The sequence below is a fragment of the Escherichia sp. MOD1-EC7003 genome (assembly GCF_002965065.1).
Taxonomy (GTDB): Bacteria; Pseudomonadota; Gammaproteobacteria; order Enterobacterales; family Enterobacteriaceae; genus Escherichia.
This window is the reverse complement of sequence record NZ_PTRE01000051.1, coordinates 1-42,472: the sequence shown is the minus strand read 5'-3', so window position 1 is coordinate 42,472 and position 42,472 is coordinate 1. Positions and strand designations below refer to the sequence as shown.

Annotated in this window: 38 protein-coding genes, 1 rRNA gene and 3 pseudogenes; 14 read left to right on the top strand and 28 right to left on the bottom strand. The window is 51.5% G+C overall.

Going from position 1 to position 42,472, the window contains the following annotated elements; genetic code table 11:
• Positions 1-38 precede the first annotated feature (38 nt).
• The gene (locus A7090_RS10220) at positions 39-1,178 is read right to left on the bottom strand and encodes a 3-phenylpropionate MFS transporter (protein ID WP_105273947.1); all 1,140 of its coding nucleotides are present in this window, start codon (positions 1,176-1,178) and stop codon (positions 39-41) included.
• A gap of 488 nt (positions 1,179-1,666) precedes the next feature.
• Positions 1,667-2,920, bottom strand: a complete 1,254-nt coding sequence (gene glyA, locus A7090_RS10215; RefSeq protein WP_000919159.1) for a serine hydroxymethyltransferase — start codon at positions 2,918-2,920, stop codon at positions 1,667-1,669.
• Positions 2,921-3,245: 325 nt separating this feature from the next.
• Between glyA and hmpA the strand changes: the two genes are divergently transcribed.
• Positions 3,246-4,436, top strand: a complete 1,191-nt coding sequence (gene hmpA, locus A7090_RS10210) for an NO-inducible flavohemoprotein (RefSeq protein WP_105273946.1) — start codon at positions 3,246-3,248, stop codon at positions 4,434-4,436.
• Between the two features lie 43 nt (positions 4,437-4,479).
• Here hmpA and glnB read toward each other — a convergent pair whose 3' ends face one another.
• The 5 genes from glnB to purL form a co-directional block, all read right to left on the bottom strand.
• Positions 4,480-4,818, bottom strand: a complete 339-nt coding sequence (glnB, locus tag A7090_RS10205; protein ID WP_000717691.1) for a nitrogen regulatory protein P-II — start codon at positions 4,816-4,818, stop codon at positions 4,480-4,482.
• Between the two features lie 60 nt (positions 4,819-4,878).
• The gene (gene glrR / locus A7090_RS10200) at positions 4,879-6,213 is read right to left on the bottom strand and encodes a two-component system response regulator GlrR (RefSeq protein ID WP_105273945.1); all 1,335 of its coding nucleotides are present in this window, start codon (positions 6,211-6,213) and stop codon (positions 4,879-4,881) included.
• Positions 6,203-6,916, bottom strand: a complete 714-nt coding sequence (gene qseG / locus A7090_RS10195; protein ID WP_105273944.1) for a two-component system QseEF-associated lipoprotein QseG — start codon at positions 6,914-6,916, stop codon at positions 6,203-6,205. The genes glrR and qseG overlap by 11 nt, the downstream gene beginning before the upstream one ends.
• 165 nt (positions 6,917-7,081) lie before the next feature.
• The gene (gene qseE, locus A7090_RS10190) at positions 7,082-8,509 is read right to left on the bottom strand and encodes a two component system sensor histidine kinase QseE/GlrK (RefSeq protein ID WP_105273943.1); all 1,428 of its coding nucleotides are present in this window, start codon (positions 8,507-8,509) and stop codon (positions 7,082-7,084) included.
• A 616-nt stretch (positions 8,510-9,125) separates the two neighbouring features.
• Complete coding sequence (purL, locus tag A7090_RS10185; RefSeq protein ID WP_105273942.1) at positions 9,126-13,013, bottom strand: phosphoribosylformylglycinamidine synthase; 3,888 nt, start codon at positions 13,011-13,013, stop codon at positions 9,126-9,128.
• Between the two features lie 260 nt (positions 13,014-13,273).
• Here purL and mltF point away from each other — a divergent pair, with 260 nt between their 5' ends.
• On the top strand, positions 13,274-14,830 hold the full coding sequence (gene mltF / locus A7090_RS10175) for a membrane-bound lytic murein transglycosylase MltF (RefSeq protein WP_105273940.1): 1,557 nt from the start codon (positions 13,274-13,276) through the stop codon (positions 14,828-14,830).
• On the opposite strand, the gene tadA is transcribed toward mltF, so the two are convergent.
• Together tadA and yfhb are read right to left on the bottom strand one after the other, a co-directional pair.
• Entirely contained in the window at positions 14,827-15,330 is a 504-nt protein-coding gene (gene tadA / locus A7090_RS10170; RefSeq protein WP_206748391.1) for a tRNA adenosine(34) deaminase TadA, read from the bottom strand. The genes mltF and tadA overlap by 4 nt on opposite strands.
• A 57-nt stretch (positions 15,331-15,387) precedes the next feature.
• The gene (gene yfhb / locus A7090_RS10165; protein WP_105273938.1) at positions 15,388-16,023 is read right to left on the bottom strand and encodes a phosphatidylglycerophosphatase C; all 636 of its coding nucleotides are present in this window, start codon (positions 16,021-16,023) and stop codon (positions 15,388-15,390) included.
• Positions 16,024-16,231: 208 nt separating this feature from the next.
• Between yfhb and A7090_RS10160 the strand changes: the two genes are divergently transcribed.
• Both A7090_RS10160 and yfhL read left to right on the top strand, forming a co-directional pair.
• Positions 16,232-17,080, top strand: coding sequence for a MurR/RpiR family transcriptional regulator (locus A7090_RS10160; protein ID WP_105273951.1), 849 nt, complete (start codon positions 16,232-16,234; stop codon positions 17,078-17,080).
• A gap of 55 nt (positions 17,081-17,135) precedes the next feature.
• Entirely contained in the window at positions 17,136-17,396 is a 261-nt protein-coding gene (gene yfhL / locus A7090_RS10155; protein WP_001196285.1) for a 4Fe-4S dicluster ferredoxin YfhL, read from the top strand.
• Between the two features lie 117 nt (positions 17,397-17,513).
• Here yfhL and shoB read toward each other — a convergent pair whose 3' ends face one another.
• The 13 genes from shoB to rseD all read right to left on the bottom strand — a co-directional run bounded on the left by shoB (position 17,514) and on the right by rseD (position 27,682).
• Positions 17,514-17,594: a type I toxin-antitoxin system toxin ShoB gene (gene shoB, locus A7090_RS10150; RefSeq protein WP_000128776.1), complete on the bottom strand. Its 81-nt coding sequence runs from the start codon at positions 17,592-17,594 to the stop codon at positions 17,514-17,516.
• A 420-nt stretch (positions 17,595-18,014) separates the two neighbouring features.
• Entirely contained in the window at positions 18,015-18,395 is a 381-nt protein-coding gene (acpS, locus tag A7090_RS10135) for a holo-ACP synthase (protein ID WP_053900796.1), read from the bottom strand.
• Positions 18,395-19,126 (bottom strand): pyridoxine 5'-phosphate synthase, encoded by a 732-nt coding sequence (pdxJ, locus tag A7090_RS10130; RefSeq protein WP_105273936.1) that lies wholly within the window; start codon positions 19,124-19,126, stop codon positions 18,395-18,397. The genes acpS and pdxJ overlap by 1 nt, the downstream gene beginning before the upstream one ends.
• A gap of 11 nt (positions 19,127-19,137) precedes the next feature.
• Positions 19,138-19,866: a DNA repair protein RecO gene (gene recO / locus A7090_RS10125; protein WP_105273950.1), complete on the bottom strand. Its 729-nt coding sequence runs from the start codon at positions 19,864-19,866 to the stop codon at positions 19,138-19,140.
• Between the two features lie 131 nt (positions 19,867-19,997).
• Entirely contained in the window at positions 19,998-20,903 is a 906-nt protein-coding gene (gene era, locus A7090_RS10120; RefSeq protein WP_000063883.1) for a GTPase Era, read from the bottom strand.
• Positions 20,900-21,580: a ribonuclease III gene (rnc, locus tag A7090_RS10115; protein WP_105273935.1), complete on the bottom strand. Its 681-nt coding sequence runs from the start codon at positions 21,578-21,580 to the stop codon at positions 20,900-20,902. Before rnc ends, era begins: the two co-directional genes overlap by 4 nt.
• A 272-nt stretch (positions 21,581-21,852) precedes the next feature.
• Complete coding sequence (gene lepB, locus A7090_RS10105) at positions 21,853-22,827, bottom strand: signal peptidase I (RefSeq protein WP_105273934.1); 975 nt, start codon at positions 22,825-22,827, stop codon at positions 21,853-21,855.
• A 15-nt stretch (positions 22,828-22,842) separates the two neighbouring features.
• Complete coding sequence (gene lepA / locus A7090_RS10100) at positions 22,843-24,642, bottom strand: translation elongation factor 4 (RefSeq protein WP_000790168.1); 1,800 nt, start codon at positions 24,640-24,642, stop codon at positions 22,843-22,845.
• 197 nt (positions 24,643-24,839) lie between these two features.
• Positions 24,840-25,319: a SoxR-reducing system protein RseC gene (gene rseC / locus A7090_RS10095; protein WP_105273933.1), complete on the bottom strand. Its 480-nt coding sequence runs from the start codon at positions 25,317-25,319 to the stop codon at positions 24,840-24,842.
• Complete coding sequence (rseB, locus tag A7090_RS10090; protein ID WP_105273932.1) at positions 25,316-26,272, bottom strand: sigma-E factor regulatory protein RseB; 957 nt, start codon at positions 26,270-26,272, stop codon at positions 25,316-25,318. Before rseB ends, rseC begins: the two co-directional genes overlap by 4 nt.
• Complete coding sequence (rseA, locus tag A7090_RS10085; RefSeq protein ID WP_105273931.1) at positions 26,272-26,922, bottom strand: anti-sigma-E factor RseA; 651 nt, start codon at positions 26,920-26,922, stop codon at positions 26,272-26,274. The genes rseB and rseA overlap by 1 nt, the downstream gene beginning before the upstream one ends.
• A gap of 32 nt (positions 26,923-26,954) precedes the next feature.
• Positions 26,955-27,530: an RNA polymerase sigma factor RpoE gene (rpoE, locus tag A7090_RS10080; protein ID WP_001295364.1), complete on the bottom strand. Its 576-nt coding sequence runs from the start codon at positions 27,528-27,530 to the stop codon at positions 26,955-26,957.
• Positions 27,527-27,682 (bottom strand): rpoE leader peptide RseD, encoded by a 156-nt coding sequence (gene rseD, locus A7090_RS25765; RefSeq protein WP_123056946.1) that lies wholly within the window; start codon positions 27,680-27,682, stop codon positions 27,527-27,529. The genes rpoE and rseD overlap by 4 nt, the downstream gene beginning before the upstream one ends.
• 215 nt (positions 27,683-27,897) lie before the next feature.
• Here rseD and A7090_RS27255 point away from each other — a divergent pair.
• A pseudogene (locus tag A7090_RS27255) lies at positions 27,898-28,047 on the top strand (FAD-binding protein); the annotation flags it as partial.
• Between the two features lie 99 nt (positions 28,048-28,146).
• A pseudogene (locus A7090_RS27250) lies at positions 28,147-28,463 on the top strand (FAD-binding protein); the annotation flags it as partial.
• Here the strand turns inward: A7090_RS27250 and trmN are convergent.
• Positions 28,448-29,185 (bottom strand): tRNA(1)(Val) (adenine(37)-N(6))-methyltransferase TrmN, encoded by a 738-nt coding sequence (gene trmN, locus A7090_RS10070; protein WP_105273929.1) that lies wholly within the window; start codon positions 29,183-29,185, stop codon positions 28,448-28,450. The pseudogene A7090_RS27250 and the gene trmN sit on opposite strands and share 16 nt — an antisense overlap.
• Positions 29,186-29,316: 131 nt before the next feature.
• Between trmN and srmB the strand changes: the two genes are divergently transcribed.
• On the top strand, positions 29,317-30,651 hold the full coding sequence (srmB, locus tag A7090_RS10065; RefSeq protein ID WP_105273928.1) for an ATP-dependent RNA helicase SrmB: 1,335 nt from the start codon (positions 29,317-29,319) through the stop codon (positions 30,649-30,651).
• Positions 30,652-30,859: 208 nt separating this feature from the next.
• Here the strand turns inward: srmB and A7090_RS10060 are convergent, their stop codons facing one another.
• The gene (locus A7090_RS10060; RefSeq protein ID WP_105273927.1) at positions 30,860-31,741 is read right to left on the bottom strand and encodes a LysR family transcriptional regulator; all 882 of its coding nucleotides are present in this window, start codon (positions 31,739-31,741) and stop codon (positions 30,860-30,862) included.
• Positions 31,742-31,843: 102 nt separating this feature from the next.
• Between A7090_RS10060 and eamB the strand changes: the two genes are divergently transcribed.
• The gene (gene eamB, locus A7090_RS10055; RefSeq protein ID WP_105273926.1) at positions 31,844-32,431 is read left to right on the top strand and encodes a cysteine/O-acetylserine transporter; all 588 of its coding nucleotides are present in this window, start codon (positions 31,844-31,846) and stop codon (positions 32,429-32,431) included.
• A 56-nt stretch (positions 32,432-32,487) separates the two neighbouring features.
• Here the strand turns inward: eamB and grcA are convergent, their stop codons facing one another.
• Positions 32,488-32,871 (bottom strand): autonomous glycyl radical cofactor GrcA, encoded by a 384-nt coding sequence (grcA, locus tag A7090_RS10050; RefSeq protein ID WP_000627804.1) that lies wholly within the window; start codon positions 32,869-32,871, stop codon positions 32,488-32,490.
• A 303-nt stretch (positions 32,872-33,174) separates the two neighbouring features.
• On the opposite strand from grcA, the gene ung reads away from it, so the two are divergent.
• Positions 33,175-33,864 (top strand): uracil-DNA glycosylase, encoded by a 690-nt coding sequence (gene ung, locus A7090_RS10045; RefSeq protein ID WP_105273925.1) that lies wholly within the window; start codon positions 33,175-33,177, stop codon positions 33,862-33,864.
• A gap of 47 nt (positions 33,865-33,911) precedes the next feature.
• On the opposite strand, the gene A7090_RS10040 is transcribed toward ung, so the two are convergent.
• Positions 33,912-34,949, bottom strand: coding sequence for a tRNA/rRNA methyltransferase (locus A7090_RS10040; protein WP_105273924.1), 1,038 nt, complete (start codon positions 34,947-34,949; stop codon positions 33,912-33,914).
• Between the two features lie 206 nt (positions 34,950-35,155).
• Between A7090_RS10040 and trxC the strand changes: the two genes are divergently transcribed.
• The 5 genes from trxC to A7090_RS10010 all read left to right on the top strand — a co-directional run bounded on the left by trxC (position 35,156) and on the right by A7090_RS10010 (position 40,873).
• A complete protein-coding gene (trxC, locus tag A7090_RS10030; RefSeq protein WP_105273922.1) occupies positions 35,156-35,575 on the top strand; it encodes a thioredoxin TrxC in 420 nt (139 codons plus the stop codon).
• Between the two features lie 68 nt (positions 35,576-35,643).
• Positions 35,644-36,342 (top strand): tRNA-uridine aminocarboxypropyltransferase, encoded by a 699-nt coding sequence (gene tapT / locus A7090_RS10025; RefSeq protein WP_105273949.1) that lies wholly within the window; start codon positions 35,644-35,646, stop codon positions 36,340-36,342.
• Positions 36,343-36,373: 31 nt separating this feature from the next.
• Positions 36,374-39,034 (top strand): peptidyl-lysine N-acetyltransferase PatZ, encoded by a 2,661-nt coding sequence (gene patZ, locus A7090_RS10020; RefSeq protein WP_105273921.1) that lies wholly within the window; start codon positions 36,374-36,376, stop codon positions 39,032-39,034.
• A gap of 113 nt (positions 39,035-39,147) precedes the next feature.
• Positions 39,148-40,503 (top strand): CDP-diacylglycerol--serine O-phosphatidyltransferase, encoded by a 1,356-nt coding sequence (pssA, locus tag A7090_RS10015; protein WP_105273920.1) that lies wholly within the window; start codon positions 39,148-39,150, stop codon positions 40,501-40,503.
• A gap of 46 nt (positions 40,504-40,549) precedes the next feature.
• Entirely contained in the window at positions 40,550-40,873 is a 324-nt protein-coding gene (locus tag A7090_RS10010) for a YfiM family lipoprotein (protein WP_105273919.1), read from the top strand.
• Here A7090_RS10010 and A7090_RS10005 read toward each other — a convergent pair.
• Positions 40,870-41,676, bottom strand: a pseudogene (locus A7090_RS10005) (MFS transporter). The gene A7090_RS10010 and the pseudogene A7090_RS10005 sit on opposite strands and share 4 nt — an antisense overlap.
• A 530-nt stretch (positions 41,677-42,206) precedes the next feature.
• Positions 42,207-42,322, bottom strand: a 5S ribosomal RNA gene (gene rrf, locus A7090_RS09990).
• Between the last annotated feature and the right edge of the window lie 150 nt (positions 42,323-42,472).

Sequence of the window (42,472 nt, the reverse complement as noted above, 5' to 3'; positions counted from 1 at the left end):
CAACACATCAACAGGAGCAGATCCGCAAAATGCTCGAATCAGCATGAGGGAACAACTTTCGGGCGCAAAAACATTGCCGGAAGCGCCACCAACGCCATCACCCAGAACACGCCGTGGCCCAGATATTGATACAGGAAACCGGCGAAAACGGTCATGATGGCGATACTGCCACCCATCGCGACAGCAGAGTAAACCGCCTGTAAACGGATGACTTCGCTACCCTGGCGGGCGGCAATATAGCGCATGGCCGCCAGGTGGCAGATCGTGAAGGTGCCGCAATGCAGAATTTGCACCACTATCAACCACGGCAACGCCGTAGTTGCTCCCATAATGCCCCAGCGCACTACGCCGCAAATCGCCGAAATCAACAGCATATCGCGTGCACTACAACGACGGAAAAGTTTATTACTCAGCGCAAAGATAATGACTTCTGCCACCACGCCCAGCGACCACAAATAACCCACCGCCGAGGCCGAGTAGCCAGCAGACTGCCAGTAAATGGCGCTAAAACCGTAATAGGCCGCATGCGCCCCCTGCAATAAACAAACGCAGGCCAGAAAGCGCCAGTTCTGGTGGACCAGCGCCAACCACGCTGGCCAACCGGTGCTCTCCTGCTGACGGCTTGCCCCTTGTGGCAGAATCGTCGGACGAATGAGAAAGCCGAGCAGCATGGACGCCACTCCCAACGTCAACAGCGCGAGGATCACCCGATAATCAAACAGAGTGACCAGTTTGCCCGTCAGCGCCGAGCCAATGACAAACGCCACCGAGCCCCACAATCGTACTTTGCCGTAATCAAGCGGGAACTGCTTTTGCCACGTATTCGCCAGTGCATCGGTCAACGGTACCAGTGGTGAGAAAAAGAGGTTAAAGCCAATCATCACCACCATTAGCCACGCTACGTGCCCCCCCGCCCAGAAGGCGACAGCAAAGAGAAGTGTCAGCAGTGCCAGAACACGCAAGGCAGAAATCAGGCGGGAAGGATCACTAACGCGGGGCGCGATAAGCAAACTCCCGAGGAAACGGGCAACCAGACCCGCCCCCAATAACAGGCCGATGGTTTCTGGCGTTAAGCCAATTCCCTTAAGCCAGACGCTCCAGAAAGGTAGAAAAATGCCGTAGCTAAAAAAGTATGTGAAATAGCCGAGCGCCAACCAGCGCGTGGATTGCAAAACCATGAGTCCCTCCCGTCAGGAGGCGTTAGTCTGGGGTTAATCGAATGTTGGTGCAAGTTGAATAGTAAGAATATTCGAGCCTGCTTCCTGATGTCTGTAACGCCAGTTCGCAAGCACTAAAGGGTGATCAACCGGTAACATCGCCACTAATGGTTCATAGCTCGGGATCTCAACGCGCTCTTGTCACCCTTTTACTGGTGTCATGGTGCCCTCAATATTAACAAGACATAGTGAATTAACAATCAACAGATCCACCACCATAACAGTTGAAGCGCAATTACGTCAGATTTGATGACGCGATAACGTAGAAAGGCTTCCCGAAGGAAGCCTTGCGATGATCACAAATGTAAGATTGCCTGATGCGCTACGCTTATCAGGCCTACACGGAGATTGCAATATATTGAATTTGCAATGTTTTGTAGGCCAAATAAGGCGTTCACGCCGTATCCGACATGAACAACGAGCACGTTGTCAGCAAATAACCGTTTCGCTTATGCGTAAACCGGGTAACGTGCGCAGATATCGAGAACTTTACCTTTGATGCGCTCGATAACGGCTTCATCATTGATGCTGTCCAGCACGTCACACATCCAGCCAGCCAGTTCTTTCGCTTCAGCTTCTTTGAAACCACGACGCGTAATCGCCGGAGTACCCACGCGAATACCGGAGGTCACAAACGGGCTCTTCGGATCGTTTGGTACGCTGTTTTTGTTAACGGTGATGTTGGCACGGCCCAGAGCTGCGTCTGCTTCTTTACCGGTCAGGTTTTTATCAACCAGATCAACCAGGAACAGGTGGTTATCAGTACCGCCAGAAACCACTTTGTAGCCGCGCTCGAGGAACACTTCTACCATCGCTTTGGCGTTTTTCGCGACCTGCTGCTGGTAAGTTTTGAATTCAGGCTCCATCGCTTCTTTCAGAGCAACCGCTTTACCGGCGATTACGTGCATCAACGGACCGCCCTGACCACCAGGGAAAACGGCAGAGTTCAGTTTTTTGTACAGTTCTTCGCTACCGCCTTTCGCCAGGATCAGGCCGCCGCGCGGGCCCGCCAGGGTTTTGTGAGTGGTGGTAGTCACTACGTGAGCATGAGGAACTGGATTCGGGTAGACGCCAGCAGCAACCAGGCCCGCAACGTGCGCCATATCAACGAACAGGTAAGCACCGATGCTGTCAGCGATTTCACGCATTTTCGCCCAGTCAACCACGCCGGAATATGCAGAGAAGCCACCGATAATCATTTTCGGTTTGTGTTCTTTGGCTTGTTTTTCCAGATCAGCGTAGTCGATATGACCGGTAGCATCGATGCCGTAAGGAACGATGTTGTACAGTTTACCGGAGAAGTTAACCGGAGAGCCGTGAGTCAGGTGACCGCCATGCGCCAGGTTCATACCCAGAACGGTGTCGCCGGGTTCCAGCAGCGCGGTGTAGACCGCAAAGTTAGCCTGGGAGCCGGAGTGCGGCTGGACGTTAGCGTAGTCAGCGCCGAACAGTTCCTTCGCGCGATCGATCGCCAATTGTTCAACGATATCAACATACTCGCAACCGCCGTAGTAGCGTTTACCCGGATAACCTTCAGCATATTTGTTGGTCAGCTGAGAACCCTGCGCCTGCATTACGCGCGGGCTGGTGTAGTTTTCGGAGGCGATCAGTTCGATGTGCTCTTCCTGACGTACTTTTTCCTGCTCCATAGCCTGCCACAGTTCGGCATCATAATCGGCAATGTTCATTTCACGCTTTAACATCCGCATCTCCTGACTCAGCTAACAATAAAATTTTTGGCCTTTATAGGCAGTCCTGTTGGACAACGGCGAACAGTATAACCGAATCATTGTGCGATAACAGGTCTTGACAAAGGAATTTACGCAAACGATTACCTTCAAGCTACGCAAGGCTTTGGAGAATGAAGAGCTTGCAACCGGAAACGGATTTCTTTTCAGGTTTGTGATGCAAATTTTTCACTTCATCACATTCTTTCTAAAAAACACCAAAGAACCATTTACATTACAGGGTTATTTTCTATAAGATGCATTTGATATACATCAATTTAGATGCAAAAAGGAAGATCATATGCTTGACGCTCAAACCATCGCTACAGTAAAAGCCACTATCCCTTTACTGGTGGAAACAGGGCCAAAATTAACCGCCCACTTCTACGACCGTATGTTTACTCATAACCCAGAACTCAAAGAAATTTTTAATATGAGTAACCAGCGCAATGGCGATCAACGTGAAGCCTTGTTTAACGCCATTGCCGCCTACGCCAGCAATATCGAAAACCTACCTGCACTGCTGCCTGCGGTAGAAAAAATCGCTCAAAAACACACCAGCTTCCAGATCAAACCGGAACAGTACAACATCGTCGGCGAACACTTGCTGGCAACGCTGGACGAAATGTTCAGTCCAGGCCAGGAAGTGCTGGACGCGTGGGGTAAAGCCTATGGCGTACTGGCAAATGTGTTTATCAATCGCGAGGCGGAAATCTATAACGAAAACGCCAGCAAAGCCGGTGGCTGGGAAGGCACGCGGGATTTTCGCATTGTGGCTAAAACACCGCGCAGCGCACTGATCACCAGCTTCGAACTGGAACCGGTCGACGGTGGCGCGGTGGTGGAATACCGTCCGGGACAATATCTCGGCGTCTGGCTGAAGCCGGAAGGTTTCCCACATCAGGAAATTCGTCAGTACTCTTTGACTCGCAAACCGGATGGCAAAGGCTATCGTATTGCGGTGAAACGCGAAGAGGGTGGGCAGGTATCCAACTGGCTGCACAATCACGCCAATGTTGGCGATGTCGTGAAGCTGGTAGCGCCAGCAGGTGATTTCTTTATGGCTATCGCGGATGACACGCCAGTGACGTTAATCTCTGCCGGTGTCGGTCAAACGCCAATGCTGGCAATGCTCGATACACTGGCAAAAGCAGGCCATAGCGCCCAGGTGAACTGGTTCCATGCGGCAGAAAATGGCGATGTTCATGCCTTTGCTGATGAAGTTAAGGAACTGGGGCAATCACTGCCGCGCTTTACCGCGCACACCTGGTATCGTCAGCCAAGCGAAGCCGATCGCGCTAAAGGTCAGTTTGATAGCGAAGGTCTGATGGATTTGAGCAAACTGGAAGGTACGTTCAGCGATCCGGCAATGCAGTTCTATCTCTGCGGCCCGGTTGGCTTCATGCAGTTTGCGGCGAAACAGTTAGTGGATCTGGGCGTCAAGCAGGAAAACATTCATTACGAATGCTTTGGCCCACATAAGGTGCTGTGATTTGATGTTGCCGGATGGAAACATCCGGCAACCCTGACGCGGTTTAAATTGCTGCGTCGTCCTCTTCACCGGTACGGATACGAATGACCCGTGCCACGTCAAAGACGAAGATTTTACCGTCACCGATTTTGCCGGTTTGCGCCGTGCGAATAATCGTATCTACACAGATATCGACAATATCGTCCGGCACGACAATCTCAATTTTCACCTTCGGCAGAAAATCCACCATATACTCCGCGCCGCGATACAGCTCGGTATGGCCTTTCTGGCGGCCAAAACCTTTCACCTCAGTGACCGTCATGCCGGTAATGCCGACTTCAGCCAGTGCTTCGCGGACATCATCCAGCTTGAAGGGTTTAATAATCGCATCAATCTTTTTCATGCTATTCCTTGAAAAGGTCGCCTGTCTTTTGATCTGCTAAACGTAACACATAACGCCAATTCATTCCTTGAAATCGTTTGCATCCAGCTCGTGTCGGGAAAGCAGTTTATAAAATTCTGTCCGGTTGCGCCCCGCCATTCTCGCCGCATGGGTGACGTTGCCTTTAGTGATTTGCAGCAGCTTGCGCAAGTAGTTGAGTTCAAACTGATTACGCGCCTCAACAAAGGTTGGCAGCACCGTGTTTTCTCCCTCCAGCGCCTGCTCCACCAGCGCATCACTAATCACCGGAGATGATGTCAGCGCCACGCACTGTTCAATCACGTTGACCAACTGGCGCACATTGCCCGGCCAGGTTGCGGTCATCAGGCGTTTCATCGCATCGGTGGAGAACGCGCGGACAAACGGTTTATGTCGCTCTGCAGCTCGGCGCAACAAGTGATTTGCCAGTAGCGGAATGTCTTCAGTGCGTTCCACCAGTGCCGGAATTTTCAGGCTGACAACGTTGAGGCGGTAATAAAGATCTTCGCGGAATTCCCCGCGCGTCATCGCTTTTGGCAGGTCGCGGTGAGTGGCAGAAATAATCCGCACGTCGATATCAATATCGCGGTTGCTGCCCAGCGGGCGCACTTTACGCTCCTGCAACACGCGCAGCAGTTTGACCTGCAACGGTGCGGGCATATCGCCAATCTCATCGAGAAATAGCGTACCGCCTTCTGCCGCCTGGAATAAACCTTCGCGATTGCTGACAGCGCCAGTAAACGCGCCACGCGCATGACCAAACAGCTCCGACTCCAGCAATTGCTCGGGTAATGCGCCACAGTTAATAGCGATAAATGGTTTGCTGTTGCGCGGGCTGGCATTGTGGATAGCCTGAGCAAAAATCTCTTTCCCGGTGCCGCTCTGACCGTTAATCAAAACGCTAACGTCTGATTGCGCCACCAGCCGCGCCTGTTCCAGCAAACGCAGCATCAGCGGGCTGCGGGTGACAATCGCCTCACGCCAGCGTTCGTCGGTAGCAGGCGCGGATTGTTCCAGCGCATCGTCAATTGCCTGATATAGCGCATCTTTATCGACAGGCTTGGTGAGGAAACTGAATACGCCCTGCTGTGTTGCCGCAACCGCATCGGGAATGGAACCATGTGCGGTAAGAATAATTACTGGCATTCCCGGCTGCACTTTCTGGATTTCAGCAAACAGCTGCATACCGTCCATTTCATCCATCCGCAGGTCGCTGATGACTAAATCTACTTTTTCGCGATTCAGTACCCGTAATCCTTCAGCACCACTTTCTGCCGTGACCACACTATAGCCTTCGCTGGTCAGACGCAGGCCAAGCAGTTTCAGCAATCCCGGATCGTCATCGACCAATAATAAATGCGCAGGTTTATGGCTCATCAGGAGTGACCTCATGGGTGGATGACGCGGGCTTTTCACTCTCGTGCGGCGTATCCGGCGAGAAATTTCCAGCCGGTTTGCGAGTCGAGAGCTGACGTTCAATATCGGTCAGGTTTTCCAGCTTGCGGGTGGTGAGTTCCAGTTGCTGCTGTAGAACATGATGTTGCTGGCGCAAAGTATCCAGCTCGCTGTCACTGGACTGCTGGAGTTTGCTGTAGCGTTGGCGCTCTTCTGCCAGTTGCAGTTGCAGCGCCTGACCGTCGCGCCAGAGTTGATACAGCGGGCGAACCTGTGCCGGGATCTCGGTACTTAGCGCATCAATGCGCGCGACCAGCTGGCGGCGCTCATACGGCGTAATTTTGGCATCGGAGAGCAAAATCCCTTGTTTAAAGGTATTTTGCCAGCTGACGTTGTCATATTGGCGGGCTTGCTGACGCGACTGCGCAGGCATTAAACGATCAGCACAATCCATCGCCCGCAGCCAGTAAAGCGGATTGGTTTCTGTTGATTTACCTTGCAGCGCCCAGATATCGCCACATTCAGTAGAAAGATAGTCAGCCAGTTGATAAACCGGAATTTTTTCTTCTGCTGGCGTATCAATAGCTGGCTTATTGTGAGTCTGCACGCAACCCAGCAATGCCAGACATGGTAGCCCTGCCAGCCACAGCCGTCGGGACAATAATCGTTGAAAAATGTGTCGCATATTCACCAGACTTAAAGCCTTTCCCAGTGGGCGTAATTGTTGCAGGCAGTTTGGACACGGACAGCGCGGAGAAACCGGAGCGTACACGTCGTACGTGAGGATTTCGAGCACTTACCCGCAGCCGAACTGGCAAATTAAATAGCCTAATGGGATAGGCTCTTAACGTTATTTCGTGTTTTTCGACGACGGTAATTCAATGCGGAAGCAAACGTCCTGCCCGCTCTCGTCGACCAGATACAGTTCCCCCTGCATACGGCGAATACAATCCCTGGCAATGCTTAATCCCAGACCGCTGCCCTTCACCGCCCCTTTTCGCTGGTGGCTTCCCTGAAAAAAGGGCTCGAAGATCATGGCGCGTTCCTCTTGCGGAACGGGCGTGCCTGTATTGATGACATCAATATAAACACGCGCGCCATGTAAACTACTGCGAAGGTAAATGTTACCGGATTCAGCCCCGTAGTGCACCGCATTGGAGTAAAGATTATCCAGTACGCTCATCAGCAGCATTGGCTCTGCCAGGCAAGCTGTTGCTTTGAGGTCGACGTCGGTATGCATCATTTTAGCCCGTGCGGGCAGGCTATGAGCAGAAACCACTGTCTCCACCAGCGGAGTGATCTCCACATTCTCCAGTTCCACCGCACCGTCCGCCTGTTTACGGTTGTAATCAAGCAGTTGTTCGATCAGTTTTTGCAAATTGCGGCTGCTGCTATCAAGAATGCTCACCACCTCTTTTTGCTCTGGTGTAAGCGGCCCGACAACCTGGTCAGCCAGTAATTCAGTGCCCTCGCGCATACTCGCCAGTGGCGTTTTTAATTCATGAGATAAATGTCTTAAAAATTGATGGCGTTGGGATTCCAGCCATGACAGGCGCTCACTTAGCCAAAGAATACGTTGCCCAACCGAGCGTAACTCGCTCGGTCCACTAAACGAGACACTATTGCCCAGTGAACGCCCCTCCCCCAGACGGTTGATCATGCGCTCGATATTTTTCACCGGACCGATAATCATCCGCGTGAAAAGTAGCACCATCACCAGACTCACCAGAAATAGCACCAGCGATTGCCAACCAAAATATTGTCCACGTTCGGCGATTTCACGCTGAAGCTGCTGCCCACGAGAGAATATCACTGTGCGCGTGGCCTGCACCATTTCAGTATTGGCACTGGCAAAGGCTTCAAGACGCGCGGCGGCGGCAGCATCGGGACCGCTGTTGTGACACTGAAGTTGAGCCAGATTGTTCAAATCCTGACGCAATGCCTGGTAAAGTTTATCGTCCGGCAGTACGCCTGCGTGGGCATCAAGCATTTCGCTGTAACGCTTGCGCTGGCTTTGATAAACCTTCGCAAGCGTAGGGTCGTCCAGCACGCAATACTGACGGTAGCTACGCTCCATCTCCAACGCCGCGTTGGTCATCGCTTCACTGCGCCGGGCATCGATAAGTGTCGTACGGTTAACCAGAGCAGCCTGATCGCTAAGCGCATTCAGGCTTTGCCAGGCTTGCCATGCCAGCACCAACAGAGGCAGCAGAATCAGCAAAAATGCCAGCATTACCAGTTGTCGTAATGAGCGGGGAAAAACGGGCCAGCGTTTCAAGGTGTTACTCTCGTCAGACGCGAATAACCTGATGCTAACCGAGGGGAAGTTCAGATACAACCAAGCCGGGAATTACCCGGCCTGGTTATGGAATAAGGCGGTGCCTAACTCGACGTTTCGCCCGATGGTTGATATAGCTAAGCTGATATCAGAAGTTGGACGGCAGGCACCTTGTTGTGCGTCATTCGAATTTTATGTAGCACGTCCCGAAGGGGCTGACATAAGTCGGTGAATGAGCCACTGCTTACTATTATGCAGTAACTATGCCAATAAAGAAAATAGTTTGATAACACACTGATTGTACGTTGTTTTTATGGATTTATAATTGGTTTATCTTTGGCTGCAAATTAGCCACTGTGTCGCCTGAAAGAGACAGATTAAGATAAAATCAATTACTGACAATAAAATCAATGAGTTAAATGTCGCCAATAAACGACACGGTAAACCTTACATTGTCGTAATTTACCGATTGGGCGGGGAGCAGTCAAAGACACAAAAAAGCTCCCGAAGTTGGGAGCTGATGATTATTGGCTGAGTGGTTGGTTTTAATGCCGGATGCGGCGTGAACGCCTTATCCGGCCTACAAAATCAATGCGTTGCGTGAAATGCCGATGTCTTAACCCAACTGTTTACGTGCATTGCGGAAAATGCGCATCCACGGGCCGTCCTCGCCCCAGTTTTCCGGATGCCAGGAGTTGCTGACAGTACGGAAAACACGTTCCGGGTGCGGCATCATAATGGTGACTCGACCGCTTTCAGTCGTGACCGCCGTAATACCGTTCGGAGAACCGTTCGGGTTAGCCGGATAGGTTTCAGTGACTTTGCCGAAGTTATCGACATAGCGCAGTGCCACTAACCCTTTGCTTTCCAGCGCCGCCAGATGCGCCGCATCGCGCACCTCCACGCGCCCTTCACCATGAGACACAGCAATCGGCATCTGCGAGCCTACCATCCCCTGCAACAGCAACGACGGGCTTTGGGTCACTTCAACCAGGCTGAAACGCGCTTCAAAGCGATCGGAGGTGTTACGCACAAAACGTGGCCACAACTCGCTACCCGGGATCAGTTCACGCAGATTAGACATCATCTGGCAACCGTTACATACCCCCAGCGCCAGCGTTTGCGGACGATGGAAGAAGGTTGCGAATTCGTCACGCACACGGTTGTTGAACAGGATCGATTTCGCCCAACCTTCACCGGCCCCCAGCACATCACCGTAGGAGAAACCACCGCACGCGACCAGGGCGTGGAAATCCTCCAGGCCCGTGCGCCCAGCCAGCAGGTCACTCATATGCACGTCGATAGCATCGAAGCCCGCACGGTGGAAAGCTGCCGCCATTTCAACATGCGAGTTCACGCCCTGCTCACGCAGCACTGCAACTTTCGGGCGTGCGCCAGTAGCAATATACGGTGCTGCCACATCTTCGTTGATATCGAACGACAGTTTCACATTCAGGCCAGGATCGGCGTCATTAGATTTCGCCTGATGCTCCTGGTCGGCACACTCCGGATTGTCACGCAGGCGCTGCATCTGCCAGGTAGTTTCTGCCCACCAGACACGCAACGTGGTGCGGCTTTCGCTGAATACCGCCTGTCCGTTGGCGGTGATCACAAAACGGTCACCGGAAACCGCCTGACCAACATAATGGACGCAATCAGCAAGGCCATGTTGTGCCAGTACTGCTTCGACCACTTCACGGTCAGCGGCACGAACCTGAATCACCGCACCCAGCTCTTCGTTAAACAACGCCGCCAGGCGATCCTCGCCCAGAGTAGCGATATCCGCGTCAATGCCGCAATGACCAGCAAATGCCATTTCTGCCAGCGTTACCAGCAGGCCGCCATCAGAGCGGTCGTGGTATGCGAGCAGCTTACGCTGTGCAACCAGCGCCTGAATCGCGTCATAGAAGCCTTTCAGTTGGGCAACATCACGTACATCTGCCGGTTTGTCGCCAAGTTGACGATAAACCTGTGCCAGCGCCGTTGCACCCAGCGCGTTATTGCCTTTGCCCAAATCAATCAGCAGCAGTGCGTTATCTTCGGTAGAAAGCTGAGGCGTGATGGTATGACGTACATCTTCCACGCGGGCAAATGCAGAAATCACCAGCGACAGCGGCGAGGTCATTTCGCGCTCTTCATTACCTTCCTGCCAGCGGGTTTTCATCGACATAGAGTCTTTACCCACCGGGATCGTCAGGCCCAGCGCCGGACAAAGCTCTTCGCCCACGGCTTTAACGGCTTCATACAGGCCCGCATCTTCACCAGGGTGGCCTGCCGCCGCCATCCAGTTGGCAGATAGTTTGATACGTTTGATATCGCCAATCTGTGTGGCGGCAATATTGGTTAACGCTTCACCAACCGCCAGACGGGCCGAGGCGGCGAAATCCAGCAGCGCAACTGGCGCACGTTCGCCAATTGCCATCGCTTCACCGTAGTAGCTGTCGAGGCTGGCGGTAGTAACCGCGCAGTTAGCGACCGGCACCTGCCACGGCCCCACCATCTGATCGCGCGCTACCATGCCGGTTACGCTGCGGTCACCGATAGTCACCAGGAAGGTTTTCTCTGCCACGGTCGGTAGATGCAGCACGCGTTTCACCGCGTCTGCAATGGTGATCCCTTCACGAACCAGTGCATCGCCCTTCGCTTTCAGCGTTTGTACTTCGCGGGTCATCTTCGGCGTTTTACCAAGCAGTACATCCAGCGGCAAATCGATTGGCTGATTATCAAAATGACGATCGTGCAGAGAAAGATGCTGTTCTTCAGTCGCTTCACCAATCACCGCGTAGGGTGCGCGTTCACGCTTGCACAGTTCGTCAAACAGCGGTAATTGATCGGCAGCAACCGCCAGCACGTAGCGTTCCTGGGATTCATTACACCAGATTTCCAGCGGGCTCATGCCCGGTTCGTCGCTCAGGATATCGCGCAGTTCAAATTTACCGCCGCGCCCGCCGTCGCTTACCAGTTCCGGCATCGCGTTAGAAAGACCGCCTGCGCCAACGTCGTGGATAAACAGGATTGGGTTGGCATCACCAAGCTGCCAGCAACGATCGATCACTTCCTGACAGCGACGTTCCATCTCCGGGTTGTCGCGCTGTACGGAAGCAAAGTCGAGGTCGGCATCAGACTGACCAGACGCCATGGAAGACGCCGCGCCCCCGCCAAGACCGATGTTCATTGCCGGGCCGCCGAGAACAACCAGCTTCGCACCAACATTGATCTCACCTTTTTGTACGTGATCGGCGCGAATGTTGCCGATCCCGCCCGCCAGCATGATCGGTTTGTGATAACCACGCAGCTCTTCACCGTTGTGGCTGTTCACTTTTTCTTCATAAGTACGGAAGTAGCCGTTCAGTGCCGGACGACCAAATTCGTTGTTAAATGCCGCGCCACCCAGCGGGCCTTCGGTCATGATGTCCAGCGCAGTGACAATGCGCTCAGGCTTACCGAAATCTTCTTCCCACGGCTGTTCAAAGCCAGGAATTCGCAGGTTGGATACGGAGAAACCGACCAGACCAGCTTTCGGTTTAGCGCCGCGCCCGGTGGCGCCTTCATCGCGGATTTCACCGCCGGAACCGGTCGCCGCGCCCGGCCACGGAGAAATCGCCGTCGGGTGGTTGTGGGTTTCTACTTTCATCAGAATGTGCGCCGGTTCCTGATGGAAATCGTAGCGGCCCGTTTCGTGGTCGGCAAAGTAACGGCCCACGTCAGAACCTTCCATTACGGCGGCGTTATCTTTATAAGCAGAAAGTACGTGATCCGGCGTGGTTTCGAAGGTGTTTTTGATCATCCTGAACAGCGATTTCGGCTGCTGTTCACCGTCGATAATCCAGTCGGCGTTAAAAATTTTGTGGCGACAGTGCTCGGAGTTCGCCTGGGCGAACATATACAGCTCGATGTCGTTTGGATTACGACCAAGCTTTGTGAAAGCATCCTGCAGATAGTCAATTTCATCTTCTGCCAGTGCCAGGCCAAGACGCAGGTTAGCGTCGATCAGCGCCTGACGGCCCTGCCCCAGCAAATCAACGCTGGTGACCGGGGTCGGTTGATGGTGTGCAAACAGGTGCTTCGCATCATCTAAAGCAAAAAAGACCGTTTCCATCATGCGGTCGTGCAGTTCAGCGGTAACCTGCTGCCATTGTTCACTGGTCAGCGTACCGGCTTCCACATAGTAAGCAACGCCGCGCTCAAGGCGGTTTACCTGTTGCAGCCCGCAGTTATGGGCAATATCGGTCGCTTTCGAAGACCAGGGAGAGATGGTGCCAGGACGCGGGGTCACCAGCAGGAGTTTGCCTTGCGGGGCGTGGCTGGCGAGTGCCGGGCCATATTTCAGCAGGCGTTCAAGTTGTGCGTGCTCATCATCGTTTAACGGCGCATTGAGGTCAGCAAAATGGACATACTCGGCGTAAATATTGTGAACCGGGAGCCTGGCAGCCTGAAAACGTGCCAGCAGTTTGTTGATTCGGAATGCCGACAATGCAGGCGAACCACGCAGAATTTCCATCATAAGTCTCTCGTCTTCTAAGCTTTCGGTGTACCCAAGGGGGGGGGGAAACGGGCGTCATTATAAAGAATCTGATGCGCTGACGAAACCGTTTGCGTCGAAATAAAATCACCATTGTGAATTAGCAACGCGTGCCGCCAATGGCTGTAATAAGTTGCCAACTGGCGCAGGTTTACGCAAAATGCCGCTCATTTATGAGTAAACCTTTCACTATTATTACGTTTTTTCAAGCTGGGACGCGCACGACACAGAGAATTAACTAATTGAAAAAATTAAAGATTAATTATCTGTTTATCGGCATTCTGGCACTGCTGCTCGCGGTCGCTCTCTGGCCATCCATTCCCTGGTTTGGTAAAGCCGAAAACCGTATCGCCGCCATTCAAGCGCGGGGAGAGTTGCGTGTGAGCACCATTCATACTCCCCTGACTTATAACGAAATCAACGGGAAACCCTTTGGCCTGGATTACGAGCTGGCGAAACAGTTTGCCGATTACCTCGGCGTAAAACTGAAAGTGACCGTGCGGCAGAATATCAGCCAGCTGTTTGACGACCTCGATAACGGCAACGCCGATTTACTGGCGGCAGGACTGGTCTATAACAGTGAACGGGTAAAAAATTATCAGCCTGGCCCTACCTATTATTCCGTGTCACAACAACTGGTTTATAAAGTGGGTCAGTATCGCCCACGTACGCTGGGTAACCTGACGGCAGAGCAACTCACCGTCGCACCGGGGCACGTGGTGGTTAACGATCTCCAAATCCTGAAAGAAACAAAATTCCCGGAATTAAGCTGGAAGGTAGACGACAAAAAAGGCTCTGCGGAATTAATGGAAGATGTCATTGAAGGAAAACTCGATTACACCATTGCTGATTCTGTTGCTATCAGCCTGTTTCAGCGCGTTCACCCGGAACTCGCCGTAGCGCTCGATATCACCGATGAACAACCAGTGACCTGGTTTAGCCCGTTAGATGACGATAATACCCTTTCTGCCGCTCTGCTCGATTTCTTCAATGAAATGAATGAAGACGGTACGCTGGCACGCATTGAAGAGAAATACCTGGGGCATGGCGATGATTTTGATTACGTCGATACGCGCACATTTTTACGCGCCGTCGATGCCGTTCTGCCGCAGTTAAAGCCCCTGTTTGAGAAATACGCCGAAGAAATTGACTGGCGTTTGCTGGCCGCTATTGCTTATCAGGAATCGCACTGGGATGCGCAGGCCACTTCACCGACGGGAGTGCGCGGCATGATGATGTTAACCAAAAATACCGCGCAAAGCCTCGGCATTACGGATCGTACCGATGCAGAGCAAAGCATCAGCGGCGGCGTGCGTTATTTGCAGGATATGATGAGTAAAGTGCCGGAAAGTGTGCCGGAGAACGAACGGATTTGGTTTGCCCTCGCCGCGTACAATATGGGCTATGCGCATATGCTGGATGCCCGCGCCCTGACGGCAAAAACCAAAGGTAATCCTGACAGTTGGGCTGACGTAAAACAGCGTCTGCCTTTACTTAGCCAGAAACCCTATTACAGCAAGCTGACTTACGGCTACGCACGTGGGCATGAAGCCTACGCTTATGTCGAAAATATTCGTAAGTATCAGATTAGCCTGGTGGGTTATCTGCAAGAGAAAGAGAAGCAGGCTACAGAAGCGGCGATGCAACTGGCGCAGGATTATCCGGCGGTTTCGCCAACAGAGCTGGGCAAAGAGAAATTTCCATTTCTCTCGTTTCTTTCCCAGTCGTCATCAAACTATTTGACCCACTCTCCCTCTCTGTTGTTTTTCAGGAAAGGGAGTGAAGAGAAACAAAATTAATCTGTCGAGGATTGCGCTTTTTTCTGCGCTTTAATTTCCTGGCGACGCATGCGAAAGAAGTCACTGAGCAATGCCGCGCACTCATCTGCCAGTACTCCTTCCATCATTTCCACTCGATGATTCATACCCGGATGATGCAACACATCCATTAAAGATCCCGCAGCGCCAGTTTTTGCGTCACGAGCACCAAAGACCACGCGACCAATGCGACTGTGGATCATCGCTCCGGCACACATTACACATGGCTCAAGCGTGACATACAACGTGGCGTCGATCAGGCGATAATTTTGCATCACCAGACCGCCCTGCCGCAGGGCCATGATTTCTGCATGTGCGGTGGGATCATGGCGACCAATCGGACGGTTCCAGCCTTCGCCAATAACACGATTGTTATGCACTAATACCGCGCCGACCGGCACTTCCCGCTCATCCCAGGCACGCTTCGCCAGCGTCAGCGCGTGACGCATCCAGTATTCATGGCTAAATTCGACTTCAGACAAAAAGAAAACTCCGGTTATAAAAGCGCGGCGCATTATACACGGACGCTATACTTTACTCTATTCCAGTTGCTGGAGTTCACCGCGCGGAGTTACCCGCCAACGATGCTGGCAGAAATAAAGCAGTGGGTTGTCCTGATTACTGTCACTATAGCCACTGTACAGCCGCAGCGGCGTGCCTAATTTGCGCTCCAGCTGCGCGACCTTTTCATGCCCGAGGCAACGCATCGTCAATACCCAACCACCATAGCCACGCTGAATTTGGCTGGCGATGAGATTCACCCGCGGCAGCCAGGGTGTATCGAAATAGACCGCTTCAACCAGCGGCTGTGGAGAACCGGTAATCAACCAGATATCAGCATCGGAACTGAGCAGGTAGGTCGTCAGACGCTCCTGCACCAGTGGAAAGGCAGTAACATTGCCGCGAAACCAGCGCACGAAATCGGCCTGCAACGCCTGTAAACGCGCTTCACTGTGACCAAAAGTGCACCCCCACAGAAGCAGGCTCATCGGCCAGCGTGCCGCACGACCTTTTATCAATAACGCCATGGCAATGGCTGGCAACAGCGGCAGGACAAGTAATGCGTTCAACGGCTGACGACGCAGCAAATAGCGCAAAAAACTGCCAAACATATCCTGCTGATGTAATGTTCCATCTAAGTCAAAAAACACCACACGACGCTCGTGAGTTGCCAAACCATACTCCTCTGGACTGAAACATCCTGATTAATTTTCGCTACTACATAGCCTAACAGATAGATGATCACTTTTCCGGCAACAATCGACTGCATCATGGCTAACTGGAATTTTTAATTCATGGAAATTAGCGGCAATGGAATATAAAATTCAGTCGCGTGTGTCTCATATTGCCTGCTGTCGCCATTATTTCATCGCGAGGAAAGATATGAACGGCTTACTTCGTATCCGTCAGCGTTACCAGGGGCTTGCCCAGAGTGATAAAAAACTGGCAGATTATCTGCTGCTACAACCTGATACGGCGCGCCATTTAAGCTCTCAGCAACTGGCCAACGAAGCCGGAGTCAGTCAGTCCAGCGTCGTGAAGTTCGCGCAAAAACTCGGCTATAAAGGTTTTCCGGCACTTAAGCTGGCGTTGAGTGAAGCGCTGGCAAGCCAGCCGGAATCTCCCTCCGTGCCCATTCATAACCAAATCCGCGGTGATGATCCATTACGGCTGGTCGGCGAAAAACTGATTAAAGAAAATACTGCCGCCATGTACGCAACGCTAAACGTTAATAGTGAAGAGAAACTGCATGAATCCGTAGCAATGTTGCGCTCTGCGCGGCGGATAATTCTGACCGGTATTGGTGCTTCGGGTCTGGTGGCGCAAAACTTTGCCTGGAAGCTGATGAAGATTGGCTTCAATGCCGCCGCAGTACGCGATATGCATGCGCTACTCGCCACAGTACAGGCGTCGTCCCCTGACGATCTGTTATTAGCCATTTCCTACACCGGTGTACGACGCGAGTTAAACCTGGCGGCAGATGAGATGCTGCGAGTGGGTGGAAAGGTGTTGGCGATAACCGGCTTTACTCCCAATGCCCTGCAACAGCGTGCTTCTCATTGCCTGTATACCATTGCCGAAGAACAAGCAACAAACAGCGCTTCAATCTCTGCTTGTCACGCTCAGGGAATGTTAACGGATTTGCTGTTCATTGCGCTGATTCAGCAGGATCTGGAACTGGCACCAGAACGTATTCGTCATAGCGAGGCACTGGTGAAAAAACTGGTCTGAGTAAAGAATGCGCGTATAATGCCCGCCCGGTTTGTGTTGTTTTGAGAGTTTCCTTATGGCGCTGTTAATCACTAAAAAATGCATTAATTGTGATATGTGTGAACCTGAATGCCCAAATGAGGCGATTTCAATGGGCGATCATATCTACGAGATTAACAGCGATAAGTGTACCGAATGTGTAGGTCACTACGAGACGCCTACCTGCCAGAAGGTGTGCCCGATCCCCAATACTATTGTGAAAGATCCGCAACATGTTGAGACGGAAGAACAATTGTGGGATAAATTTGTGCTGATGCACCACGCGGATAAAATTTAATATTCTACTCTGGAAGTAGAGTATTAATTATTTTATAGAGAAACCATAGCGCTATTATATTTATTAAAGGTGCGTCCGACTGGTTCACCGGACGCACCTTAAGTACGTTTCCTTGTGTTATAAGAACAGAAGGATCAGCTGTAAAACAGCAATGATGATTTTGATGACCCGTTTAATAAGGTATCGGCAATCAGTCATTCGTTTTTCCTTAAACAAGGAATGCAGCCGTTCAGATTAGCCCTTACATCTCCCCAAAACTGAACGTGCGAGTTATTGAGGGTGCATGCTGCACTCCACACCAGAGCGTTGACGACACCACTCGTTTCAATGGGGGAATTCTGTGGCATGGTGTAAAGCACAGCAAAATCGCCAATAACGAAGCCAATTTTAATGTACTTACGAATTGGCGGTCACGTTAATCTTTCCATCAATATCGCGTTCTTCGTAAAGGCTCGAGTTTTTATGATAAAGATTGCAAGTTGCTTGTAAAAGATAACCGCCCTGATCCATAATCGCTCTTGTTGAGGGTGCGTGCTGCACAAAATTAAAGTTAAAAAGTAAAACCCCCGTTCCTTACCAGTTCGGGGGTTTTACTTTTTAAAGTGAACGGTATTATTTTTAACTTTCAATAATTACTGTGGCACAAGCATAGTGGCGCTCATCGGCCAGCGTCACATGCATATTTGCAACACCCAGCTTTTCTGCCAGTTTTAATGCCTCGCCCCACAACCGCAGCCGTGGCTTGCCGAGCTCATCGTTGAATACTTCAAACTGATTAAACGCCAGACCATTGCGGATCCCAGTGCCAAACGCTTTTGCCGCCGCTTCTTTTACGGCAAAGCGTTTCGCCAGAAAACGCACCGGCTGGTGGTGCGTTTTCCAGATAGCCCATTCGTTATCACTTAATACGCGGCGTGCCAGGCGCTCACCGGATCGGGCGATCACTGCTTCTATGCGAGCGATCTCTACGATATCCGTGCCTAAACCTAATATTGCCATTAGCCACGCGCTTCCAGCATCAGGCGCTTCATTTCTGCCACCGCATCTTTCAGTCCGGTCATCACTGCACGACCAATAATGGCATGACCGATATTCAGTTCATGCATCTCAGGGATGGCGGCAATGGCTTTCACGTTGTGATAGGTCAGACCGTGACCGGCGTTAACTTTCAGACCGAGGCTTGCAGCAAAGGTCGCGGCTTTTGCAATGCGTGCCAGCTCTTGCGCCTGTTCAGCTTCAGTTTTGGCATCAGCATAACAACCGGTGTGGATCTCGATAAACGGGGCGCCTACCTCTGCCGCAGCTTTGATTTGCTCTTCATCGGCGTCGATAAACAGAGAAACCTGAATCCCGGCATCAGCCAGACGTTTACAGGCATCGCGCATTTTGTCACGCTGACCTGCAACGTCCAGGCCGCCTTCGGTTGTTACTTCCTGACGCTTTTCCGGTACCAGGCAGCAAAAATGAGGCTTCGTCTCAACGGCGATCGCCAGCATCTCTTCGGTCACTGCCATCTCCAGATTCATGCGGGTATCCAGCGTCTGACGCAGAATGCGCACATCGCGGTCGGTAATGTGGCGGCGATCTTCACGTAAATGCACGGTAATGCCATCTGCCCCCGCTTGCTCGGCAATAAACGCCGCCTGCACGGGATCCGGATAAGCAGTACCACGTGCGTTACGCAGCGTTGCAATATGGTCAATGTTGACGCCTAATAGTAATTCAGCCATGACAATCCTCATCAGTCATTATTTGTTTTCACCGTTCTCTTAGGCATAAATTGCCGGAACAGTTCCCTGCTCTTTAACGGTTTACCGCCAAGATACGGCTTTAGCGCCATACGGGTAAAGCGTTTCGCAGCGCGCAGTGTGTCTGCGTCAGGAAATTCCCGCTCGTGTAACGCTTTCAACTGCCTTCCAGTGAAGGTTTTGTTGTCGATAACGACGCTTGCGATAAAACCTTTCTCTTCGCGATAACGATACGTCATGGTGTCATCCACCGGTTCGCCGCTACCCGCGCAATGAGTAAAATTGACGCCATAACCCAGATGCCCCAGTAGTGCCAGTTCAAAGCGGCGCAGCGCGGGTTCTGGCGTACCAGTGGCACCGGCCAGAGACTGAATGCAGTGTAAGTAATCGAAAAAGAGTTCCGAGAAGCGCGTCTCGTATTCCAGCACGCGGGAGAGAAGTTCGTTAATGTACAGACCACTGTAAAGGGTGATACCGCTTAATGGCAGCGCCAGCGAGACAGCTTCAGCACTACGCAGCGTTTTGACTTCGCCACGCCCGCCGAAACGAAGCAAGAGAGGAGTGAAAGGCTGTAATGCACCTTTCAGAGTCGAGCGTTTAGAGCGTGCGCCTTTGGCAACCAGACGCACGCGACCCGATTCCTCCGTGAAGACGTCCAGCATCAGGCTGGTTTCGCTCCACGGGCGACTATGCAGGACAAATGCGCGCTGCCAGCCTTCCATCATACTCGTCGCCTTTCAGGTTGCAGGTGCCCTGGCTGCCCTCGTTCCCCCTGGTCACTTACTTTAGTAAGCTCCCAGGGATTCACGATCTTGCCGCCTTCCTGCACCTCGAAAGTCATAGAGTATGCTAATTAAAGATCGTCAACGTAACCGAGACTACGCAGTGCGCGTTCGTCGTCAGCCCAACCGGATTTCACTTTTACCCACAGCTCAAGGTGGACAGGCGCCTCGAACATTTCCTGCATGTCTTTACGCGCTTCAATCCCGATGGTCTTGATCTTGGCTCCTTTGTTGCCAATTACCATCTTCTTCTGCCCTTCACGCTCAACGAGAATCAAACCGTTGATATCATAACCACCGCGTTCGTTAGAGACGAAACGTTCGATCTCCACGGTCACGGAGTACGGCAGTTCAGCGCCGAGAAAACGCATCAGTTTTTCACGGATGATTTCAGACGCCATAAAACGCTGCGAGCGATCGGTGATGTAATCTTCCGGGAAGTGATGCGTCGCTTCCGGCAGGTGTTTGCGCACGATTGCCGCGATAGTATCAACGTTAAGTCCGGTTTCGGCAGAGATTGGCACGATATCGAGGAAGTTCATCTGGCTTGCCAGAAACTGTAAGTGTGGCAGCAGATCGGCTTTTTCCTGCACGTTATCCACTTTGTTCACCGCGAGGATCACTGGCGCTTTGCCATCGCGCAGTTTGTTGAGCACCATTTCGTCGTCCGGCGTCCAGCGGGTGCCTTCTACGACAAAAATCACCAGCTCAACGTCGCCAATAGAGCTGCTCGCCGCTTTGTTCATCAGGCGGTTAATCGCCCGTTTTTCTTCCATATGCAGGCCCGGGGTATCGACGTAGATCGCCTGATACGCGCCTTCAGTATGGATCCCCACAATGCGGTGACGAGTTGTCTGCGCTTTGCGGGAGGTAATGGAGATTTTCTGCCCCAACAATTTATTCAACAATGTGGATTTACCTACGTTCGGACGTCCGACGATTGCAATAAATCCGCAGTAACTTTTATCGTTGCTCATTCCAGCTCCAGTTTTTTCAACGCCTGTTCGGCGGCAGCCTGCTCAGCCTTACGACGGCTTGAACCTGTGCCAACCACCGGTTCACTCAGGCCGCTGACCTGGCAGTGGATAGTAAATTCCTGATCGTGCGCTTCGCCACGTACCTGGACTACCAGATAAGTCGGCAGCGGCAGATGGCGACCCTGTAAATATTCTTGCAAACGCGTTTTCGGATCTTTTTGTTTATCGCCTGGGCTAATTTCGTCCAAACGGGTTTTATACCAGTTAAGGATTAATCTCTCGACGGTTTGAATATCACTGTCGAGGAATACGCCACCAATTAATGCTTCGACGGTGTCGGCAAGAATTGACTCACGACGAAACCCACCGCTTTTAAGTTCACCTGGCCCTAAACGTAAGCACTCGCCTAACTCAAATTCGCGCGCCAGTTCAGCCAACGTATTGCCACGGACCAGCGTGGCACGCATCCGGCTCATATCGCCTTCATCCACACGAGGGAAACGGTGGTAAAGCGCATTGGCGATAACATAGCTCAGAATAGAGTCGCCTAAGAATTCTAAACGCTCGTTATGTTTGCTGCTGGCACTACGATGGGTTAATGCCTGCTGCAACAGTTCCTGATGATTAAAAGTGTAGCCCAGCTTCCGTTGAAGCCGATTAATTACGATGGGGTTCATGCGATACCAATAAATAAATGCGTCAACAATTCAGCACACGAAACAGACCTGATATACATGGCTCTGCTAACTGCTTCACTGCAGTTTCAGTTTACCGGTATATGGGGACCAACGCTGTTTCGTGTGCCGTGGCAACCAGGAGGTGCCAACCTTAAACTTCGGGGGAATATTCTATACACAACGACGGGGGATGTCGTTAGCCACGGGAGATTTATCTCATAAATAATTCACGTTGTCGCCGTTATGGCGACAACGTGAACGAAGATGGGCTATTAATGGATGCCGCCAATGCGACTTAAGCGCACACCTGTCGGCCATTCACCTTCTTGCTTATCGAAACTCATCCAGATAGCCGTTGCCCGACCTACCAGATTCGCTTCCGGCACAAAGCCCCAGTAACGGCTGTCCGCACTGTTGTCGCGGTTGTCACCCATCATGAAGTATTGCCCCGGTGGAACAATCCAGGTTGCCAGTTGTTGCCCAGGTTGCTGGTAATACATCCCCACCTGATCCTGCGCAACCGGCACTGTCAGGATACGATGAGTTACATCACCCAGCGTTTCTTTACGTTCGGAAAGACGAATTCCGTTTTCTTTGGTCTCGTTTTTCGGCACGTCAAAGAATCCGCTGGTCGCTTCTCCACCGTTACGACGTGAGAAGGTCTGAACGAAATTGCTCGGTTCCACGTTTGAGTAGGTGACCGGCAGCGCGTTTTCACACGCCTGACCGGAACTGCATCCCGGTTGAATCGTCAGCTCTTTTGAGACCGGATCGTAAGTGACTTTATCGCCCGGTAAACCCACCGCACGCTTGATGTAATCAAGCTTTGGATCTTCCGGGTATTTAAAGACTACGATATCGCCACGTTTCGGATGACCGGTTTCGATCAGCGTTTTCTGGTAGATAGGATCTTTAATGCCATAAGCAAACTTCTCTACCAGAATAAAATCACCGATTAACAGAGTCGGCATCATCGAACCTGACGGGATCTGGAACGGTTCATAAATAAACGAACGCACAATCAATACGATAGCCAGCACCGGAAAAACAGAAGCACCGGTTTCCAGCCAACCTGGCTTCGGCGCAACTTTTTTCAGCGTTGCTTTATCCAGTGAGTCACCGACAGCCGCCTGCGCCGCTGCCTGACGTTCCCGCCGTTTAGGTGCGAAAAAGAATTTATCCACGCACCATAAAATGCCCGTCACCAGTGTGGCAATCACCAGAATCAGGGCAAACATATTCGCCATGCCAACTCCTAAGGGTTATTTGTTGTCTTTGCCGACGTGCAGAATGGCGAGGAACGCTTCCTGAGGCAGCTCGACGTTACCGATCTGCTTCATGCGTTTCTTACCTTCTTTCTGCTTCTGCAGCAGCTTTTTCTTACGGCTGATATCGCCGCCATAACATTTAGCCAGTACGTTTTTACGCAGCTGTTTCACGGTAGAGCGCGCAATGATGTGCGTACCAATCGCTGCCTGAATGGCGATATCAAACTGCTGGCGCGGGATAAGATCTTTCATCTTCTCCACCAATTCGCGACCACGGTTTTGCGAATTATCACGGTGGGTGATCAGCGCCAGCGCATCAACACGTTCACCGTTGATTAATACGTCTACACGTACCATGTCGGACGCCTGGAAGCGTTTGAAGTTGTAATCCAGAGACGCATAACCACGCGAGGTAGATTTCAGGCGATCGAAGAAGTCGAGTACCACTTCAGCCATCGGGATCTCGTAGGTCAACGCCACCTGGTTACCGTGGTAAACCATATTGGTCTGTACGCCACGTTTTTCTACGCACAGCGTAATAACGTTACCGAGATATGCCTGCGGCAGCAGCATGTGACACTCTGCAATCGGCTCGCGCAGTTCGTAGATGTTATTTACCGCTGGCAGCTTCGATGGACTGTCGACGTAGATAACTTCTCTTGACGTGGTTTCAACTTCATACACTACAGTCGGCGCAGTGGTGATCAGATCCAGATCGTACTCACGCTCCAGACGTTCCTGAATGATCTCCATATGCAGCAGGCCGAGGAAGCCGCAGCGGAAGCCAAAGCCCAGCGCGCTGGAGCTTTCCGGCTCATAGAACAGTGAAGCATCGTTCAGGCTGAGTTTGCCCAGCGCGTCACGGAAGGCTTCATAGTCGTCGGAACTTACCGGGAACAGACCGGCGTATACCTGTGGTTTGACTTTCTTAAAGCCAGGCAGCGCCTTTTCTGCCGGATTACGCGCCAGCGTTAAGGTATCGCCTACTGGAGCACCGTGGATATCTTTAATCGCACATACCAGCCAGCCTACTTCGCCGCATTTCAGTTCAGTGCGGTCAACCTGCTTCGGCGTGAAGATGCCCAGACGGTCAGCGTTATAAGTCTGCCCGGTACTCATGACTTTCACTTTGTCGCCCTTACGCAGGGTGCCGTTTTTAATACGGATAAGTGAGACAACGCCCAGGTAGTTGTCGAACCAGGAGTCGATAATCAGGGCCTGCAATGGGCCTTCCGGATCGCCTTCCGGCGGTGGAATGTCGCGCACCAGACGTTCGAGAACATCTTGCACGCCAACACCGGTTTTCGCTGAACAACGCACCGCGTCGGTGGCGTCGATACCAACGATATCTTCAATTTCTTCTGCCACGCGTTCAGGATCGGCTGCCGGCAGGTCAATCTTGTTCAGTACCGGCACCACTTCGAGATCCATTTCCATGGCGGTGTAGCAGTTTGCCAGGGTTTGCGCTTCTACGCCCTGCCCGGCGTCAACCACCAGCAGTGCCCCTTCACAGGCAGCCAGCGAACGCGATACCTCATAGGAGAAGTCTACGTGGCCCGGGGTGTCGATAAAGTTAAGCTGATAGGTTTCGCCGTCAGACGCTTTGTAGTCCAGCGTCACGCTTTGCGCTTTGATGGTAATGCCACGCTCACGCTCAAGATCCATGGAATCGAGAACCTGCGCCTCCATTTCACGGTCAGACAGGCCACCGCAGATCTGGATAATACGGTCAGACAGCGTCGATTTACCGTGGTCAATGTGAGCTATGATCGAAAAGTTACGTATATTCTTCATAAAGTATGATTATTGTGCCTTAATGCCCGGTTAACCAGGCTTTTAGAAGTCGCTGTTCTGAGCTTAACGTCTGTATTAATAGAAACGCCGCATTCTACACTACAACATTGAGGCGAGGAAATGTTCATACCGTATGGATTGTGGTATCTGGAAACGTCCTCGCATTTGTTATGCAAAAAGCAACAAAGCCAGTGAAATCACTGGCTCGCGTCTTCTGAAGATGTTTCAAATCGCACAAGGCCAGGCGGCAATGCCACGCTTAAGATGATCGGTTGCCATTCTGTCCGAGCAGCAAACTTACGCGAGTAGCCGCGCGCAATCAGAAATCCTCCTACGCCGCCGAGAATCGCACCGCATAATGCTGCGACGTCAGAAGCAAAGAGTAGCTGAAATAAAGAAGCGATGAGGAATAATCCCACCAGCGGCGACATATAAACCAGTAATGCAGAGCTAAGCAAGCTGCCTTCGGCGATTCCCAATTCCACTTTTTGCCCCGGCACTAATGGTTCATCACAGGGTACGACAATGGTATGCGTGGTTTGCGGGCCAAGTTTATTCAACACGCGGCTACCGCAACCGACACGGGAAGCACAACTGCTGCATGAGGCTTTGACGTCACAACTGACCAGCGCTTGCCCGTTTTGCCAGGAGACGACAGTAGCCCATTCTTTGATCATTGCGCTGCCCTGAACTTAATATTCTCGGCAATCCGTTTCGCTGTTTGCGGCGGCAGTTCACCGACAATGGTGATTTCGGCGTTATCACGTACGCTGGTACTGACGGTTCTGCGTCCGGTGCGCAACATCTGATCGGTGCTCGATGGCGTAGCGCGGTTAACGTTTACCGAGAAGCTGAATAATCCGTCGGAATAGAGACGTGATTCGATAGGCATGTTGTCCATCGTCGGTAGCGGACGTCGGCTACTGGAAACTTCGCTAAAACCCTGTGGCAACCAGGTTGGCGTCCAGCTGAATTTAGCTTTTTCACCTACAGGAACAGAAAGCAACGGCGGCAAATTTGCCTTCGCCAGCGTCTGCATACTGCTGCTGATATCCTGATTGACGTTAAAAGAAATCACGCGAAATTGTTCCAGCGTTTCACCATCGCGATCAAGGAGATCAACCCGCATCGGTAATTTCGATTCGGTGTCCATCCACACGATGTAGCTATAGCGTGTGCCATCTCGGGCCACCACGCGTATGACTTCGCAAAGACGATCAGCAATACGCGTGCGTCCCACGGAGATAAAGTCGTAGTAAGGAGAAAGGCGTTTGAAATCGGTATAGATGAGCGATGGCAGAGAATCAACAATGTAATCGCCATTAAGCGTGAACGGTTCAAGCCCCGGTTCAAAGTAGCTGATTTCATTGCCCCGCTGTACCACTTCCCGGCGCGGGCCATCCATTTGCAACAATTGCGCAAGAGGACGGTTATCGAGGCGTGCATGTCGATAACGTAGAGACTCAACACCCTGTTTATTGATGCTGATGAATGACAGCTCGTAATTCAGTGACTGACTGGCCAGATTCATCTGCTGTAATAACGCCCCGGACGCGGGAGTGGCCGAGGCGTTAGCAGAGAATAACAAGCTACCAGTCACTAATGACATGGCAAACCAAAGTTGCTTCATTACTGCGATTGCGTTCCTAAAGTTTGAATTCCTGGCACCTGCACAGCGGCTTGCTGGGTTTGCGCCTGCTCAAACTGAAGCTGTTCAGAGTGGAGTCGGCGTTGCAGTTCGTAATCCTGCAACATTGCATTAATGCGACGACGCTGCTCCTGTACCTGCTGCTGTTGACCATTGTTTGCGGTCGCTTCAGAAGGCACCCCCAGGCTAACCGGGCTGGCTTTCCCCATCATCGGCAGTGTATTAAATACCGGTGTTTCGGGCTGCTGGGACGTTTCAGATTGCCCATTATAGTGCTGGACGCCAACGATAACTGCAAGCGATACGCATGCTGCTACGCCCATTTGGGTAAGCTGTGCTGCCCACGGGCGTACTTTCTGCCAGAATGGCATTTTCTGCCATTGATGCGGCGCTGGCTGGGCCTCTGGGATCAATGTCACCGGTTGACGTACTGGCTCTTCTTCAATGGCGGCCATCACGCGTGAAGAGATATCGAAATGGAGCCCCCCGGAAGTATCACCCCGCATTGCGTCACGGATTAAGTGATAGCTTTCCCAGGTTTTCTGCATTTCTGGGTTATGAGCCAGTTCGTTAAGCAGCTCACTATCCAGCGTTTCGCCATCCATTAAAGCGGAAAGTTGTTCTTTCTGCATGCCTAATACCCTTATCCAGTATCCCGCTATCGTCAACGCCTGATAAGCGGTTGAACTTTGTTATCAATAGCTTCCCTCGCTCGGAAGATACGTGAACGCACCGTACCTACCGGACAATCCATGATAGCGGCTATCTCTTCATAGCTCAGGCCATCCAGCTCCCGCAAGGTTATTGCCATGCGTAAATCTTCCGGGAGGGACTCAATAGTTCGGAAAACTATCTGTCTCAGTTCTTCTGACAACATTAAGTTCTCAGGGTTCGAAATTTCTTTCAACGCGCCGCCACTTTCGAAGTTTTCAGCTTCAATGGCATCCACATCACTGGAAGGTGGACGACGCCCCTGAGCAACCAGGTAATTTTTGGCCGTATTCACCGCAATGCGGTACAGCCAGGTATAAAAAGCACTATCTCCCCGGAACGAATCCAGCGCACGATAGGCTTTAATAAAAGCTTCTTGTACCACATCAGGAACATCACCCGACGGCACATAGCGGGAAACCAGACTCGCCACTTTATGCTGATAGCGTACTACCAGTAAGTTAAAGGCTTTCTGATCTCCCTTCTGGACCCGTTCAACCAGGACCTGGTCCGTTAACTGCTCGCTCATCCGAGGTAAAGTCTCCCCAAACCAAATTTCCACGCGCTATCGAAACGCCACTCCATTAGCTGCAATTTGAGCAAGTAAAGAGTTAGAGTGTCTCGTTTTTGTAAAGTTCCGTAACGCATCTGTTTTTGTTTGTCATGCTGTAGACGGATCATTATCTATCATTATAAGTCTACAGAATCTGAACATCGCATTATCTGTGTAGAAATGCCCATTAACTGCCTGAAGAGTAACCCAACGGCCTTTTTATTTCACCACCTAATCCTCCACCAGCAAGTAACTTCTCTTTTTCTCGCCGCCCGGATTTAGCGTGTTTAGTCACTGCAACAAATATTAAAACAGCAGGTGTTTAATCGCACAATATGCTGCTATGCCGACCAAACCATGTTTAGTAAATCAAACAAGAAAAATGAATACTCTCCCTGAACATTCATGTGACGTATTGATTATCGGTAGCGGCGCAGCTGGACTTTCACTGGCGCTACGCCTGGCTGACCAGTATCAGATCATCGTCCTAAGTAAAGGCCCGGTAACGGAAGGTTCAACATTTTATGCCCTGGGTGGATATGCCGGTGCTGGTATTTGCGATCGCCATGCCGTTGAATTTGTCGCCAGCAAGCTGGGGATTGATCTCACACAAGAACCGATACCGATTGTGCCTGCGGCACACTATACCTGCGGTGGTGTAATGGGGGATCATCATGGGCGTACGGACGTCGAGGGTTTGTATGCCATTGGCGAACACGGCGCTAACCGCATGGCCTCGAATTCATTGCTGGAGCTGCGTAATCTGGTACAAGTTGCCGAGTTGATTGTTCGCTGTGCGATGATGCGCAAGGAGAGCCGTGGCCTGCATTTTACGCTGGATTACCCGGAACTACTCACGCATTCTGGCCCGTCGCTCCTTTCCCCTGGCATCATTACATAAACAGATAAAAAGCCTGGGTCAGCGCAGTATACGCTTCGGAATAGTTCTGGTCTGGCCCACGAATCACTAAGCGATCGCTAAAGCATTCTCCCGCCTGCGGGGAGAATGCCAGCAGTACCCGATGCGGCAGTCGCGCTTCGTTTTCTGCCACATCCGTCCGCAAACGTAAATGCCAGCCCATACTTAACGCCAGTTCAGTAAAACTATTACCTATCTGCTCTGGCAACACCACGCAGAAATATCCCTCTTCTGTAATGCACTCCGCCGCGCAGGTCAGCAACGATTGGTGATCAAGCGTAGTGGTATAGCGAGCCTGTTCCCGTTGAGGTGTCGCGCACTCTACTCCCTGCTGATAGTAAGGTGGGTTACTGATGATTAAATCGAAACGTGCTGTCTGCTGTGTGATCCACTGCTGAATATCCGCTGTATGGATATTAATCCGCTCTGCCCACGGGGACTGGTTGATATTTTCCTGCGCCTGAGCGGCAGCTTCACTTTCCAGTTCAACGGCATCAATCATCACGCTGTCATCGGTTCGCTGCGCCAGCATTAATGCCAGCAACCCGCTACCCGCACCGATATCAAGGCAACGTTTTACCCTCGCCACCGGTGCCCATGATCCCAGTAAAATACCATCCGTTCCCACTTTCATCGCACAGCGATCGTGAGCAACAAAAAACTGTTTAAAAGTAAATCCATTACGACGAAGCACGGATGTAGACTGTGACATGAAAATAAAACCTTGCAGGATAAACGGCGATAGCACCGGGTGAGAACAATACCCGAGAAGCGATATCCATACAAACAGATGAAGATTGCAGCCGTAACGTCTATAATCAGCGCCCCACACAGAGGTAGAACATGACTGTAACGACTTTTTCCGAACTTGAACTCGACGAAAGCCTGCTGGAAGCCCTCCAGGATAAAGGTTTCACTCGCCCGACTGCCATTCAGGCTGCCGCCATTCCGCCTGCGCTCGATGGCCGTGATGTACTCGGTTCTGCGCCAACAGGCACCGGTAAAACGGCGGCGTATCTGCTGCCAGCGTTGCAGCACCTGCTCGATTTCCCACGTAAGAAATCCGGTCCACCACGTATTTTGATCCTCACCCCAACTCGCGAGCTGGCGATGCAGGTGGCCGATCATGCCCGCGAACTGGCGAAACATACGCATCTGGATATCGCCACCATCACCGGCGGCGTAGCCTATATGAACCACGCGGAAGTGTTCAGCGAAAATCAGGACATCGTGGTCGCCACGACCGGACGTCTGCTGCAATACATAAAAGAAGAGAACTTCGATTGCCGCGCGGTTGAAACGCTAATCCTCGACGAAGCAGACCGTATGCTGGATATGGGCTTCGCCCAGGATATCGAGCATATTGCTGGCGAAACGCGCTGGCGTAAACAAACCCTGCTCTTTTCGGCAACGCTGGAAGGCGATGCCATTCAGGATTTTGCCGAGCGTCTGCTCGAAGATCCGGTAGAAGTTTCTGCCAATCCATCCACCCGTGAGCGCAAGAAAATTCATCAATGGTATTACCGCGCCGATGATCTTGAGCATAAAACCGCATTACTGGTACATCTGTTAAAACAGCCGGAAGCGACCCGCTCAATTGTGTTTGTGCGTAAGCGTGAGCGTGTGCATGAGCTGGCAAACTGGCTGCGCGAAGCGGGCATTAATAACTGCTATCTCGAAGGTGAGATGGTACAAGGTAAGCGTAACGAAGCAATCAAGCGTCTGACCGAAGGTCGCGTTAACGTGCTGGTTGCAACCGATGTTGCCGCACGTGGTATCGACATTCCGGATGTCAGCCACGTCTTTAACTTCGATATGCCGCGCAGTGGCGATACCTATTTGCACCGTATCGGGCGTACCGCGCGCGCCGGTCGTAAAGGTACCGCAATTTCGCTGGTGGAAGCCCATGACCATCTGCTGCTGGGCAAAGTTGGTCGTTATATTGAAGAGCCAATTAAAGCGCGCGTAATTGATGAGTTACGCCCAAAAACGCGCGCGCCAAGCGAGAAGCAGACCGGCAAACCATCGAAGAAAGTACTGGCAAAACTCGCCGAGAAGAAGAAGGCTAAAGAGAAAGAAAAGCCACGGGTGAAAAAACGCCATCGCGATACCAAAAATATTGGTAAGCGCCGCAAACCAAGCGGAACGGGCGTACCGCCGCAAACGACTGAAGAGTAATCATAATGCCGGGTTTAATCCCGGAATTAAAAGTGCTGGCAAATGCAAAACTGCCTGATGCGCTACGCTTATCAGGCCTACATGGCTCATGCAATATATTGATTTTGCACGATCTTGTAGGCCGGATAAGGCGTTCACGCCGCATCCGGCATGAACAAAACGCACTTCGTCGACAAGTTGGGTGCCAGGTTTAAGCCCGGCATTATTTTTATCCCGGCAAAAAGCACTCTTCAACACACTGAATAAAAGTATGCATCGCCGGGCTAACCGCTTTTCCAGCATGGTGTGCGCACATTGCCGTAATGGTCTGCGATTGTTCGCCAAAAGGCAATTCGATTAACTCGCCACTCGCCAGTTCTTTTGCTACCGCAAAGTGTGGCAGATAGCTGACACCGATATTTGCCGCGACACAACGCTTGATGCTTTCGATACTTATAAGCTCAATGGTATTTTCCACCGTGATCCGCCGCTGGCGCAGCATGCTCTCAAATATCTGACGGAAGACACACTGTGGTTCGTTGATAATAAAGCTACAGGCGTTATGTCTTCCCGATTCAGTAAAATCGACATCTGCAATTTGCGATGAAGCCACCAGCACCAGCGATTGTTCACCCAATTCTCGTCGATTCAAAGCATCATCATTCCCTACGCGATAAAAAACACCGACATCGGCCTCATCATTCAGTAGTGCATCACGGATCACGTAACAATTCAGTGAATGCAACGATAAACGCACTTTTGGTGCACGTTGCCGAAAACGCTGCAACACCTGCGGCATTCGGTAAGAGAGCAACGTCTCGCCCGAAACAACGCGCAGTTCCCCGTCCGGATCAGACTCTTTTTTGGCAGCCTCACGAAGCGTATCCATCACTCTGGTGAGTTCATAGATGTGCGGCAGTAGCTTTTTTCCTTCGCGAGTGAGGCACATCCGTCGGCCAATTTTCTCAAACAATTGTACCGAGAACTCCTGTTCAAGCTGCTGAATATGAAAAGTCACCGTCGATTGTGTACAGCACAATTTTTGCGAAGCTCGCAAAAAGGAACCCTCTTCCACCACGGTTTTAAGCGTAATAAAACGGCGCAGATCCATAACCTCAAACCTATCAAAAATATCGAATCCAGAATGTAAAAACATTCATTTTTTTAAATGTTTTATGTCGGGTACTGTCTACCAAAACAGAGGAGAAAACAAGTGACACCGACCCTTTTAAGTGCTTTTTGGACCTACACCCTGATTACCGCGCTGACGCCAGGACCAAACAATATACTCGCTCTTAGCTCTGCCACGTCGCATGGATTTCGTCAGAGTACCCGCGTGCTGGCAGGGATGAGTCTGGGATTTTTAATCGTCATGTTGCTGTGTGCGGGAATTTCGTTTTCACTGGCGGTTATCGACCCGGCAGCAGTGCATCTGTTGAGTTGGGCGGGGGCGGCATATATTGTCTGGCTGGCGTGGAAAATCGCTACCAGTCCAGCAAAGGAAGACGGGCTTCAGACAAAACCGATCAGTTTTTGGGCCAGCTTTGCTTTGCAGTTTGTGAACGTCAAAATCATTTTGTACGGCGTTACGGCACTGTCGACATTTGTCCTGCCACAAACGCAGGCGTTAGGCTGGGTTGTTGGCGTCAGCGTTTTGCTGGCGATGATTGGGACGTTTGGCAATGTGTGCTGGGCGCTGGCGGGGCATTTGTTTCAGCGATTGTTTCGCCAGTATGGTCGCCAGTTAAATATCGTGCTGGCGCTGCTGCTGGTCTATTGCGCAGTACGCATTTTCTATTAACGAAAAAAAAGCGGAAGAGGTCCCCCTCTTCCGCTTAATAACTTGCTACTTAAGCCTTACAGGCTTTCAGTAAAGGTACGAGCGATAACGTCGCGCTGCTGTTCCGGAGTCAGAGAGTTAAAGCGAACTGCATAACCAGATACACGGATGGTCAGCTGCGGATATTTTTCCGGATGCTTAACTGCATCTTCCAGAGTTTCACGACGCAGAACGTTTACGTTCAGGTGTTGACCACCTTCAACGCGAACTTCTGGTTTCACTTCTACTGGAACTTCACGGTATTCAATGTCACCCAGTTTGCTTACTGCAACCACTTCGTCTTCTGCAAAACCTGCTTTCGCAACGATACAACGCGCTTCGCCTTTTTCGCTGTCCAGCAGCCAGAAAGAGTTCAGCAGATCGTCGTTAGCGGCTTTAGTAATCTGGATACCTGTAATCATGTGATGCCTCCCCGGCAAAATTATTTGATTTGTTCAGCCTGTCGCGGCCAATTGGTAAAACCATTGTTGCTTGAGTGTATATATACTCCTCAAACACCCCTGATTCTTTGATTTAAATCAACAAAAACCATACATCAAGTATGGTCGTAAATGGATTTTATTGTTTTACATCAACTTATACAGGTGTGGAATTTTACCAATTTACATTTTTTTCACTCATTTAAGCCTAAAAAATGAGCTTGATTTTGTTCTGTAGAAAGAAGCGGTTAAGCTAGGTGGATTGAAGATTCGCAGGAGAGCGAGATGGCTAACAAATTAACCTGGCATGACGTGCTGGCTGAAGAGAAGCAGCAACCCTATTTTCTAAATACCCTTCAGACCGTCGCCAGCGAGCGGCAGTCCGGTATCACTATCTATCCACCACAAAAAGATGTCTTTAATGCCTTTCGCTTTACCGAATTGGGCGATGTCAAAGTCGTGATCCTCGGTCAGGATCCTTATCACGGCCCCGGACAAGCGCATGGTCTGGCGTTTTCCGTTCGCCCCGGAATCGCTATTCCTCCGTCATTACAGAATATGTATAAAGAGCTGGAAAATACTATTCCTGGCTTTACCCGCCCTGCTCATGGCTATCTTGAAAGCTGGGCGCATCAGGGGGTTCTGCTGCTCAATACCGTCTTGACGGTTCGCGCAGGTCAGGCGCATTCCCACGCCAGCCTCGGCTGGGAGACCTTCACCAATAAAGTCATCAGCCTGGTTAACCAGCATCGAGAAGGTGTCGTGTTTTTACTGTGGGGTTCACATGCCCAGAAGAAAGGAGCAATTATTGATAAGCAGCGCCATCACGTACTGAAAGCACCGCATCCATCGCCATTATCGGCACATCGTGGATTCTTTGGCTGCAACCATTTTGTACTGGCAAATCAGTGGCTGGAACAACGTGGCGAGAAACCGATTGACTGGATGCCTGTACTACCGGCTGAGAGTGAGTAAATTTGAGGGAAAACGCCGGATGGCAGAGTTGCCACCCGGCTGATTTATCAGGCTTTGTTCTGACGCCACCATTCACCAAGCAGCACGCCAGTTGCAACAGAGATATTCAGCCCGGCAACGTTGCCAGTACCATCAATCTTCACGCGCAAATCATTCGGATCGCATGCGGCATCCGGTAACCCTTCATATTCCTGACCCAGCACCAGCACCATTCTCGCTGGCAGACTGGTTTTGAACAGCGGTTTACCCTGCTCACTGGAAGTGGTTACTACGGTGTACCCCGCCTGACGGAAATCATCCAGCACGTTAACAATGTTGTCGCCAGTAATCGGCTGAACATGCTCTGCGCCGCCTTCTGCGGTACGGATAGCCGCCCCTGATTCCAGCAGGGCCGCATCCTGCACCACAACACCTTTCACGCCGAAGTGCGCGCAGCTGCGCATCATGCCGCCCAGGTTATGCGGGTTAGATTCGTTTTCCAGCGCCAGTACACAATCCTGCGCGCCTGCCTGACTTACCCACTGCTGCACGGTTGTACCGTTACGCTTTTTGATCAGGAAGCAAACGCCACCGTGATGTTCCGTACCTGACGCTTTTGTCAGTTCCGCTTCATCTACCACATGGTATGCTTTGCGGTTTGCCGCCATCCAGCGCAATGCTTCTTTAAAACGAGGCGTTACACTCTGGATAAACCAGGCGCGAACAATCGCTTCCGGACGGCTCTGGAACAGTGCCTGACATGCATTTTCGCCATAGACGCGGGTTTCTTCCGCACGCTGACGACGCAAAACTTCTGGATCAATAAAACTTTTACCACTGATGCCACCGTGATCGGCCTTTTCCGGCGTCTCATCACCCGGCGCGCGGGAAACCGTGCGCCACGGTGACTCTTCCCACTTGCGGTCACGGGGCTGACTCTGTTTGTCATCGCGGGCGGGGCGACGGCCACCGTCAGCACGAGATTTTCCTGGACGCCCGCCCCCTTTCCCGGTACGCGGGTTGTGGGTACGTTTATCAGAATCATCATCACTGCGGACATACATCACTTTGACCTTGCCGCTTTTACCTTTCATTTCATCGTTCATGCTTTTCTCCACCAGCGCTGCGCGAAGCGCGCAGATTACCCGAAGTGTGCGCGGTTCGCCATGATTTCGTACCAAAGCCTGCGACTATCATACCTATTGAACAAAACAGATTGTTGTCTGGAACAATGCCCCCGATAATATGTAACATATTAGAAACATACCGGCGTCGTTGCCGATAAGTCTCCTTACTCATCCCGAGGTTAGTTATGAATACCGTTTGTACCCATTGTCAGGCCATCAATCGCATTCCCGACGATCGGATCGAAGATACGGCAAAATGCGGACGCTGCGGTCACGACCTGTTTGACGGAGAGGTAATTAATGCGACCGGTGAAACACTCGACAAATTGCTAAACGATGATCTGCCTGTGGTGATCGATTTCTGGGCGCCGTGGTGCGGCCCCTGCCGTAATTTCGCACCGATTTTTGAAGATGTTGCGCAAGAGCGTAGCGGTAAAGTGCGCTTTGTGAAAGTGAATACCGAAGCCGAACGCGAATTAAGCAGCCGCTTTAGTATTCGTAGCATTCCGACGATCATGATTTTCAAAAACGGTCAGGTTGTCGACATGCTTAATGGCGCAGTACCGAAAGCGCCATTCGACAGCTGGCTGAACGAATCTCTTTAATCTTACCGGGGCGCATCTTGTGCCCCGTTTTCTCCTCTGCGACAATGACGTTTTTTCGACGCTCTCTTATGACCGAAAACGCTGTTCTTCAGTTACGCGCCGAGCGTATTGCGCGCGCAACACGTCCTTTTCTTGCCCGCGGTAATCGCGTTCGTCGCTGCCAACGCTGTCTTTTGCCAGAGAAATTATGTCTCTGTTCGACAATTACCCCAGCACAAGCAAAAAGTCGCTTCTGTTTGCTGATGTTCGACACCGAGCCAATGAAGCCAAGTAACACCGGGCGTCTGATTGCCGATATCTTGCCGGATACCGTTGCGTTTCAATGGTCACGTACTGAACCCTCGCAAGACTTGCTGGCTCTGTTACAAAACCGGGATTATCAACCGATGGTGGTCTTTCCCGCCTCGTATGCTGATGAGCAACGGGAAGTGATCTTCACACCACCTGCCGGTAAGCCACCGCTGTTTATCATGCTCGATGGTACCTGGCCGGAAGCTCGCAAGATGTTTCGTAAAAGTCCGTATCTGGATAATCTTCCCGTCATTTCCGTCGATCTTTCCCGGCTTTCTACCTATCGCCTGCGTGAAGCCCAGGCAGAAGGCCAATATTGCACTGCCGAAGTAGCCATCGCACTGTTAGATATGGCCGGCGATACCAGGGCGGCAGCAGAGTTAGGCAAGCATTTTACCCGCTTTAAAACACGCTATCTGGCAGGAAAAACGCAACATCTGGGTAGCCTCACAGCAGAACAGTTAGAAAGCGTTTAAAATCATTCGGTCACTTCTGCGGGAGACCGGTATGAGTCAGCGAGGACTGGAAGCACTACTGCGACCAAAATCGATTGCGGTAATTGGCGCATCAATGAAACCCAATCGCGCAGGTTACCTGATGATGCGTAACCTGCTGGCGGGAGGCTTTAACGGACCGGTACTCCCGGTGACGCCAGCCTGGAAAGCGGTGTTGGGTGTGTTGGCCTGGCCGGATATTGCCAGCTTGCCCTTTACACCCGACCTTGCAGTTTTATGTACCAATGCCAGCCGCAACCCTGCTCTTCTGGAAGAGCTCGGCGAGAAAGGCTGTAAAACCTGCATTATTCTTTCTGCCCCGGCATCTCAGCACGAAGCTCTTCGCGCCTGCGCACTGCGCCATAACATGCGTCTGCTTGGCCCAAACAGTCTGGGATTGCTGGCCCCCTGGCAAGGTCTGAATGCCAGCTTTTCGCCTGTGCCGATTAAACGCGGCAAGCTGGCGTTTATTTCGCAATCGGCTGCTGTCTCCAACACCATCCTTGACTGGGCGCAACAGCGTGAGATGGGCTTTTCCTACTTTATTGCGCTCGGCGACAGCCTGGATATCGACGTTGATGAATTGCTCGATTATCTGGCGCGCGACAGCAAAACCAGCGCCATCCTGCTCTATTTGGAACAATTAAGCGACGCGCGACGCTTTGTTTCGGCGGCCCGTAGTGCCTCTCGCAATAAACCGATTCTGGTGATTAAAAGCGGACGTAGCCCAACAGCTCAACGTCTGTTGAACACCACGGCAGGAATGGATCCGGCGTGGGATGCGGCTATTCAGCGTGCCGGTTTGTTGCGGGTGCAGGACACTCACGAGCTGTTTTCGGCGGTGGAAACCCTTAGCCATATGCGCCCGCTGCGTGGCGACCGGCTGATGATTATCAGCAACGGTGCCGCGCCTGCCGCGCTGGCCCTGGATGCCTTATGGTCACGCAATGGCAAGCTGGCAGCGCTCAGTGAAGAGATCTGCCTGAAATTGCGCGATGCACTACCCGAACATGTGGCAATCTCTAACCCGCTCGATCTACGCGATGACGCCAGCTGCGAGCATTATGTCAAAACGCTGGATATTCTACTTCACAGCCAGGATTTTGATGCGCTGATGATTATTCATTCGCCCAGTGCCGCTGCGCCCGCGACAGAAAGCGCGCAGGCATTAATTGAAACGGTAAAGCATCATCCCCGCAGCAAGTATGTTTCTCTGCTGACGAACTGGTGCGGCGAGCACTCCTCGCAAGAGGCACGACGTTTATTCAGCGAAGCTGGGCTGCCGACCTACCGCACCCCGGAAGGAACCATCACCGCTTTTATGCATATGGTGGAGTACCGGCGTAACCAGAAGCAACTACGCGAAACGCCGGCGCTGCCCAGCAATCTGACCTCTAATACCGCAGAAGCGCATCTTCTGTTGCAACAAGCTATTGCCGAAGGGGCTACGTCGCTCGATACCCACGAAGTTCAGCCCATCCTGCAAGCGTACGGCATGAACACGCTTCCCACCTGGATTGCCAGTGATAGCACCGAAGCGGTGCATATCGCTGAACAGATTGGTTATCCGGTGGCGCTGAAATTGCGTTCGCCGGATATTCCACATAAATCAGAAGTTCAGGGCGTCATGCTCTACCTGCGTACAGCCAATGAAGTCCAGCAAGCGGCAAACGCTATTTTCGATCGCGTAAAAATGGCCTGGCCGCAGGCGCGGATCCACGGCCTGTTGGTGCAAAGTATGGCTAACCGTGCTGGCGCTCAGGAGTTGCGGGTCGTGGTTGAGCACGATCCGGTTTTCGGGCCGTTGATCATGCTGGGCGAAGGCGGTGTGGAGTGGCGTCCTGAAGATCAAGCCGTCGTCGCACTACCGCCGCTGAACATGAACCTGGCCCGTTATCTGGTCATTCAGGGGATCAAAAGTAAAAAGATTCGTGCGCGTAGTGCACTGCGCCCGCTGGATGTTGCAGGCTTGAGCCAGCTTCTGGTGCAGGTTTCCAACCTGATTGTCGATTGCCCGGAGATCCAGCGGCTGGATATTCATCCTTTGCTGGCTTCTGGCAGTGAATTTACCGCGCTGGATGTCACGCTGGATATCGCACCGTTTGAAGGCGATAACGAGAGTCGGCTGGCAGTGCGCCCTTATCCGCATCAGCTGGAAGAATGGGTAGAATTGAAAAAAGGCGAACGTTGCTTGTTCCGTCCGATTTTGCCGGAAGATGAGCCACAGCTTCAGCAATTCATTTCGCGAGTCACCAAAGAAGATCTTTATTACCGCTACTTTAGCGAGATCAACGAATTTACCCATGAAGATTTAGCCAATATGACGCAGATCGACTACGATCGGGAAATGGCGTTTGTCGCGGTACGACGTATTGAACAAACAGAAGAGATCCTTGGCGTCACACGTGCGATCTCCGATCCTGATAACATCGATGCCGAATTTGCCGTGCTGGTTCGCTCGGACCTCAAAGGGTTAGGCTTAGGTCGACGCTTAATGGAAAAGTTGATTACCTATACGCGAGATCACGGACTGCAACGTCTGAATGGTATTACGATGCCAAACAATCGTGGCATGGTAGCGCTGGCCCGCAAGCTCGGGTTTAACGTTGATATCCAGCTCGAAGAGGGGATCGTTGGGCTTACGCTAAATCTTGCCCAGCACGAGGAATCATGAGTAAGGTACTGGAAATGTTGACCACTTAATCGGGTCTGGTGTTATTATTGCTCGCTTATGTCGTCTGCATTGCACAGAGGACCCTTCAATGAACAGAGAAGAAATGCACTGTGATGTTGTCAAAATTTAAGCGTAATAAACATCAACAACACCTTGCCCAACTACCCAAGATTTCTCAATCAGTTGATGATGTCGATTTCTTTTACGCTCCCGCCGACTTCCGGGAGACACTGCTGGAAAAAATAGCCAGCGCGAAGCAGCGCATTTGCATTGTTGCCCTGTATCTCGAACAGGATGACGGTGGCAAAGGCATTCTGAGCGCGTTGTATGAGGCTAAACGGCAGCGTCCGGAACTGGATGTGCGGGTGCTGGTCGACTGGCATCGTGCACAACGTGGACGCATTGGCGCTGCGGCATCTAACACTAACGCTGACTGGTACTGCCGCATGGCGCAGGAAAATCCGGGCGTAGATGTGCCGGTTTATGGCGTTCCGATCAATACCCGAGAAGCCCTTGGCGTTTTGCACTTTAAAGGCTTTATCATCGACGATAGCGTACTTTATAGCGGTGCCAGCCTGAACGATGTTTACCTGCATCAGCACGATAAATACCGCTACGACCGTTATCATCTGATTCGTAACCGCAAGATGTCAGACATTATGTTTGAATGGGTTACACAGAATATTATGAATGGCCGCGGCGTTAATCGTCTGGATGATGTTAATCGGCCAAAAAGCCCGGAAATCAAGAACGATATTCGCCTGTTCCGCCAGGAGTTGCGTGATGCCGCTTATCATTTCCAGGGCGATGCCGACAACGATCAGCTTTCCGTAACGCCGTTAGTGGGGCTGGGGAAATCGAGTCTGTTGAACAAGACCATTTTCCATCTTATGCCTTGTGCGGAGCAGAAACTAACCATCTGCACACCATACTTCAACCTGCCTGCAATCCTTGTGCGCAATATCATCCAGTTGCTGCGCGAAGGGAAAAAGGTCGAAATTATTGTTGGTGATAAAACTGCGAATGACTTCTACATTCCGGAAGATGAACCTTTCAAGATAATTGGCGCATTGCCTTATCTCTATGAGATTAATCTGCGTCGTTTCCTGAGCCGTTTGCAGTATTACATCAATACTGACCAGTTAGTGGTTCGGTTATGGAAAGATGACGACAACACCTATCACCTGAAAGGGATGTGGATTGATGATAAGTGGATGCTGATCACCGGTAATAACCTGAATCCACGCGCCTGGCGTCTGGATCTGGAAAACGCCATTTTGATCCACGATCCGCAACTGGAGCTTGCGCCACAGCGAGAGAAAGAACTGGAGTTGATCCGTGAGCATACCACCATCGTTAAGCACTACCGCGATCTGCAAAGTATTGCCGATTATCCGGTGAAGGTTCGTAAACTCATTCGTCGTTTGCGCCGCATTCGCATCGACCGATTAATTAGCCGCATCCTGTAATCACAACCCCGTCCTGTACGGGGTTTGTTTTTTTGGAGGCCACGTTTTGCGTATTCTTTTTGTCTGTTCGCTATTGTTACTTCCTGGATGCAGCCATATGGCTAACGATAGCTGGAGCGGACAGGATAAAGCTCAACACTTTATCGCCTCGGCGATGCTTTCTGCCGCCGGAAATGAATATGCACAGCATCAGGGGATGAGTCGCGATCGCAGTGCCATGTTTGGATTGATGTTCTCTGTCAGTCTGGGTGCGTCAAAAGAGCTTTGGGATAGCTGCCCTGAAGGGAGCGGCTGGAGCTGGAAGGATTTTGCCTGGGATATCGCCGGTGCAAGCACCGGCTATACCGTCTGGCAACTGACACGTAACTAAAGACGCATCCCTTTTCCTTTGCGATGCAGCATCAAAGAAACCAGAAACGCCACCACGGCCATTAAGGTTACATACCAGAAGAAGGCTGTTTCCATTCCTATTGATTTCAGCGACAACGCTACGTACTCTGCCTAACCACCAAATATAGCATTGGCGACCGCATATGAAAGCCCAACGCCTAATGCGCTAACCTGTGCCGGGAACATCTCAGCTGATTGAAGTATAAAAACTCGCTATCAGCAGGGCTGCACATTACCAGACCAAAAGCGGCATAAGGAGAGGAAACGTTCTGCAATGCTGAGAAAAAATTGCAGCCAGAGAACCGAAACATAACATTAAGGTGCGGCGACCAATCTTATCCGACAGCGCGCCAATGATTGGTTGAATAAACATGAATACAAACAATGCGGCAGTCATAATGCCACTCGCCACGTTGGCATGCATTCCCGCAGTATTTACCAGATACTTCTGCATATAAGTGGTGAAGAGAAACACATCATACACACCGATAACAGCATCGATTTTTTACGACCATGTTTATCGGCTATGCATCCAAATAGCCAGCCACCTATTGGACGCATCAAAAATCCTGCGGCAAAAACGCCAGCTGTTTGCAGTAGTTGAGGGGTCGTATTACCAGAAGGGAAGAAGATGTGGGCGAAATAGAGGGAACAGAACGAGTAGACATAGAAATCAAACCACTCGACCAGATTACCTGAAGAGGCCCCCACAATTGCCCAAATGCGGCGACGAGTATCACTACTTGTCAGTTTGCTGTCTGCCGTTACAGTACTTTCAGCCATGCCATTATGTCTCCTGCCGTGATCCGATACTTTTGCTGGTCGTTGTTGTTTGTTTTTAGTAAAACTGTTACATGTTTGTTTAATGCAATTATGCAACCTTAACCGTGAATTTAGTTAGCAGGAAAATGGTTATTGAGGATCTTCAGATAGCTTTCTGATAAGGAGGACGTATGGAAGTAGGCAGAGAAGCTGGGGAAGCTGAATCTGGCGTATGTGGGGGAATAAGCTGCTCCTTTACCGTGCCTGCGTAGGCCGGATAAGCCTGCGTAGGCCGGATAAGACGCGCCAGCGTCGCATCCGGCAGTTTTTTCGCACCAATGCAAAAAGGCCATCCCTCAGGATGGCCTTCTGCTTTATTTGATGCCTGGCAGTTTATGGCGGGCGTCCTGCCCGCCACCCTCCGGGCCGTTGCTTCGCAACGTTCAAATCCGCTCCCGGCGGATTTGTCCTACTCAGGAGAGCGTTCACCGACAAACAACAGATAAAACAAAAGGCCCAGTCTTTCGACTGAGCCTTTCGTTTTATTTGATGCCTGGCAGTTCCCTACTCTCGCATGGGGAAACCCCACACTACCATCGGCGCTACGGCGTTTCACTTCTGAGTTCGGCATGGGGTCAGGTGGGACCACCGCGCTAAGGCCGCCAGGCAAATTCTTTGTGCTCTGCCCTGTGGCTTTTGGGCTGATACCTCAGCGCAAAATCCTTCGGACTCTGAATCTGAGCTGAAAATTCTTTCTCAATCCACCAAAACATCTTCGGCGTTGTAAGGTTAAGCCTCACGGTTCATTAGTACCGGT

Bases quoted from the DNA above. Each gene is read 5' to 3' on its own strand.
- qseG (WP_105273944.1), bottom strand. From the start codon at position 6,916: ATGCGACACATTTTTCAACGATTATTGTCCCGACGGCTGTGGCTGGCA.
- purL (WP_105273942.1), bottom strand. From the start codon at position 13,013: ATGATGGAAATTCTGCGTGGTTCGCCTGCATTGTCGGCATTCCGAATC.
- srmB (WP_105273928.1), top strand. From the start codon at position 29,317: ATGACTGTAACGACTTTTTCCGAACTTGAACTCGACGAAAGCCTGCTG.
- acpS (WP_053900796.1), bottom strand. From the start codon at position 18,395: ATGGCAATATTAGGTTTAGGCACGGATATCGTAGAGATCGCTCGCATA.
- shoB (WP_000128776.1), bottom strand. From the start codon at position 17,594: ATGACTGATTGCCGATACCTTATTAAACGGGTCATCAAAATCATCATT.
- A7090_RS10060 (WP_105273927.1), bottom strand. From the start codon at position 31,741: ATGGATCTGCGCCGTTTTATTACGCTTAAAACCGTGGTGGAAGAGGGT.
- era (WP_000063883.1), bottom strand. From the start codon at position 20,903: ATGAGCAACGATAAAAGTTACTGCGGATTTATTGCAATCGTCGGACGT.
- trxC (WP_105273922.1), top strand. From the start codon at position 35,156: ATGAATACCGTTTGTACCCATTGTCAGGCCATCAATCGCATTCCCGAC.
- A7090_RS10220 (WP_105273947.1), bottom strand. From the start codon at position 1,178: ATGGTTTTGCAATCCACGCGCTGGTTGGCGCTCGGCTATTTCACATAC.
- grcA (WP_000627804.1), bottom strand. From the start codon at position 32,871: ATGATTACAGGTATCCAGATTACTAAAGCCGCTAACGACGATCTGCTG.
- A7090_RS10040 (WP_105273924.1), bottom strand. From the start codon at position 34,949: ATGAACGATGAAATGAAAGGTAAAAGCGGCAAGGTCAAAGTGATGTAT.
- tapT (WP_105273949.1), top strand. From the start codon at position 35,644: ATGACCGAAAACGCTGTTCTTCAGTTACGCGCCGAGCGTATTGCGCGC.
- rseB (WP_105273932.1), bottom strand. From the start codon at position 26,272: ATGAAGCAACTTTGGTTTGCCATGTCATTAGTGACTGGTAGCTTGTTA.
- yfhL (WP_001196285.1), top strand. From the start codon at position 17,136: ATGGCGCTGTTAATCACTAAAAAATGCATTAATTGTGATATGTGTGAA.
- rseD (WP_123056946.1), bottom strand. From the start codon at position 27,682: ATGATCCGTCTACAGCATGACAAACAAAAACAGATGCGTTACGGAACT.
- patZ (WP_105273921.1), top strand. From the start codon at position 36,374: ATGAGTCAGCGAGGACTGGAAGCACTACTGCGACCAAAATCGATTGCG.
- rseC (WP_105273933.1), bottom strand. From the start codon at position 25,319: ATGATCAAAGAATGGGCTACTGTCGTCTCCTGGCAAAACGGGCAAGCG.
- ung (WP_105273925.1), top strand. From the start codon at position 33,175: ATGGCTAACAAATTAACCTGGCATGACGTGCTGGCTGAAGAGAAGCAG.
- A7090_RS10160 (WP_105273951.1), top strand. From the start codon at position 16,232: ATGAACGGCTTACTTCGTATCCGTCAGCGTTACCAGGGGCTTGCCCAG.
- lepA (WP_000790168.1), bottom strand. From the start codon at position 24,642: ATGAAGAATATACGTAACTTTTCGATCATAGCTCACATTGACCACGGT.
- glyA (WP_000919159.1), bottom strand. From the start codon at position 2,920: ATGTTAAAGCGTGAAATGAACATTGCCGATTATGATGCCGAACTGTGG.
- glnB (WP_000717691.1), bottom strand. From the start codon at position 4,818: ATGAAAAAGATTGATGCGATTATTAAACCCTTCAAGCTGGATGATGTC.
- rseA (WP_105273931.1), bottom strand. From the start codon at position 26,922: ATGCAGAAAGAACAACTTTCCGCTTTAATGGATGGCGAAACGCTGGAT.
- pssA (WP_105273920.1), top strand. From the start codon at position 39,148: ATGTTGTCAAAATTTAAGCGTAATAAACATCAACAACACCTTGCCCAA.
- rnc (WP_105273935.1), bottom strand. From the start codon at position 21,580: ATGAACCCCATCGTAATTAATCGGCTTCAACGGAAGCTGGGCTACACT.
- pdxJ (WP_105273936.1), bottom strand. From the start codon at position 19,126: ATGGCTGAATTACTATTAGGCGTCAACATTGACCATATTGCAACGCTG.
- hmpA (WP_105273946.1), top strand. From the start codon at position 3,246: ATGCTTGACGCTCAAACCATCGCTACAGTAAAAGCCACTATCCCTTTA.
- recO (WP_105273950.1), bottom strand. From the start codon at position 19,866: ATGGAAGGCTGGCAGCGCGCATTTGTCCTGCATAGTCGCCCGTGGAGC.
- trmN (WP_105273929.1), bottom strand. From the start codon at position 29,185: ATGTCACAGTCTACATCCGTGCTTCGTCGTAATGGATTTACTTTTAAA.
- lepB (WP_105273934.1), bottom strand. From the start codon at position 22,827: ATGGCGAATATGTTTGCCCTGATTCTGGTGATTGCCACACTGGTGACG.
- glrR (WP_105273945.1), bottom strand. From the start codon at position 6,213: ATGAGCCATAAACCTGCGCATTTATTATTGGTCGATGACGATCCGGGA.
- rpoE (WP_001295364.1), bottom strand. From the start codon at position 27,530: ATGAGCGAGCAGTTAACGGACCAGGTCCTGGTTGAACGGGTCCAGAAG.